We start from the raw sequence: 57,671 nt of genomic DNA on the forward strand, positions 1-57,671 counted from the left end.
ACGGCCTCGTCCTCAATCGCCGGACGGGCTGAAGGTGCCCGGGCCGAGCTGAAAGGCTCGGCCCAACTGGGATTCGGGCGCGAAAGCGCCCCGACAGGGGCGCGGGGAACTACGCGACCAGCCCCCACCGGCCCGCGCCGGACAAACGAACCGCCCGCCTACCCGGCGACCCGCTCCGCTCCCCCCGCCGCCTCCCGCGCCGCCAGCTTTCGGAGCATCTCCAGGACCCGGTCGCGGGATTCGTCCGCCGCGTCGATCGACTCCATGCACTGCCAGTACGTCGTCTCGTCGCGTGCGGCGCTCGCGATGCCGACCAGGGCGATGCCCGCCTCGCCGAGGAGATTGCCCAGCCAGAGGAGGGCCTGGCGGGCGTCGCCCAACTCCGTGAGCTGAGCCGCGCGTAACGCGCCGGCGGCGAGGCGCGGTTCGTCGAGCACTCCGCAGCCCCGGCCCGCCAGTTCGGTCAACCCCAGTGCCTCGCCCCGCAGTTCGGGTGGTCCGGTGACTGCGAGGCGGCTGCCTATCGCCTGCGCGAGGGCCTGTGCCTGCCACACCTCCGTCAGGGTTTCCGGTACACCGTCGCTGCCCGCGAGGGCACGTCTGCTCGTCAGGATGAGCCGCACCGCGTCCATGCGCTGCCCCCGTCTGTCCCGACGCGCTCTCGCACGTCCGCCCATATTCCACCGTCCACTACCCAGAGTGAAGTGCTGTGGGACGAAAAGCCAGAGGAAGGCGGAAATCTGCGGACAACAAATGGGGAACGAACCGGAATTCGACTCCGGAGAGTGACTATTTCGGCGGGAACCTCCGTTCGTTGCGGTCGATCTTCGCGTCGAGGGCCGCGAGCGCGTCGATCCCGAGCACCTCGCACAGCTGGAGCAGATAGGCGAGCACGTCCGCGACCTCGTCCGTCACGCGGTGGGCGGTGTCCGGGTCGTCCATCACCCGCGCCGACTCCTCGGGCGTCAACCACTGGAAGATCTCGACCAGTTCGGACGCCTCCACACTGAGAGCGGCAGCGAGGTTCTTGGGGGTGTGGAACGGCTGCCAGTTCCGTGCCGCCGCGAACTCGGCCAGCCTGCGCTGGAGTTTCGCCACGTCCAGATCCTGCCGCTGTTCGGGGTGTTCCTGATCAGTCACGGTTTCAGGTCTACCACCGTCGCCCCTGTCACTCCCCGCGCCCAGGACGCGTCGCTCACCGCCCCAAGGAGGCGGATGTGCCCGCGGTCGCACATCCGTACCGCCAGGCCCAGGAGTTGCTCGCGCTGCCGTGCGTCCAGGGCGCGGTCGAAACCGTCGGCCAGGACCGTGAGCGTCTGGAGGGCGTCGGGCACCTCGCCGGGGCGGTCGACCGTCAGGACGCCGGGGCCGGTCAGCAGGACCAGCGCCAGGCCCGCGTATCTCAACTCGCCGTCGCCCAGCCTGCCGAAGTGGGTGAGCACGCCGTCGCCCCGGTCGAGTACGGCTCTGACGCGGCCGTCGGCGACCCGGTCGGCGCGTACGTCCGTGACCGGGCCCGCGCAGCCCTCGCGGACGGCGGCGGTCAACAGCCCATGGCGGATGGCGCATTCGGTACCCGTGCGCCAGAGAACCTCTGCCAGGTTGTCGCAACCCGGCAGCAGGCGTCCGGTGCTCACCGGGACCGCCGCGCGCATCCGGTCGGGGCGTGGATCGCAGGCGAAGACCGACCTCAGTGCGACCACCATCTGCTCGGCGGCGGCGACGACCCTGCGCTCTCCGTCGGTCCTGCCGGCCACCTTCAGCGGCAGCAGGGCCGTACCGAGCCGGTCGTCCGGCATCGGGGCGCGCGTGACCGATTCCGAACCGGCTGTGTGCCAGGCGGCCTGGACGACGCGGCGGCCGGGATCGCGCAGTGCCGTCTCCAGCAGGACCACCCCGCCCGCGCTCAACCGCTCGCCCACGATGCGCAGTTCGGGCTCGGCCTGGACGGCGACGTCGAGTTGTACGGGGCCCTCGGGACCGTCCGCCGTACAGCCGATGCGGAAGCCGCGGCGGCGTTGGGCGTCGGGGCGGGCGCGTTCCGGTACGCAGGCCGCCGGGTCCGGGAAGGCCTCCCCGACGGCGGCGCCGGAGCCGAGGCGGGCCAGTGACTCGTACGCCCTGAGGGCTGTCGTCTTGCCACTGCCGCTCGGCCCGGCGAGAAGGGTGAGCCGCCCGAGCGGCAGGCTCACCCGGCGGTGCCCCGCGTACGCGGACAGCCGCAGTTCGGTGACGCTCGGCCGCTCGGGACGCGGCGCTGTCTGTGCTGCGGCGGGCGGTAAGTCCAGTGACAGGGTCATAACCGGACCGTAGGGCTCCGCCCGCGCGGCGAACCGTTCCGTCCGCCGCACCTTCCTACGAACGGGGGATCGCCGGTTTTCGTGGCTGGGCCGCTCTCAGTGTCCGGGGACCCCCGCTCCGCCCATGAGGCCCCCGACCTCCGTACCTGGCGGGGTGAGAAGGAACACGTTCCGGTCGACCCGGTGCATCCCGCTCGCCAGGCCGAAGACGACGCCCGTGCTGAAATCGAGCACCCGCTTGGCGGTGTCCGTCTCGGCGCCGGTCAGGTCGAGGAGCACCGGGATGCCCGCCATCAGGGTTTCCGCGACGTCCCTCGCATCCGCGAAGACGTTGACGCGCAGGACGACGAAACGTCGCCTGGCCTCGGTCTCCGCCTCGGGTATCGACCGGTGGCCCACCGCGGACGGCCAGGCGTCCCGGCCTCTCAGTGGTACGACCTGGGCGAGCCCCTCCCACTGTTCGTCGGTGACATCGTGGCTGTTCATCGACCCACTCCGCCCTGGCTCGCACTGGCTGTCTGCATCAGCCAATTCTTACGCATGGTCACCCGATCGGCCCAATACGACACGCTCAGCGACCCCCTATGTGAGATAAATCCGAACACCTATACGTACCTCACAGCACTGACACTCTGGCTGTGCAGCGGGCGTAACCGCTCATGATCAGGTCATGTGACATCGACGTAACGGGCAATTCGTACGCTCGTCGGCAGCAGGCCCGGTACGCAGAAGGACAGAGCGGGACAGAGAAAGGCAGCACGTGACCACTACCCCCACGACGACGCAGGTGCGGACCGTGTGCTCGTACTGCGGTGTGGGCTGCGGAATCGTGCTGGACGTCGGGCTCGGGCCCGACGGACGGCGTACGGTCTTCAAGGCGTCCGGGGACAAGGCGCACCCCGCGAACGCCGGGCGGCTGTGCACGAAGGGCGCGACCACCGCCGACATGCTGAGCGCGCCCGGCCGGCTGACCACCGCGCTGGTCCGGGACGGCTCGGACGACCGGGGCGAGGAGCTGGTGCCCGCGCCCGTCGCGGACGCGATCGCGGAGACCGCGCGGCGGCTGCGCGCGATCGTCGACGAGCACGGGCCGGACGCCGTCGCCTTCTATGTCTCCGGGCAGATGGGCCTTGAGGCCCAGTATCTGGCGAACAAGCTGGCCAAGGGGTTCGTGGGGACCAACCAGATCGAGTCCAACTCGCGGCTGTGCATGGCCAGCGCGGGCACCGGATACAAGCTCTCTCTGGGCGCCGACGGGCCGCCCGGCTCGTACGACGACTTCGACCACGCCGACGCCTTCCTCGTCATCGGGTCGAACATGGCCGACTGCCATCCGATCCTGTATCTGCGGATGATGGAGCGGGTGAAGGCGGGGGCCAAGCTGATCGTGGTCGATCCGCGGCGTACCGCCACCGCCGCCAAGGCCGATCTGTTCCTGCAGATCAAGCCGGGGACCGACCTCGCGTTCCTCAACGGGCTGCTTCATCTTCTGCATGTCGGCGGGCACACCGACCAGGAGTTCATCGCCGCCCACACCGAGGGCTGGGAGGAGATGCCCGGCTTCCTCGCCGACTATCCGCCGGACGCCGTCTCCGCGATCACCGGCATCCCCGAGGACGACATCCGGGAAGCGGCGCGGATCATCGGGGCGGCCGACGACTGGATGAGCTGCTGGACCATGGGGCTCAACCAGTCCACGCACGGCACCTGGAACACGAACGCCCTGGTCAACCTGCATCTCGCGACGGGTACGATCTGCCGGCCCGGCAGCGGGCCCTTCTCCCTCACCGGGCAGCCCAACGCCATGGGCGGCCGGGAGATGGGGTACATGGGGCCGGGGCTGCCCGGGCAGCGGTCCGTGCTGGTGGACGAGGAGCGGGCGTTCGTCGAGGACCTGTGGGAGCTGCCGGCCGGCACGCTCCGCAAGGACGGCGCCGGACACGGCACGATCGAGATGTTCCGGCGGATGGCCGAGGGCCACATCAAGGCCTGCTGGATCATCTGCACCAACCCGGTCGCCTCGGTCGCCAACCGCCGTACGGTCATCGAGGGCCTGGAGGCCGCCGAGTTCGTCGTCACCCAGGACGTCTTCGCCGAGACCGAGACCAACGCGTACGCCGATGTCGTCCTGCCGGGCGCGATGTGGACCGAGGCGGAGGGCGTCCTCGTCAACAGCGAGCGCAGCCTCACCCTCGCCCAGGCCGCCGTGGACCCGCCCGGCGACGCCATGGCCGACTGGCGGATCATCGCGGCCGTCGCCCGCGCGATGGGGTTCGAGGGGTTCGCGTACGAGAGCGCGGCGGACGTCTTCGAGGAGCTGAAGCGGGCCTGGAACCCGAAGACCGGGTGGGACCTCCGGGGCGTGACGTACGAGCGGCTGCGGGAGACTCCCGTGCAGTGGCCGGCCGCCTCCGTGGACGGGCCCGCGCGCAACCCCATCCGCTACCAGGGGGACGAGGGACTGCGGTTCCCCACCGCCAGTGGGCGTGGTGTCTTCTTCGCCCGGCCGCATCTGCCCGCCGCCGAACTGCCCGACGACGACTTCCCGTTCGTCCTCAACACCGGGCGGGTGCAGCACCAGTGGCACACCCTGACGAAGACGGGCAAGGTCGCCAAGCTCAACAAGCTGAACTCCGGGCCGTTCGTGGAGGTACACCCGCAGGACGCACGGGAGTTGGGCGTCGTGGACGGCGACCCGGTCGAGGTCGCCTCGCGGCGCGGACGGGCCGTGCTGCCGGCGGTCGTCACGGACCGGGTGCGGCCGGGGTGCGTCTTCGCGCCCTTCCACTGGAACGACCTCTTCGGTGAGTACCTGAGCATCAACGCGGTGACGAGCGACGCGGTCGATCCGCTGTCCCTGCAGCCGGAGTTCAAGGTCTGCGCGGTGTCCCTGGTCAAGGTGCACAAGCCCGAGGCCGAGGCGCAGCGCCCCGAGGCCCCCGAGCCCGTGCGCACACAGATCCCGGTGCCGGTACCGGAGTTGGCGTTCACGCCCGCTCCCCCGCCCGTCCTCAGCTCCCAGGAACGCCAGTACCTCTCGGGCTTCCTCGCCGGGCTGCCGACCGGAGCCGTGGGGATTCCGGTGCTGCCCGCCTCCGCTCCCTTCAGCGCCGAGCACGCCGACTGGGTGAACGGGATGCTCGCCGGCATGTACTCCCGGGCCGTGGACGCACCGCCGCAGCAACAGGTCGGTGTCGGGGTCGAGTTGGCCGGGCGCGAGGTCGTCGTGCTGTGGGCCTCGCAGACCGGCAACGCCGAGGAGCTGGCGGGCGCGGCGGCCGAGCGGCTGAACGCCGGCGGGCACCGGGCGCGGCTCGTCGGCATGGACGAGGCCGATGTGGCCGCCCTGGCGCGCAGTGCCGATCTCCTCTTCATCACCAGCACGTTCGGCGACGGCGACGCCCCCGACAACGGCTCCGGCCTCTGGGACACGCTCTCCGGGGAGCAGGCGCCACGGCTGGACGGCGTGCGGTACGCCGTCCTCGCGCTGGGCGACTCCTCGTACGACGACTTCTGCGGGCACGGGCGCCGACTGGACGCGCGGCTCGACGAGTTGGGGGCGGTGCGGATCGCGCCGCGCACCGACTGCGAGCCCGACTTCGAGCCGTCGGCGGACGCATGGCTCGACCAGGTGCTCGACGGGCTGGAGACGAAGAAGACGCAGGAGACGCAGGACGTGAAGACGGTCCCCGCTCCGGCGCCTGTCCCCACCCCTGCTCCCGCTCCCGTCATCCGGTCCGCCAAGCCCGCCCCCTCCCCCGCCCGGCTCGTCGGCAACCGGCTGCTCAGTCTGCCGGGCGCGACCAAGGAGGTGCGGCGGTTCACCTTCGACACGAGCGGTACGGGACTGGCGTACGAGGCGGGTGACGCGCTGGGCGTGCGGCCTGTCAACTCCGCGTCCCTGGTGGCGGAATGGCTGGCCGTGACCGGGCTGGACGCGTCAACCGGCGTGAGGGTGGACGGAGTTGGTGAGTTCTCGCTCTCCGAGGCGCTGCACGGGCAGCTCGACATCACCCGGATCACGTCCGACCTGCTCCGCTTCGTCTCCGAACGCGCCCGGGACAACCGGGAGTTGAAGAAGCTGATGCGGTCCGACAACAAGGACGGGCTGGCCCGCTGGTCCTGGGGTCGGCAGGCCGTCGACGTGGTCGCCGAGTACGGGGTGCGGGCGTCCGCGCAGGAGTGGGTGGGGGTGCTGCGGCGGCTTCAGCCCCGGCTGTACTCCATCTCGTCGAGTCCGCTCGTCGACCCGGCGCGGGTGTCGCTGACGGTGTCCGTGGTCCGGTACGAGAACCTGCGTGGCGTGCCGCGCGGCGGAGTCTGCTCGCCCTTCCTGGCCGACGCCGGGCCGGACACGGCGGTGCCCGTCTTCGTCCAGCGCTCGCCGTACTTCCGGCCCCCGGCGGACGCCTCGACGCCGATGGTGATGGTCGGGCCGGGGACCGGGGTGGCGCCGTTCGTGGGGTTCCTGGAGGAGCGGCGGGCGCTCGGGCACACGGCGCCGAACTGGCTGTTCTTCGGCGAGCAGCACCGCGCCACCGACTTCTACTACGAGGACGAGCTGGCCGAACTGGTGGCAGAGGGCACGCTCAGTCGCCTGGACACCGCGTTCTCCCGCGACCAGCGCAACAAGGTGTACGTCCAGGACCGGATGCGCGAGCACGGGCCCGAGTTGTGGCACTGGCTCCAGGAGGGCGCCCACTTCTACGTCTGCGGCGACGCCTCCCGCATGGCCAAGGACGTGGACCGGGCACTCCGGGACATCGCGGTGGCCCACGGCGGACTGAGCGAGGACGAGGCGGGCGTGTACGTGAAGCAGCTCGCGGCGGCGAAGCGTTACGTACGGGATGTCTACTGAGTCATCCATGCCTCAGCCATACAATCCGAACAAACCATCACAATTACCGACTGGCGGACATTCTTACCGGCCTCACACCGGACCCTTCACCTCCACCCGCACGCGGCACACCAGGCACGATTACGTTCCACTGTCGTGCACTTGGCAGAAACAGCGCCTGACACCCAGGCGAAGAACATCCCCCGCCCGACCTGGGTGGCCGTGCCGGAGGCCGATGCCCCGGCGCAGTGGCATCGCGTTCTGACCCTGCTCGCGACCGTCAGCCTGTTCATCGGTACGCGTGCGGTGTGGACGCAGGCCGCCAGTCACCGGCTCGCCGTCGCCGCCGTCATCTCGCTCTGCTATCTGTCGATCCTGGTCAGCGGGGTGCTGGCGCTGACCGTACGCCGGACCCGCTCGCTCGCCCGGCTCGACCTGTGCGTCCTGGTCACCGCCATGACGCTGACCCTGTGCACCTTCGCCCTGAACCACGCCGGCGGCGACGAGGGTGTCCTCACCGCACAGGCCGCCCGGGAGCTGGTCGCCGGGCATCCCGTGTACGGGCAGCCCTGGCCGTGGCTCTTCCGGCACAACCCCGATGTCGCCCTGACCCCGACGATGAACGGCGGCTACGACCTCACGTACGGCTACCCGCCCCTCGCCCTACTGCTGACAGCACCCCTTCTGTGGCTCGGGCACGGCGCGCTGGCCGCGACCGCGGTGACGACCGGGGCGCTGCTCGTCGGCGCGGTGACCCTGTGGCGGCTGCTGCCGGTGCCGTGGCGGTCGGCGGCGACCATGGCGTGTCTGGGCTTCGGCTTCCTGCCGAGTTACGCGCGGCTCGGTTACCCGGCGATCGTCGGGCTCGCGCTGCTGATCCCGGTGGTGGCGCACTGGCCGCGGATCGGGGCGGGCGGGCGGCTCGGGTGGGGCGGCCTCGCGCGGGCCGCCTGTCTGGGTGCGGCCTGCGCGGCGCAGCAACTGCCGTGGTTCCTCGTGCCGTTCCTGCTGGCCGGGATCTACGCCGTGCGCCGGGGTGAGCTGGGTGGCAGGGCCGCCGCCGGGGTGGTGCTGCGGGTCGCGGGCATGGCGGCCACCGTATGGCTGCTGATCAACACGTACTTCGTCGTGAGCGAGCCGCGCACCTGGGCGGCCGGGGTCGCCCTGCCGCTGACACAGAACGCGACGATCCACGGGCAGGGCCTGGTGGGTCTCGCGCTCTACTACACCGACGGCAGCGACCGGCTGGCCTGGTACTCGCACGCGAGCGTGCTGCTGACGGGGGCGCTGCTGGCGCTGCTCGTCCTGTTCGTGCGGCGGCTGGGTCCGGCGGCGACCGTGCTGCCCTGGTGCGCCTTCTTCCTGGCGACGCGTTCGCAGGACGGCTACTACCTGCTGATGACTCCGCTGTGGCTGGCGGCCGCGATCACCACGCCCGCCGCGTCCTTCGCCGGCGCGTGGCAGCCCCGGCCGCGCTTCCTGTCGGGCCCGCGCAGGCGTCCGGCGCTGGTCGCGGCGGCCGCGCTGCTCCTCGTACCGGCGCTGGCGAGTGCGGCCGTGGCGGCGACGGGGTCGCCGCCGCTGCGGATGCGGGTGACGGGGATGCGTACGGCCGGACCGGCCGCCGTGTCGGAACTGGACGTCCGGGTCACGAACACGGACGACAGCGCCCTCACGCCCCACTTCACGCTGACCACCGGTCAGGGCATGAGCCACTGGTGGAAGGTGACCCGGGGGCCCGCCACGCTGCCCGCCCACGCGAGCGCCGTCTACCGGCTCCGGTCGCCCGGGCCGGTGTTCCACGTGCCCCGGCGGCCGGGGACGCGGATCCGGCTGCGTGTCTTCACGGCGTCGCCGGACACCTTGTCGAGCATGGACGTCCGGCTGCCGGGCGAGCGGTAGCCAACGGGGGTCAACGTGACGGGTCAGGCCGTCTTCGTACGGACGAAGGCGAGCGTGGCGTTGACCGTCGCGAGGCCCTTCATCATGCCCATCTGGTTCCAGCCCATGCCGAACTCGTTCCGGTCCACGGTGAACTCCGCGTCCAGGGCGACCGCGTCGGCGTTCGCCTTGGTGAGGCGGGCCGTGAAGGTCACCGGGCGGCTGATGCCGCGCACGGTCAGCTGGCCGTCGACGTGGACGGTGTCGCCGCCGCGGAGTTCGGCGCCACGCACTCCGAAGGTGATCTCGGGGTGGTTGTCGGCGTCGAAGAAGTCGGCGGAACGCAGGTGCTTGTCGCGCTTGGTGTGCTTGGTGTCCAGGGAGGTGGCGTCCAGGGTCACGGTGCCGGTGGCGGAGCCGTCGGACAGGACCTCGCCCTGGCCGCCGACGACGGCGAAGGCGCCCTTCACCGTGACCATGCCCCACATCGTCTTGTGACTGACGGCGACGGTGGTCGCGGTCCGGTCGAGCTGCCACAGGCCGGTTTCTACGGCAACGGTCATGAGGGTCTCCACATACGCAAGGGGGACGAAAAAGGATGACGAAGGGATGGCGAAGGGGTGGCGAAGACGCCGGTCATCGCCGGTCATCCAAATTTGGATGATGCTCACGCTAGCCCGTAATCCAAATCTGAACAACCCTCCGCGACTCCTTCGTGCAAAATTGGACAACCGGTAGGATCGAACCCATGGCCGACCCTGCCGAGAGCACCCCCGACCTGCCCCCTTGCCCCTCCGCGAGCGAGAGCGCGCTGCTCCCGGCCGAACTACGGGCCTGGATGATCCTGCTGGCCACGACCGGGTCGATCGAGCAGCGGCTCGGCCCCGTCCTCAAGGACACGCTCGGGGTCTCCCACGACGAGTTCCTGGTCCTGTGCCTGCTCGCGGGCCGGGCCGACGGCGGGCTGCGGATGACCCGGATCGCGGAGCTGCTCGGCCGCCCCAAGACCCGGCTCACCTATCAGATCGCCTGTCTCCAGCACGCGGGGCTCGTCACCCGGCGCTCGGTCTGCGGCGACAAGCGGGGCGTCGAGGTCGCCCTCACCGAGAAGGGCCGCCGCCTGTTCACGGAGGCCTCGCCGACCCTGGCCGACACGGTCAACTCGGGGCTGGCGCGCATCGGCTCCGAGGAGCGCGAGGCGATGTACGGACTGCTGCCGGAGGTGGCGGGCGGGGAGAAGGCGTGACTCCCCTGTCCCGCCCGCCCGGTCGGTCGTCAGGCCGCCAGAACCGCCGGCTCCGGCCGCGACTGCGATCCTGACTCCAGTCCTGACTCCGTCGCCGCCTGCGTCTTCGTCATGGCCTCCGTCTCGGCCTCGGTGAGCAGGTCGACGAGGGTCGCGCGGGCCCGGGCCACACGCGAACGCACCGTCCCGACGGGGCAGTCGCTGACCTCGGCCGCCTCCGAGTAGGGCAGCCCCATCAGCTGCGTGAGGATGAACGCCTCGCGCCGCTCGTCGGGCAGCGCGGCCAGCAGGTCGAGGAGCGCGACCCCGTCGTCGAAGCCGGGCAGGCCGCGCGGCTGGGCCAGTTCGGCGGTCAGCCGCCAGTCGTCGGTGTCGCACAGCCGGGGCCGGGCGGCCGCGTGCCGGAAGCTGTCGATCACCGCGCGCCGCGCGATGGACATCAGCCAGGCACGGGCCGAGGACCGCCCCTCGAACCGGTGCAGACTGCCGAGCGCCCGCAGGAACGTGTCCTGGGCGAGGTCGTCGGCGGCCTGCGGATCGGCGGAGAGATGGGCGACGTACCGCACCACATCGCGGTGCAGGGCGCCGACGAACCGTTCGACGGCGGCCGGGTCGCCACCACGGGCGGCGAGCGCCCAGGCGGTTATCGACTCGTCCAACGGGCGGGCCGTGGAGGTCGGGCGGGTCGAGGCGGGCAGTACAGGAGTGATCACCTGGGGTCCTTCTCGGATCATCCGGAATCCGGCACGGCGACAGCCCACGAAACGCGACGCACGCGAAGGCGCTGCGAGGCACGAGACGTGCGGGCACGCCGCTACCGGGTGAGGGAGGACGGCCGTACGCGCTGCGCGGGTACGGCCGGGGCCCGGGCGCCCGCGGAGGCCGACGTCGATTGCGTCGGCGCCGCGTGGAACGGCCCCGGGAAACCAGGGCCTGTCGTTCGGATCACGCCTGCTTCAGGCCGCGACACCATGTGTGGTGCGTGCAGCCGCAAGGAGGCGGAGGAGGGTGTGCCACACCCGGCGGCCCAGGCGTGATCCGAACGACAGGTCCTCGCTGTCTCAGATGACAGCGATCCTCGTCGGCGGGCCCCGAGAAGTGATCGTGTGGACGAGCGGGAGCAGCCGTGGCGCTCGGTCCGAGGTGCCGCGTCGCGGGCGGAGGCGAGGGCGGTCCGGTGTCACGGGCCGCGCGAGCGCCAGCCGCAGCGGAGCGACCAGCCGGCCGGCCACCGCGCGCAGGATGCGGAACGCGGCCCGTTCGCCGTACGCCAGCCACAGACCGCACAGCAGCGCGGCGAGCGTGTGGGCGGCGAGCATGCCGTACGAGGACGACAGGGCGTCCGTGCCGTGGCCGCCGTGGGCCATGTGCCCCAGGCCCATGAGCATCCTCGTGTCCATGTCCATGCCCATGTCTGCGTCCATGCCGGTGTGGGCCATGTCCATGGAGTCCGTCGACGTGCCGGCGGTGCCCCGCGTGAACGAGAACGCCGAGTGGAGCGCGCCCTGGGCGACGACCACCACGCCCACGACCAGCGGGAGTCCGCGCTCGCGGCCGGCGAGGCACCAGCCCGCGCCGGCCATGACCACGGTCCCGGCGACGAGCGTCCACCAGGGGACGGAGGAGCCCGACATCAGCACATGGCCGAGGGCGGCGAGCAGCACACAGACGGCCGCGAACACCGCGGCCCGCAGCGTGCGTGCACCCCATCCGGCAGTCATGACGGCGCTCATCCTCCCATCCGGCACTCGTTCGTCAGTGGTGGGTACGTAAATTACTGATCAACCGTTCGGCGGGGTACCCCCGGCCGGTCGGCGGGGGTTCGCCGGACGTTCGGCGGATACCTGGTCCGACCAGCGGGTTTCCACTCTGGAACCATGACGCAAAACGCCTCTTTGCCGAATTTCGCCGCCGGTACTCAGATCGAACCCACAGTTCCTGTCAGCCCCGCCGGCACACGTCCCGCACAGCTCGGCCGACTGGTCGGCGTGGACCTCGCGCGCGGCCTCGCCGTCTTCGGGATGTACGCCGCCCATGTCGGCCCCGACCCCTCCTCGGGCGGGGTGACCGGCCATGTCATGGAGCTGTTCCACGGCCGCGCCTCCGCGCTCTTCGCCTTCCTGGCGGGCTTCTCGATCATCCTGATGACGGGCCGCCGGGTACCGAAGACCGGCCGCGAGGGCCGCCAGGCCGTCGCCAAGGTACTGATCCGGGCGGTGCTGCTGGTCGCCCTCGGCACCTGGCTGACCTCCACCGGCACCCCGGTCGAGGTCATCCTGGCCTACTACGGCCTCTGCTTCGTCCTGGTCCTGCCCTTCCACCGACTGCGCGCCGGCGCCCTGGCCGCCATCGCCGCCGGTACGGCACTCGTCCTGCCCCAACTCCTGTACGTCGTCCAGCGGTCCATCGACGACGACTCCTGGGCGGAGACGGTCACGCACAACGATCCGCTGGCCCTGGTCAGCGGCACCGACGGCTTCGTCGAGCTGATGTTCACCGGGAGCTACCCGGCCCTGGCCTGGGTCCCGTTCCTCTTCGCGGGCATGGCGGTGGCCCGTCTCGACCTCGCCGCCACGGCCGTACGTATCCGCCTCGCCGCCACCGGCATCGCGCTCGCCGTGCTCGGTTACGGCGGCTCGTGGCTGGCCCTGCACCTCGTACCCGGGGTCTCCTCCGCCCTCGCGGCGGGCGGCGGCGAGGACGGCTCCGGTTCGGTCATGTCGGCCTGGTGGTCGGACACGGCCGGCTATCCGACCGGGGACTCGGCGGCCTGGCTGTGGGTGGCCTCCCCGCACAGCGAGACGACGCTGTCCGTCGTGGGCAACACCGGGGTCGCGATCGCCGTACTCGTCGGCTGCGTGATCGCCGTCGACGCCCTCCCCCGCTTCCGGCGCCTCACGGCTCCGGTCGTCGCGGTCGGCACGATGTCCCTGACGGCGTATGTCCTCCACCTGGCCGGCATCTGGGCCCTCGGCATCGAGGAACTCCCCGGCTCCCCGCTGCACGTGCTGTTCGGCTTCCTCGTGGCCGTGACCGTCTTCGCCGTCGTCTGGTCGCGCTTCTTCAGGCGCGGGCCGCTGGAGCGCCTCATGGGGGACACGACGAGGATCGCCCGGTGGGTGAAGTAGTGGCCGGTCCGACTGGACGCCCGCTTTTGAACGTGTTCAAATATCTACACCGGGCTCGTAGCACAGCCGTTCAGCGCACACGTTCAAGCCCCAGGGGGAGCCATGAGGATCGTCATTCCCGGAGGAACCGGCCAGGTGGGTACGGTCCTGAACCGCGCCCTCACCGCCGCCGGTCACGATGTGACCGTCCTGACCAGACGGCCGACACACGACCACGAGATCGCCTGGGACGGCGAGACCCTGGGCGACTGGACCAAGGCGGTCGACGGCAGCGACGTCGTGATCAACCTGGCGGGCCGCAGCGTCAGCTGCCGCTACACCCCCGCCAATCTGCGGGCCATGATGGACTCGCGGGTGCACTCGGCCAGGGTCGTGGGCGAAGCAATCGCGGGAGCCGCACAGCCGCCCCGTCTCTGGCTCCAGATGAGCACAGCCACCGTGTACGCCCACCGCTTCGACGCCCCCAACGACGAGGCGACCGGCGTCATCGGCGGCGCCGAACCCGGCGTACCGGACTACTGGGCCTACAGCGTCGAGATCGCCAAGGCCTGGGAGCGGGCCCAGGAGCAGGCACCGACGCCCGCCACGCGCAAGGTCGCCCTGCGAACCGCCATGGTGATGAGCCCGGACCGCGGCGGCGTCTTCGACGTCCTCCTCCGACTGGCCCGGCTCGGCCTCGGCGGCCCGGTGGCGGGCGGCGCACAGTACGTGTCCTGGATCCACGACCAGGACTTCGTACGCGCCGTCGAGTTCCTGACCGCCCGGGAGGACCTCACCGGCCCGGTGAACCTCGCCGCTCCCCACCCCGTCCCCCAGCGCGAGTTCATGCGGGCGCTGCGCGCGGCGTGGGGAGTCCCGGTGGGCCTGCCCGCAACCCGCTGGATGGCAGAACTGGGCGCGTTCGCACTCCGCTCAGACACAGAACTCCTACTGAAGAGCCGCCGCGTCGTCCCGGGCCGCCTGCTCGACGCCGGCTTCACCTTCGACCACGAGGAGTGGCCGAAGGCGGCGACCGACCTCGTACACAGGGTGCGGAGCACACGAAATCAGGTGCGCCAAAGCGCCCCCTAAGGGGCGCGGGGAACTGCGCGACCAGCCCCCACCGGACCCGCACCAGACAACCAAGCACCCTCGACGGCCGATCTCACACACGAGGCGCACCACAACACCCCCTAAGGGGCGCGGGGAACTGCGCGACCAGCCCCCACCGGGCTCGCACCCGACGAACAACCGCTCCCCCGTATGCCCGTCGAGCGCGACTAGGACAGACCAGCCTCCGCGACAGCGAGCGCCGAGCGAAAGCTCGCCGCCAGTTCGGCCCCGGCCGAGGCCGGGCCGGACTCCGCCTCGCCGCCACGCCAGGCAAACCGCTCAGCCGCCGCACGCAACGCAGAGTTGAGCATCGCGGCCTGAATCACCGGCCGCACATCATCCGCAGGCAAACCCGCACGCGCAGCAAGCGCACGGGCAAAGGCCGGCTCGGCCTCGTCGTGCGACTGAAGCCAGACGGCACGCAGCCCCGGCTCGGTACGGGTCAGCCGTACCAGCTTGCGCAGCTCCGCGACCCCGGGCCGCCCCGCCCAGTCGTCGATGTCCAGCGCCGGCGCCAACGCCTCCTCCAGAGGCCGCCCGGGCCCCCACTCCCGCAGACACCCGGCGATCCTGTCGATACCGGCCGCGAACAACGGACTGACGCAGCTCTCCTTGCTCGGGAAGTAACGCCACACGGTCCGCGACGAGACCCCCACCGCCTGCCCGATCTGCTCCCCCGTCGTGGCGGTCACCCCCTGGGCGACGAACAGTTCCACCGCGGCGAGGGCGATCTCCAGCCGGATCTCGGACTTGCGCTGCTCGGTCAGCCGAGGCCGACCCGTCCGCCCGCGCCCACGACCGGAAGCCTCGCCCTGCCTGCCGTCCGGCACCAGCGACTCCTCGCTTCCACCCCGTACTTCCGCCCCGTCATTGAGGACCGGCCCATTGTAGTGATCCCGAGAAGACACCTCGACTTTATGTCTTTCAGAGACATTAAGTCGTACGGTGGCACCGCAACACCCCGTTGCACCCTCACGCACCACCTCTGGAGCACGTCATGACCACTGGACTCAACGGCCGCAGCGTCATCGTCACCGGCGCCGGTTCCGGCATCGGCCGGGCCACCGCGCTGGCCTTCGCGGCGGAGGGCGCCCGCGTCGTGGTCGCCGATCTCAACGCCGACGGCGCCGCCACGACCGTCAAGGAGATCGAGGAGGCCGGCGGCACGGCCCTGGCCGTGATCGGCGACCTGAGCGAGCAGACCGTCGTCGACGAGGTGGTCGCCACGACGGTGGAGCGGTTCGGCGGGGTGGACGCGCTGGTCAACAACGCGGCGATCATGGACAGCATGTCGGCCGCGGCGGACGTGACCGACGCGGAGTGGGAGCGGGTCATCCGGATCAACCTGACCGCGCCGTTCCTGCTCTCCCGGGCCGTCCTGCCGCACATGATCGAGGCGGGCAAGGGCGCCATCGTGAGCACCGCCTCCGAGGCAGGCCTGCGCGGCAGCGCCTCCGGGACCGCGTACACGGTGTCCAAGCACGGCATCGTGGGCCTCACCAAGTCCCTCGCCGTGATGTACCGCAACCAGGGCATCCGCACCAACGCCATCGCCCCCGGCGGCACGCGGACCGGCATGATCCCGACGGCCGACTGGGAGGCGCACGGGCCGAAGACGCTCGGCCCGTACCTGGCCAGCGTCGGCCGGGTGTCCGAGCCCGAGGAGCAGGCCGCCGCGATCGTGTTCCTCGCCTCGGACGCGGCCAGCAACATCAACGGCGTGATCCTGGCCGTCGACAACGGCTGGTCCGCCGTCTGACGGCAGGTGTTCACCAGGCAGGCCCACCCTGGTGCTTGAGACCTCAAGGGAGTGGAGGAAGCTGGTCGCGACCAACTCTCCCTGGAGGTACGTGAGATGACGAGCCGTCTGCCGCGCCGTACGGTGCTGGGCGGAATGATCGGCGGTCTGGCCCTGGCCTCGGCCGCGGCCGGCACGGGGGCCGGATCCGCACTGGCCGCAGGCCGCACACCGGGCGCCACCGGACAAGGAGCGGTCGGGCCCGTCGGCCCGGAGCCGTACGTGGCCCTGGCCGTGGGCGCCGGCGGCGGGCCCGCCGGGACCGACCGCGTCCACGTCCTCAAGGTCGGCCCCGACACGGCGGGCACCGTCCTCGTGCTGGTGCCCGGCATGTTCGGCGCCGCGAACGACTTCCGGCTGCCGGCCCGCGACCTGGTCGCGGCCGTGCCCGGAACACAGGTGTGGGCCCTGGACCGGCGGGAGGAGAACCTCGCCGACCGCACCGGCTTCACCGGCCCGGACCCCCTCGCCTACTACCTGGACGGCCACTACCGCACCCAGGACCCGGCCGCCTCCCCCTTCGCCGCACACTGGGGCCTGCCCCTGACCCTCTCGGACCTGCGGACCGTCGTCCGAGCGGCGGGCCGGGGCGGCCGGCGCGTGGTGCTCGGCGGCCACTCCTGGGGCGCGACGACCGCGCTGGCGTACGCGGCCTGGGACTTCGACGGCTGCCCCGGATACCGGGACCTGGCCGCGCTGGCCGTCATCGACGGCGGTGTCCTCGGGGCGTTCGACGGCACGGGCGACCCGGTCGCCGACTCACCGGAGCAGGTACGGGAGCGGCTCGCGGCGATCGAGGCCGGGGCGGTGTTCGACCTGACCCTGAGCGGGGTGGGGCTGGGCAGCCGCGCCGAGAGCACCCAGATCTGGTACCAGCTCGCCGGCCACTACGCCCTCCACGACCCCGACGGCCGCTCGGTCCTCCAGCCCCGCCTGCCCGAGGCCCTGCGCCTGCCGTACCCCGTCACCAACGCGGCCCTGCTGGGCTTCCTGGTCGACGCGGACTTCGGCTGGCCGAACGCCATCACCGTGCACTCCGGACACCTCGCCGACAGCGGGGACGTACGCGGCTGGATCAACACCGGCATCACGCCGATCGGCCGGGTCGCGGAGTCGTACGCCGGTCCGGTCCCGGCCGTGTGGGAGTGGTACTGGCCCGCCCGCCTCTCCGTGGACCTCGACGTCACGGACGCCTACACCGACTCCCCCCTCACCCGCTCCCTGGACCTACGCCTCCACCACGCCGCCCGCCTGGACATCCCCCTGTACGCCTTCGGCACGAGCTACGCCAAGGGCACAGTGGAGGAGGCGGCCCGCAGGGTGGTGACCAACTCCCGCATCCCATACGCCACGTACGAAACCGACACCGGCATGAACCACCTGGACCCGCTCTTCGCGCCCCCGTCCGACAACACCCTGACGCACACACTGGCGCGGTTCCTGAGGAGGATCGGAGGCGCGGACGCGCCCCGATAGGGGCGCGGGGAACTGCGCGACAAGCCCCCACCGGGCCCGCAGCCAACAACCCGCCCAACCAGCGGAGCACTACGCGTCAGGCAGAGACTCCGCAAGCTGCTCCCACACCCCGTACACATCCACCCCAACCACCCCGAACTGCGTAACAACAGCAACGCACCGCCCGTCCTCGTCGTCCAACTCCAACGCCGAGGTCGGGCCATGCGCCCCCGAGGACCGCACAAGGTGACACTCCCGCACACCCGCGAGGTCGATCTCCACCGAACTCTCCGCAACCGCCGCGAACACCCGCCCACCCACGGTCCGGTCAGTCACATGAACCCGCCCCGCGCACGCCTGCATGACCGCCGGGGCGAACACGGCGACCCCGATCGGCAGCCCGACCGAGCACACATGGTCGAGCACCGACGGCACGACGCCGACGTCGATAGCCCGGTGCTCACCGCGATACCGGTCGAACGCCGCACGCCGGGCAACCCCACCGTCCGCGAGCACCGCGTCGAACTGCGCGAGCTGGTCACCGTTCTCCCAAGCCGGCACCTCGGGGACCACGGACGCCCCGACCGCAGACGCCCCGGCCTCGACCGTAGGGGCAAGTCCGACCAGCAACCGGTCCCCCTCCGACAGCAGCCGCCCCTGATGCACGGTCCGCCCGTCCCCGTCGATCAGATGGACGGCCACCGACCCGCTGCTCTCGTCCCGCTCGACCACGGCCGAGGCGACCCCGTCACCGTCGAGACGCAGCGCGATCGACCCCGGCCGGACGGCGAACGCGTCACCGCGCAGACTCGGTACGGCATAGCTCCCGGCCTGGTCGATCCGCGCGGCCGGCCCTCCGGTGACCGCCTGGACGTACTGGAAGAGGGTCAGGCACCGGGCCAGCTCCGGCATCCGCGCGTCGATCAGTCGCACACTGCTGTTCCGCCGGGGGCAGCACCCCTCGAACGCGCAAAGCCGGCCGCCGTGCTGGTCGGTCATGTTCAGTACACGTCCCGGACGTAGCGCTTCGCCCGCCGTAGGTCCGCGAGGTACTCCGCCGCGTCGTCGTCACCACGTCCGCGCTGCTCGCCGATGACGCCCAGCAGAGCTGTCTCGACGTCCTTCGCCATGCGGGAGGCGTCGCCGCAGACGTAGACGTGCGCGCCGTCCTCCAGCCAGCCGTACAGCTCGCGCGACCGCTCCCGCATCCGTGTCTGTACGTAGATCTTCTCGGCCTGGTCGCGCGAGAACGCGAGGTCCAGTTCGGTGAGCACGCCGCCCTGCCGCAGTTCCGTCAGCTCGTCCTCATACACGAAGTCGGTGTCACGGTGCTGGTCGCCGAAGAACAGCCAGTTGCGCCCGGCGGCACCCTTCGCGGCCCGCTCGTGCAGGAAGCCGCGGAACGGCGCGATGCCCGTGCCGGGGCCGATCATGATCATCGGGGCGTCGTCGTCGGCCGGGACGCCGAAGGAGGCGTTCGGCTGGACGTAGATGCCGACGGACGCGTCCTCGCCGATGCGGTCCGCCAGGTACGTCGATGCCACGCCCTCGTACGTCCGCTGCCCGGTGCCGTACCGGACGGACGCGATCGTGAGGTGAATGCGATCCCCATGGGCGAGCGGGCTCGACGCGATCGAGTACTGGCGGGCCTGCAACGGCCGTAGCAGCGGCAGGAGTTCGGCCAGGTCCGGGGCGGCGGAACCGGCGTCCTGGAGCAGGTCGAGCACATCCCGGCCCCAGAGCCAGGAGTCCAGGTCGGACCGGTCGCCGTGCGCGACGACCGCGGCCAGCTCGCTCGACGGCGCACGCTCGACGAGGTCGGCGATCAGCTCCTTCGACGGGGTGCGGATCTCCCGTTCGGCGCGCAGGAGTTGGGCGGTCTTCGCGTCTCCGCTCGCGCCGAGGTGATCGAGCAGCGTGCCCACGAGGGCGTCGTCGTTCAGCGGTACGACGGCCAGCGCGTCGCCCGCCTCGTACGTGATGCCGCTGTCGCCGAGGTCGAACTCGTAGTGCCGGATCTCCTTCGCGCTGCGCGGGGAGGACAACAGCCGGTTCACCGTGAGCCGGGACGGGTAGGGAGTGCGCTTGTTCCAGGGGGAACGGACGCGGGCCGGTGTCGCCGTGGGCGCGCTCGCGCCGGTCGTGCCGCTCGCGCCGGTCTCCGCGACCAGGCGGTCCAGGACCGCGCCCGTCCAGGCAGCCGCCGGCTCCTCGAAGTCGACGTCGCAGTCCACGCGTTCGTGCACCCGGCCGGCCCCGAGCTGCTCCAGGCGCGTGTCGATGAGCTTCGCGGCCTGGCAGAAGTCGTCGTAGCCGCGGTCGCCGAGGCCGAGCACCGCGTACCGCAGACCTTCCAGCCTCGGTGCCGTGTCGGACTGGAGCGCCTCCCAGAACAGCCCGGCGTTGTCGGGGAGTTCGCCCTCGCCGTACGTCGAGACGACGACAAGTACGTGGGTCATCGTGGCGAGTTGCTCGGGCGTGACGGCGTCGAGCGCGGCGGTCCGCGCGCCGAGGCCACGGGCCCGGGTTCCGGCGGCGAGTTCGTCGGCGACGAACTCGGCGTTGCCGGTCTGGGTGCCGAACAGGACGTCGATCGTCGCGGCGGGCGCGTCACCCGCCGCCTCGGCCCGGCGTCCGGCCGCCGCTATACCGGCGATGAACCCGGCGAGCCAGGACTCCTGGGCGGCGGAGAACGGCGCGTCCACCGGGATGAGGGACCCGGTCGGGGGCATGAGAGTCACGCGGTCACCGTCTCGGTCGGGGCCTGCGGGATACGGCGGCTCGCGATGTCGTCGAGCGCGGCCGTGGCCAGCAGCTCGTCGAACCGGGCGGCGCGGACGCGGCCTGCGTTCTTGGTGGTCTGGTGGACGATCCAGCCGTAGGTGCCGGGGGCGTCCACGCTGAGGTTGTTGCGCTGCTTGAGGGCGCGCTTGTAGTCGTCGAGGCGCTTGATCGCGATGAGGGTGGCGAGTTCGCCGTCGTCGAAGCGGTCCAGCGTGCCGCGCAGGTACTTCACAACCCGCTGCTTGACGAAGAAGTCCTCGGTGAGGACGAGATTCCGGACGGCCTCGGTGACCTTCGGGTCGTCCGGGCCGCTCGCGCCCGGCACCCGCTGGAGCGCGAGGTCCTGGGCGACACCGAGCACGGTGTACGACGACAGCAGCGAGAACATGTCGTCGCTGCCCTGGTCGCCGAAGGCCGGGGCCCGGCCGCCGAGGACGGTACGCCGGTCGCGGTAGTCGACCTTGAACGCGCGGAGCTTGTCCGTCGCGATGGAGGTCGCCAGCTCGTCGAGGAGTTCGTTGCGGGTCGCCGCGGCGAGGATCTCGGTGGAGTCCTGGTAGAGGAGGAGCGCGCGGGGCATCCCGCAGTACATGTGCTGCCGCTCGGTGTCCCAGTCGTGCAGCAGACGGGCAGCCAGCTCGGAGCCGGTGGCCTCGACATGCCAGGCCAGCAGCAGCCGTACGGCCTCCTCGTGGAAGGCGCCGCGCGCGGTGTCGGTCACCGGGAACACCAGCAGCGAGTCGGCGCTCACCCGGTCGCGGAGGTCGCCGGAGGGGTCGTACTGGTAGAGGAACCCGCCGCTCATGCCGTTGCCGAGGCCCTTGCCGAAGCCGCCGAGGTTGAGGACCGTACCGCCGGTCATGTACTCGCAGCCGAAGTCACCGACGCCCTCGACGACCGCCGTCGAACCGGAGTTCCGCACGGCGAACCGGTCACCGGCCTCGCCCTGCACGAACGTACGGCCGCCCGTCGCGCCGAACAGCGCGAAGTTCCCGATCAGCACATTGCCACCGGGCTCGGCGCTGCCGCCGCCCGGGGCACGGACGACGATCCGGCCGCCGCTCTGGCTCTTGCCGACACCGTCGTTGGCGGTGCCGGTGTGTTCGAGGGTGATGCCGTCGTTGCAGAACACGCCGTACGACTGTCCGGCGGAGCCGGTGGTACGGATACGGACGGCGCCGTCGACGAGGCGGCGACGGCCTCGGTCGTCGGTCGTGATCGCGGGTCCATCTGCGTTAAGGCTGTGGTTGAGGAGCCGCTCGACGTCGATGGACAGCTGGCCGCCGACCGACTTGTCGCTGTTGCCGAGGTGGATGCCCTCGACGAGCAGCGACGGCTCGCGCCGGTCGAGCAGCGCGGCCCGGACCTGCTCGATCAGGGCGTCGTCGGTGGTGAAGTCCTTCTCCAGGTACTCCGGGTCGGCCACGACCTTCTCGGGCACGTGTGCGAGCAGGCGGCGGACGTCAAGACGTCCGACGCTCGCCGGGTGGTCAAGGAGCTGCAGCAGATCCGTACGCCCGCGCGCCTCGCGCAGCGACCGCAGTCCCAGCCGGGCGAGGATCTGGCGGACATCATGGGCGATGTTGAGGAGGTACTGGGCGAGTGCGCGCGGGTCGCCCTCGAACGCCTCGGAGTTGGTGGTGAGCCCGGCCGGGCACTTCACGTTGCAGTTCTTGGCCATGACGCAGCCGAGCATCATCAGCGCGGTCGTACCGAACTCGAAGCTGTCGCCGCCGAGGAGGGCCGAGGTGACGACGTCACCGCCCGTCTGGTGCGCGCCGGAGCAGCGCAGGACGACCTTCTGCCGGAGCCCGTTCGCGACGAGCGCCTGGTGGACCTCGGCGACGCCGATCTCCGCCGAGCGTCCGGCGTACTTGAGGCTGGTGACGGCCGCGGCGCCCGTGCCGCCGGTGTTCCCGGCGACGTTGATGACGTCCGCGCCGGCCTTGGCGACACCGACCGCGATGGTGCCGATGCCCTCCGAGGAGACGAGCTTCACGATCACCCGTACCCGCGCGGCCTTGCAGTCGTGGATGAGCTGGGCGAGGTCCTCGATGGAGTACGTGTCGTGGTGCGGGGGCGGTGAGATCAGCTCGATGCCCGGGGTGCCGCCACGGGCCGCCGCGATGTCGACGGTGACCTTCGGCGCGGGCAGCTGGCCACCCTCACCCGGCTTCGCGCCCTGCCCGATCTTGATCTCCAGCTCCTGGAGCATCGGGTCGGCGAGATAGCCCGCCCAGATACCGAACCGGCCGGAGGCGAACTGCTTGATCCGGGAGCCGCGGATGGTGCCGTACCGGGTGTGGTGCTCGCCGCCCTCGCCGCTGTTCGACATCGCGCCGACCATGTTGGTGCCGTGCGCGACGGCCTCGTGCGCGGTCGCCACGAGCGCGCCGTGGCTCATCGCGCCGGAGGCGAGGGAGCGGGTGATCTCGTGCGCGGGCTGGACCTCGTCGAGCGGGACGCTGTCGGGGGCGCCGTCGAGAAGGGTGAGGAGGTGGGCGGCGGTGCCGGTGGCCTCGACTTCGATTCCGTCGGCGCTCACGGCGAGGGTCGTGACCTCGCCGAGGTGTCCGAGCCCTGCGGCGAGAGCGGCGTGGCGCTCGGCGGCCTCGGGGCCCGGGGACGTGAGGCGCAGATGGACGGTGCCCCGCTCGGTGACGGAGGCGACCACACCCCGGACCGTGACGCTCGCGTTGCCGGTCGCCGAGAACCGGCCCAGCTCGCGCGCGAAGTCCTCCGGGGTACGGAGTCCGGTGAGGTCGGCGGGCAGCGTGAGCACGTCACGCAGTGCGGCCGGGCGACGGGACCGCTCCTCGTGCGTGGTCCGGAGGAAGGCGCGGTACCCGGGCGTGATCCGGAACGCGTCGATCTCGGCGTCGCTGAGGGCGTCGTACCCGGTGTTGCGGTATGCGGTGTCGGTGATGCCGAACGCGTCGTCGAGCTGGCCGAGCGTGAGGAGGCGCAGTGCCTCCGGGTCGCCCTCGCGGCCGAACTCCGGGCGCTCCTCGACCATGTCGCCGAAGCCGCGCACGGCCGTGACGCCGAAGGAGTGCCCGGCGCCGTCCGACCGCTCCTTGAACAGCCCGAGCAGCGGAACCTGGCCCTCGGTCTCGACCGTACGGGCCCGCTCGTGCCAGTCCGTCGCGGCCTGGGCGATCCGGGCGAAGCCGACGCCGCCGACCGGGGCGTCCATGTGCGGGAAGGTCCGCGCGAACACGTCGTCGCGGGTGTCGAGGTAGTTCGGCTCGAAGAACTCGCCACCGATGTAGCTCTCGGCGGTGCACAGGCCGACCCGGCCCATGGTCTTGGCGAGGGACTTCTCGGCGGCCTTGCGGAACTTGGCGAGCGCCCGGTCGGTCTCGGTGATCTCACCGGCGGGGGCGGGCGCGCTCGGGAACTTCTCCTCGGCGCGCAGCCGTGCGCTGAGGCTGTAGACGGCGGAGGCGCCGAAGCCGAGCGCGGTCGCGACGTGATGGGAGGAGGCCAGCTGGCCGCTCTCCGCCACCATCGAGACGCGCAGCCGCAGCCCGGTCTCGATGAGCCGCTGGTTGACGGCCGCGACGGCGAGGATCACCGGCAGCGGCGCCCGCGTGGAGGAGACGGCCCGGTCGGTGAGGACGGCGATGCCGCCTCCTTCCGAGGCGAACCGCTCGACGTCGTCGCAGAGCTGCTGGAGCGCGTCCCGGAGGGCATCGGCGTTGGCCGTCTCGTCCCCGGTCACCGGCTCGTAGAGCATGGCGAACCGCTCCAGCGGCACGATCCGCTGGTCGCGCAGCCGGACCATGTCGAGGTGCCCGAGCACGGGCGAGGAGACGACGAGCTGACGGTCCCCGACACTGCCCGTGCCATCGGGCTTGGGGCCGAGGGCGACCCGCATGCTCATGCCGTCGGCCTCGCGGATGCTGTCCAGCGGCGGGTTGGTGACCTGGGCGAAGCGCTGCGAGAAGTACTTCGCCATGCCGCCCTCGGTGTCGCTGAGCGCGTTGATGGCGTTGCCGTAGCCCATCGCGGAGATCCGCTCGGACCCGGTGTTGAGCATCGGGTCGAGCATGAACCGGAAGCTCTCCTGGTTCAGCGCGTACGCGACGTACCGGCCCGCGAGGCTCAGGTCGCCGTCGTAGCCGAGGGTCGTCGTGCCCCGGTAGTAGTCGGGGGCGGGCAGGTCGTCGAGGTTCACCCGGGCCGCGTCGAGCAGTTCGCTGTACGGGCGGCGCGCGGCGAGGGAGTCGAGCACGTCGCGGGTACGCATCCGGCGCCCTGTGCGGTGATCGACGACGAGCATGCCGCCGGCCTCGATACGGCCTCGGTGCACGACCTCGTCGTCGGGGAACGCGACCTGTCCGGCCTCGGAGGCCACCATCAGATACTCGGCGGTCTCGACCGTACGCAGGGGACGGAGCCCGAGCCGGTCCAGCCGCGCACCGACGACGTCCCCGTCGCTGAAGATGAGGGCGGCGGGGCCGTCGTTCTTCTCCTCGTACAGGGAGAAGTACTCCAGCATGTCCCGCACACCGTCGGGCAGGGTGCGGTCGTTCTCCCAGGCGGGCGGCATGAGCGACACGACGGCCTCGACGAGATCGAGCCCGTCGTCGAAGACCCGGCTCTGGAGGGTCTGGTCGAGCCGACTGGAGTCGGACTGCCCGGGCGGGCGCACGATGCTGCGGGTGCGGGCCCGCGCGAGGGCCTCGTCGGAGAGCCGGTTCTTCCTGTCCGTGTTCAGCTCGCCGTTGTGCGCCATGAGCCGGAACGGCTGGGCCATGGTCGGGTGCGGCTCGGTGTTCGTGGAGAACCGGGTGTGGAAGTACAGCGACCGTACGGAGTGCCGAGGGTCGAGGAGGTCGCAGAAGTAGGGGATGACCTCGCCGGAGTTGAGCCGCCCCTTGAGCACCTGCGTGCGCGCGCTCAGCGACAGCGCGTACAGCCCGGCGTACCGGTCCTGGTCGTCGGCGTAGGCGACGGCTTCGACGGCGAGCAGGGCGCGGTTGGCGGCGGTGTCGACGTCGGCGCGCTGCCACTCGTCCGGGGCCCGGAACACCCACTGCACGACGGGGAGTTGGTACTGCTCGGCGGCGGGCCTGGCGACGCTGTGATCGACGGGAACGTCCCGGACCAGCACGACCTCGAAGCCCTGCTCGGCGATGCACCGGCCGACGAGGTCGACGGCGGCGTCGCGCCGTGCCGTGTCGGTCGGCACGAAGCAGTTGGCGACGCCGAAGTGCCCGGCGCGCAGGGTCTCGCCGGTGATCGCGCCGAAGAACTCCACCGACAGGTCGATGCTCACGCCCGCGCCGTCGCCGACGCCCTCGGCGGACGCGCCGCCACGGTGCGGGATCGCACGGAGCGCCTCGTCACCCTTACGGATGACGTCGTGGCTCGGCGTCCCGTCGAGGCGGGTGATGAAGCCGACGCCGCAGTCACTGTGGTCGCGGGCAGGGTCGTACAGACCGAAGGCGGGCTGATTCAAGTGCGGGTCCTATGAGCGGGTTCCGGCTGCGGGTACCTTCCAGGCCCTGAAGGCACTGGGGTAGGACGGCCAGGCTGCGTCGGTGAAGCGCTCGCCGCGGGCCGGCCGGGGTGACGGCCGAGTCCCTGAATGATGCAAGTAGGTACGGTAAGGGTTACCTAACTTCCATCGCAAGGGCGTGTCCAGCACATATGCCCTGCCGCACCGTATCTCACGCGCCGCCTCCGCCCTATCTCGCAGCTCACACCCGGTAGCGTAACTAGCACGTGCAAGTTACGGTGATCACCGGTCCGTACCGAACTCCCCGCACCCCATGGAGCCCACGTGATCCGTACGTCCTTCAACGACGGCTGGCAGGCCCGCCCCAAGGTCAACCCCTTCGCCGAGCTGTCCGGAACGAAGGTCCCCTTCCGGCCGGTCACGCTGCCGCACGACGCGATGATCGAGCGGGAGCGTGCGGCACCGGGCGGTGAGGTCACGATGGAGGGCGGCGCGGGCGCCTACTTCCCAGGCGGTGTGTACGAGTACCGCAAGACCTTCGCCGTCCCCGAGGAGTACCGGGGCAAGCAGATCCTCGTGGAGTTCGAGGGCGTCTACCGGGATGCCACGGTGTTCATCAACGGGGACTACGCCGGGCAGCGCCCGTTCGGATACTCGCACTTCCGCATAGACGCCGACCGTTTCCTGCGCTTCGGCGAGGACAACGAGATCCGCGTGGAGGCCCGCGCCCACCGTGACTCGCGCTGGTACACCGGCGCGGGCATCTACCGCGACACCTGGCTCCTGGTCGGCGAGGTGGTCCGGATCGCGCCCGACGGGCTCCGGGTCACCACCCCGGACATCGACGAGCGGCGGGCGGTGGTGGAGGTCGCGACGCGGGTCGAGAACGACTCGATCGCGATCCGTACGGTGGATGTCGTCACCGAGATCCGCGACGCCGGCGGGAACACCGTCGCGACCGACGCCTCGAAGATCACGGTGCTGCCGGGCGAGCCCGCGACCGTACGCCAACGCCTGTACGTCCGTTCCCCGTTGCTGTGGAGCCCGGACGCCCCCGCCCTGTATGCCGCCACCGTGACTCTGAAGGACCTGGACGCCGAGACGGTCACCTTCGGCATCCGCTCCCTCCAACTCGACCCCGAGCACGGCCTGCGGATCAACGGCGAAACGGTCAAACTGCGCGGCGCCTGCATCCACCACGACAACGGCGTCCTGGGCGCCGCCACCTTCGCCCGCGCCGAAGAACGACGCGTCCAACTCCTCAAGGACGCCGGGTTCAACGCGATCCGCATGTCCCACAACCCCATGAGCAAGCCGATGCTGGACGCCTGCGACCGCCTCGGCATGCTGGTGGTGGACGAGGCCTTCGACGTCTGGACGTCCGGCAAGAGCGAGTTCGACTACAGCCTGAGCTTCCCGGAGTGGTGGGAACGCGACATCGAGGCGATGGTCGCCAAGGACGTCAACCACCCCAGCGTGATCATGTACTCGATCGGCAACGAGATCCCGGAGACCGGCTCGGCGGCCGGCTCCGCCTGGGGCCGTCGACTCGCCGAGAAGGTCCGCTCCCTCGACAGCACCCGTTACGTCACCAACGCGGTGAACGGCATGCTGGCCGTCATGTCCGAACTGGGCAAGCTGCGCGGCCAGTCACAGCAGCAGACAGGACAGGCAGGACCGGCAGCCGACTCAGGCAAGGGCGAAAGCGAGGACAAGGGCATCAACACCCTGATGGCCGACGCGGGCGACATGATGAACGCGATCAGCGCCTCCGGCCTGGTCACCGAGAAGACGGCCGAGTCCTTCGCCGTGCTCGATGTCGCCGGCATGAACTACGCCGAGGCCCGCTACACCCTCGACAAGGACCTCTTCCCGAACCGGATCATCCTCGGCACCGAGACCTTCCCCACCCGCATCGACGGCAACTGGCGCCTGGTGAAGCAACACGGCCACGTCATAGGCGACTTCACCTGGACCGGCTGGGACTACCTCGGCGAGGTCGGCATCGGCCGCCCCCAGTACCTCACCCCCGACGCACCCCGCCCCGCCCACACCGCGCCCTACCCCTACCTGGTCGCGGGCTGCGGCGACCTCGACATCACCGGCCACCGCCGCCCCGCCTCCTACTACCGCGAGATCGTCTTCGGCCTGCGCACCCAGCCGTACATCGCGGTACGACGCCCCGAACACCACGGCAAGACCTGGGCGGGCACACCCTGGGCATGGAGCGACAGCATCGCCTCCTGGACCTGGCCCGACTCCGAGGGCAAGCCGGTCGCCGTAGAGGTCTACGGCGACGCAGACGAGGTCGAACTCCTCGTCAACGGACGCTCGTTGGGACGCCACCCGGTGGCCGAGGACCACCGCTTCCGCACCGAGTTCGACACGACGTACGAACCCGGCGAACTCCTCGCGATCGCCTACCGCGACGGCACGGAAACCGGCCGCCACACCCTGCGCTCCGCGACCGGCCCGGTGGAACTGCGCACCACAGCCGACCGCGCGGCCATCACCACGAAGGGCGGCGACCTCGCGTACGTCACCCTCACCCTGACGGACCCGGACGGCACCCTCCACACGGCGGCCGACCGCCCCGTACGCCTCGAAGTCACCGGCCCAGGCGTCCTGTTGGGCTTCGGCAGCGCCGCCCCGGCCTCCGAGGAACGCTTCGACGCACCCGAACGCCGTACCTACGAGGGCCGCGCACTAGCCGTGCTCCGCCCGACCGGCCCCGGCAAGATCCACCTGACGGCATCGGCACCAGGGTGCGAGGCGGTCGACGTGATCGTCACCGTGGAGTAGACCCACCTCGGGATTCCCCTCCCCCACGTCTACGAGTTGCCCGTCACCTGGTAATACTCCGGATAGCACGTGCAAGTAGCATGCGTGAGGAAACACGACGCGCGACAAAAACGACTCGTGGGCGAGAAGAAGAAGAGAAGGAAGAGCGGAGAGGCACTGTGAGTGCGACGGGGCTCAAGCGGGTCACGGCGGCGGATGTGGCCCGGTCCCTGGGCCTCTCGCGGGCGACCGTGGGGTTCGTCCTGAACGACACCCCTGGGCAGACGATCCCGGAGAGCACGCGTCGGCGGGTGCTCTCCGAGGCAGCGCGCATGGGCTACCGCCCGCACCGGGCGGCACAGACGCTGCGGCGCGGCACCAGCAAGCTGATCCTGTTCGTCCTGCCGGACTGGGCGGCCGGTCTCCCCATGCAGCAGCACCTGGACGAGGCCGCGCTCGCGCTGGACGAGGCAGGGTATTCCCTGGTCACCTGCCCCCGCTACGCCGCAGGCCGGGCACGCCCCCTGTGGGAACTGCTCACCCCGGACGTCGTCCTCGGCTTCGGCCCCTTCGACGCCGACGAGCTGGCCTCGATGCGCGCCGCCGGCATCACCGGCATCATCCCGGCCCCCGGACAACCGACGACGCTGGACGACTGGCCCGCACTCGCCGCGGGAACCACCCTGCAGATCGACCACCTGTACGAACAGGGCCACCGCCGGATCGCCTTCGCCACCCCCGCCGACCCCCACACGTCCCTACTCGACCACCGCGTACGCAAGGCCCAGCAGGCCGCCGCCCGCCTCGGCCTCGCCCCACTCGACGTCCGTCCGGTGGACCACCGGGACACCTCCGCCCAGGAGGCGGTGTGCCATTGGCGAGCCGAGGGCATCACCGCTGTCGCCGCGTACAACGACGACAGCGCGGCGACCGTGGTGAGCGCGGCGATCCGATCGGGCATGTCCATCCCCACCGACCTGGCGGTGATCGGCCACGACGACACCCCCCTGGCCGCCCTGTTCGTCCCCTCGATCTCCAGCGTACGAATCGACATCATCAGCCTGAGCCGCCACTTCGCCGCCCTCGCCCTCCACGAGGCCGACGGCCGCCCACTTCCCCGACGGGACACGACGACCGACACGGTGGTGATCGCCCGGGAGTCGACGCGGGGCGCTGCCGACACACCGCAGGAAGCCGCCTTCGCCGGCCGCCCTGACAGCCCGACAGCAGGTCAGGAACCCTTGGCCACCGGCTCCAGCACGGCAACGCACTCCACATGATGAGTCATCGGAAACAGATCAAAAGCCCGAAGCGTCCGCACCCGATACCCCCCCTCCCGGAAATACCCCAAATCCCGAGCCAACGCAGCCGGATCGCAAGCCACATACGCGATCTTCCGCGCCCCCAGCTTCACCAACTGCTCGACCGTCTTCCGCCCCGCCCCCGCCCGCGGCGGGTCCAGGACGATCAGATCCACCTCGGTGATGCCCGTGCGCGGCAGGACCGCCTCGACCTTGCCCTGTTCGATGCGGACGCGGTCGAACGCGGCGAGGTTGTGACGGGCGTCCTCGACCGCGCGCTTGCCCGACTCGATGCCGAGGACCGCACCCTTGTCGCCGACCCGGTCGGCCAACGCACCCGCGAACAGGCCGACACCGCAGTACAGATCGAGGGCCATGTCTCCCTTGCGCGGGAGCAGGCCCTGCATGACCGCCTTCATCAGGGTGTCGGCCGCCATCGGGTGGACCTGCCAGAAGCCGCCGCTGCCCACCCGGTAGGTACGGCCGTCGGCGCGCTCGCGGACGAACGCCCGGCCGTGGACGCGGTGGATGCCGCCGTCGTGCTCCTCGACCCGCATGACGGAGACGGGCTTGTCCAGCTCGACCAAGGGCAGGCGGGCGCCGGGCCTCGGCTCCAGGATGACCATGCGGTCCTGGGACCCCGTCGCGGCGATCGCGTCGACGGACTCCATCCCCGACCAGTCGCGCTCCTCGATGCCCAGCTCGCTGACGCCCGGCGCCGCGATCATGCAGTGCTCGATCGGCTCGACCTCGTGCGAACGGTGGCGCCGCAGCCCGGCGTTGCCGTCCGCGTCGACCGCGTACTGCACCCTCGTACGCCACTGAGGGACCTCACCCGGCGGCAGCTTGTCGCCCTCGGCCGGCATCACCGTGCCGTCCCAGCCGGCCTCCTCCGGGGTCAGGCCTGCGAGCCGCTTCAGCTGCTCGGCGACGACCTCGCCCTTGAGGCGGCGCTGTGCGCCCGGCTTGGCGTGCTGCCAGTCGCAGCCGCCGCAGCGGCCGGGGCCGGCGTAGGGGCAGGGGGCCTCGACGCGGTCCTTGGACGCCGTCAGGATCTCCACCGCGTCCGCGCGCAGGAACCGCGCCCCTTCCTCGCCCTCCGTCACCCGGGCCACGACCCGCTCACCGGGCAGCGTGTGCCGGACGAAGAGGACCTGCCCCTCCTCCGTACGCGCGATGCAGTGGCCGCCGTGGGCGACGGGACCGACCTCGACCTCGTACTCCAGCCCCACCAGCGATTTCTTCGGTTCTGCCTGCATGGTGGGGTGACTCCGTAAGAGAGAAAGAGAGAACGGCCGGACAACAGCCCACCAGTCTACGTGGGCCCCGCCCGACCGCTCACCACAAGCCCGCACCCGAACCCGGACCCGTCGGCTCAGCCCTTCGTGCTCGGCTCCTTCGGCCGTTCCTCGGCCGGGCCGCGCCGGACCGATCCGGGCGCGTTCCAGTCCTGCCGCTTGCGGGCCCGCTTCTTGGCCACCTCGGACGACTGGAGCTGGTAGGGCACCGACGTCACCATGACGCCCGGGGTGAACAGCAGGCGCCCCTTGAGCCGCAGCGCGCTCTGGTTGTGCAGCAGTTGCTCGTACCAGTGGCCGACCACATACTCCGGGATGATCACGGACACGGCGTCGCGCGGTGACTCCCGGCGCAGCCCCTTCACGTACTCGATCACCGGCCGGGTGATCTCCCGGTACGGCGAGTCGAGCACCTTCAGCGGGACGGTGATCCCCCGCCGCTCCCACTCCTCCTGCAGCGCCTTCGTCTCCGCCGGATCGACGTTGACGCTGAGCGCCTCCAGCGTGTCGGAGCGCATCAGTTTCGCGTACGCGAGCGCGCGCAGGGTGGGCCGGTGGATCTTCGAGATCAGGACGACGGAGTGCACCCGCGACGGCCGTACGCTGTCGTCGCTCGGGCCCTCCGGGGCAGCGATCTCCGCGGAGACCCGGTCGTAGTGCTTACGGATCGCCGTCATCACCGCGTAGAAGATCACCATGCCGAGCAGCGCCACCCAGGCGCCGTGCGTGAACTTCGTACCGAGTACGACGACCAGCACCAGCCCGGTGAAGAAGGCGCCGAAGGTGTTGATGGCGCGGGAGCGGACCATGCGCCGGCGCTTCACCTGGTCCTTCTCCGTGGCCAGGTGGCGGTTCCAGTGCCGGACCATGCCGGTCTGGCTGAGCGTGAACGACACGAACACGCCGACGATGTACAGCTGGATGAGGCGGGTCGAGTCCGCCCCGTAGATCCACACCAGCAGGATGGCGGCGCCGGCGAGCAGCACGATGCCGTTGGAGAAGGCGAGCCGGTCGCCGCGCGTGTGCAGCTGGCGCGGGAGGTAGCGGTCCTGCGCGAGGATCGAGCCGAGCAGCGGGAAGCCGTTGTACGCGGTGTTGGCGGCCAGGAAGAGCACCAGGGCGGTGGCGGCGGCGAGCAGGATGAAGAAGAAGCTGCCGTCACCGAACACGGCCTCGGCGACCTGTGAGATCACCGGGTTCTGGACGTAGCCGGAGCCGACCTCGACGCCCTTGTCCAGCAGGTCGTGCGCGGGGTTCTCGGCCATGCGCACCTTGGTGGTCATGGCCAGCACGATGATCCCGCAGAACATGGTGACGGCGAGGAGACCCATCGCCGCGAGCGTGGTCGCCGCGTTCTTGGACTTGGGCTTGCGGAAGGCCGGCACACCGTTGGAGATGGCCTCGACGCCGGTGAGCGCGGCACAGCCGGAGGAGAAGGCGCGCAGCAGCAGGAACACGAGTGCGAACCCGGCGAGGCCCTGGTGTTCGGCCTTGATCTCGTAGCCGGCCGTCGGCGCGCGCATGGTCTCGTCCAGCACCAGCCCGCGGAACGCGCCCCACGCGATCATGATGAAGACGCCCGCGACGAACACGTACGTCGGAATCGCGAACAGCTTCCCGGACTCCTTGACGCCCCGCAGGTTCATCAGCGTGAGCAGCACGATGACGGCGATCGCGCAGAGCACCTTGTGCTCGACGACGAAGGGGATCGCGGAGCCGAGGTTCTCGATGCCCGAGGAGATCGACACGGCGACGGTGAGGACGTAGTCGACCAGCAGCGCGCTGGCGACCGTGAGGCCGGCCTTGGGGCCGAGGTTGGTGTTCGCCACCTCGTAGTCGCCGCCGCCGCTCGGGTACGCGTGCACGTTCTGCCGGTAGGAGGCGACCACGGTGAACATCAGTACGACGACAGCGAGTGCGATCCACGGGCTGAAGTGGTACGCCGACACGCCCGCGATCGACAGGACCAGCAGCACTTCCCCGGGAGCGTAGGCAACGGAGGAGAGCGGGTCGGAGGCGAAGACGGGGAGAGCGATGCGCTTCGGCAGGAGCGTTTCGCCGAGCCGATCACTGCGCAGTGCGCGCCCGATCAGGATCCGTTTGGGCACGTCGGTCAGTTTGGACACGGAGAGGATCGTAAGCTCCCCGCCTTGTTCTGGGCACATCCGGGTGAAATCCCGGCGGTCCGCCGAGTGAAATCCCGACATCCGAGACAGGCAAACACCCCCGGGACCACGTCTTCATGGCTATATGACGAAAACACAGCACACCTTATGCACCTTTTACCCCTTTACCTGCTAGCCCCCCCAGCCCTCTCCATGCCTTCCGGGAGCCCCCATGCCCCATCTCGCCGCGGAGCTGATCGGCGCCGGCGCCGCACTCGTCGTCCTCGCCCTGCTCACCCTGGCCAGTGTCCGCAGCATCAGCCGCAGGTAAGGGGGTGCCCTCCAGCGACCGTGCGTGTGTAGCTTGGGCGGGGGTCTGAGACCCTGTTCAAGCCAAGTCGACTACGGCAGGCCTTGACATCGGATCGGAAGGACGGTCGTGCACATCGTCATCATGGGCTGCGGCAGAGTGGGTTCCGCTCTCGCCCAGACCCTGGAGCAACAGGGGCACACGGTCGCCGTGATCGATCAGGACCCCACCGCCTTCCGACGACTGGGCTCCGGGTTCGGCGGCCGGCGCGTCACCGGGGTCGGCTTCGACCAGGACACCCTGCGCGAGGCGGGCATCGAGGAGGCAGGCGCTTTCGCCGCCGTCTCCAGCGGTGACAACTCGAACATCATCGCCGCCCGGGTGGCCCGCGAGATGTTCGGCATCGAGAACGTCGCGGCCCGTATCTACGACCCCCGCCGTGCCGAGGTCTACCAGCGCCTCGGCATCCCGACCGTCGCCACCGTCCGCTGGACGGCCGACCAGATGCTGCGCAGGCTGCTGCCGTCCGGTGCGGAGCCGCTGTGGCGCGATCCCACCGGCGGTGTCCAGCTCGCCGAGGTGCACGCGTCGTCGGCCTGGGTGGGCCACAAGATCAGCAAGATGCAGGACGAGACCGGCGTGCGTGTCGCCTTCCTCACCCGCCTGGGCGAGGCGGTCCTGCCCTCCTCGCAGACGGTGCTGCAGGAGGGCGACCTGGTGCACGTGATGATGCGTACGGACGACGTCGAGAAGGTCGAGGCGTCCTTCGCCGAAGGCCCCGAAGAGGAGGCCGGTCACTGATGAGGGTCGCCATTGCCGGTGCCGGTGCCGTCGGCCGCTCGATCGCGGGCGAGCTGCTGGAGAACGGCCACGAGATCCTGCTGATCGACAAGGCCCCGACGGCCATCTCGGTCGAACGGGTCCCCCAGGCGGAGTGGCTGCTGGCCGACGCCTGCGAGATCACCTCGCTGGACGAGGCCGCGCTGCAGCGCTGCAACGTGGTGATCGCCGCGACGGGCGACGACAAGGTGAACCTGGTCGTCTCCCTGCTGGCGAAGACGGAGTACGGCGTCCCGCGCGTCGTCGCCCGCGTCAACAACCCCAAGAACGAGTGGCTGTTCAACGAGGCCTGGGGCGTCGACGTGGCGGTCTCCACCCCCCGGCTGATGTCGGCCCTGGTCGAGGAAGCGGTGAGCGTGGGCGACCTGGTCCGCCTCCTCCGCTTCAGCCACGGCGACGCCAACCTGGTCGAACTGACCCTCCCCCCGGAGTCGGCCCTGGCCGGCACCCAGGTCGGCGACGTGGAGTGGCCGGAGGACACGTCCCTGGTGACGATCATCCGCGGCACCCGAGTCCTGACCCCGTCCCGCGAGGACTCCCTGGAAGCGGGAGACGAACTCCTGTTCGTAGCCGCCCAGGCAAGGGAGGAGCAGTTGGAGGACCTGCTGTCGGTCCGGAAGGACTGACGGGGGTATTCATTTCAGCCCGTCCGGCGTTTGAGGACGAGGCCGTTCAGGCCGAAGGGGGTCCAGGGGGCAGAGCCCCCTGGCGGGGTCGAAGGGGCGGAGCCCCTGGGGATGGGACGGGTAGGGGCGGCGGGGGCGAAAACAGTCCACGCCAACCCCACACCCCTACTCAGAAGAAGCCGCGGCCTTCCGCCGCTCCTCCTCCGCCCGCTCCTCCGCCTCCATCTCAGCGAACACATCAATAGGCGCGGGCGCCTTCGCCAGGAACACCCACGTGAGCCACACGGCCAACAGGAACGGCGGAATCTTCAACGCCACCAGCACCCACCCGAGCGACGCCGTGTCCGCCCACCAGTACAGCGGGAAGAGAATCGCGCACTTGGCGAGCAGAATCAGCCCCCAGGCCCAACTGGCCTTCGCATAGGCCTTCTTGCGCCCCGGGTTACGCGTACGCCAGGAGAGGTTCTCCTTGAACACCGGCCCGAGGATCAGCCCGAGCAGCGGCACACCGGCCAGCGTCGTGATGATGTACGCCAGCGCCAGCCCCAGCGTGTAGAGCATGCCGGGCAGATAGAAGTCCTTCGCATTGCCCGTCATCATCGCGAAGACGACACCGAAGGCGACCCCGAACACCCCGCTGAAGGCGTGCTTGACGGTGTCCTTCATGACGAGGCGCACCACGACCATCAGCACCGAGACGGCGAGGGCCGCGATGGCCGACGCGTGCAGGTCCTTCTTGATCGTGTAGATCGTGACGAAGAGCAGCCCCGGCAGGACCGTCTCGATCATGCCCCGCAGACCGCCGAACGCCTCGAAGAGCGCGGCCTCGGTCACCGCCCTGGAATCGTGCTGGGCGTCTTCGGTCGGCTTGTCGAGCGACGTCACCGGCTACTCCCGTCCGAGGGGTCTCAGTTCGTATTTCGGATTGAACAGCACACGGCGGCCCCGGCTCATCGAGATCCGGCCCGACGCGATCAGCTTGCGTCCCGGCTCTATCCCGACGATGGAGCGTCTGCCGAGCCACACCACGTCCAGCGCGGCCGAGCCGTCGAACAGCTCGGCCTCCAGGGCCGGAACCCCCGCCCTCGGCCGTAGCGTGACCGTGCGCAAGGTACCAGTAACCGTCACTATCTGTCGGTCGTGGCAGTCACCGATACGCGTACAGCCCGCGGTCTCGGTGTCCTCGCGCAGCTCCTCGGACTCCAGGTCCTCCTGCGACGAGGAGAGCCGGTCGAGCATGCGCCGAAACCGGCCCGTCGGCTTCTCGGAACGAGGAACAGCACTCATACCTGAAGCGTACCGGCGCCCACTGACACCGACGTACCCCCGTGACCTACCGCTCGAACCGATACCCCATCCCCGGCTCCGTGATGAAGTGCTTCGGATGCGAGGGATCCGTCTCCAGCTTGCGCCGCAGCTGCGCCATGTACACGCGCAGATAGTTGGTCTCCGTCCCGTACGACGGCCCCCACACCTCCTGGAGCAGCTGCTTCTGGCTGACCAGCCGGCCCGTGTTGCGCACGAGCACCTCCAGCAGATGCCACTCCGTGGGGGTCAGCCGTACGTCGCGCCCGCCGCGGTGGACCTTCTTCGCGGCGAGGTCGACGGTGAACTCGTCGGTCTCCACCATGACGTCGTCCTCTGCGCTCCCGGTGGGCTCGGCCCGGCGGACGGCGGCCCGCAGCCGGGCCAGCAGTTCGTCCATGCCGAAGGGCTTGGTGACGTAGTCGTCGGCGCCCGCGTCGAGCGCCTCGACCTTCTCGTCGGACGTGTGCCGGGCCGACAGCACCAGGATGGGCACCCGGGTCCATCCTCGGAGCCCCTTGATCACCTCGACGCCGTCCATGTCAGGCAGCCCCAGGTCGAGCACCACCACGTCGGGATGGCGGGCGGCGGCCAGTTCGAGGGCGGTGGCACCGTCGTGGGCCGCGTCGACCTCGTACTTGCGTGCCTTGAGGTTGATCACGAGCGCGCGCACGATCTGCGGCTCGTCGTCGACCACCAGCACCCGGGTCATGAAACCTGCCTTTCCGCCTGCACTTCTGTTCCCACTGCCACGGCCCCCGTCACTCCACCACGCCGCAGAGACTCACCACCCGCGCCGACACCCACCCCTGCAGCCCGCACCGTGAGCACCATGCTCAGCCCGCCCCCAGGCGTGTCCTCGGCCTGGAGTGTGCCGCCCATCGCCTCGGCGAACCCCCGGGCCACCGCCAGGCCCAGTCCGACCCCGGCCCCGCGCGGAGCGTCACCGTACCGCTGGAAGGGCTCGAAGATGCGGTCCTTCGCCTCGTCCGGCACGCCCGGCCCGCGGTCCACCACCCGCACCTCCACCCGGTCGGCGATGGCACTGGCGGCCACCAGCACCGTCTCCCCGTCCGGGCTGTACTTGACGGCGTTCTCGACCAGGTTGGCCACCGACCGCTCCAGCAGCCCGGGGTCGACGGCGACCATGGGCAGCGTCTCGGGAATGTCCAGCTCGACGCTGTCCTCGGGTACGCCCCCCAGCGCCATCGGCACCACCTCGTCGAGGTCGATCTCCCTGATCAGCGGGGTGACGGTACCGGTCTGGAGCCGGGACATGTCCAGCAGGTTGCCCACCAGGTGGTCGAGCCGGTCGGCGCCGTCCTCAATGCCGGCCAGCAGTTCGGCCCGGTCCTCCTCGGACCACTCCACGTCGTCCGACCGCAGCGACGTGACCGCCGCCTTGATCCCGGCCAGTGGCGTACGGAGGTCATGGCTGACGGCGGCGAGCAGCGCCGTGCGGATCCGGTTGCCCTCGGCGAGGGTACGGGCCTGGTCGGCCTGGGACTGGAGGCGCCGGCGGTCGAGGACCACGGCCGCCTGGGCGGCGAACGCGGCCAGCACGCGCCGGTCGGCGGCGGGCAGTACCCGGCCGGACAGCGCGAGCGCCATGTGGTCGCCGACCGGCATGTCCACGTCCGCGTCCTCCGGCCGTTCCACGGCCTTCCGGGTGCCGACGCTGCCCGCGCAGGTCCAGGGATCGACATCGCCCGCCCGCTCCAGCAGCGCCACGGACTCCATCCCGAAGGTCTCCCGGACCCGTTCGAGGAGCGCCTCCAGGCTGGTCTCGCCGCGCAGGACGCTGCCCGCGAGGAAGGAGAGGATCTCCGACTCGGCCCGCAGCCGGGCCGCCTGATGCGTACGCCGGGCCGCCAGATCCACCACCGACGCCACGGCCACGGCGACCCCGAAGAAGATCACGAGGGCGACGATGTTCTTCGGGTCGGCGATGGTCAGCCGGTGGTACGGCGGCGTGTAGTAGTAGTTCAGCAGCATGGAGCCGAAGGCCGCCGAGGCGAGCGCCGGGTAGAGGCCGCCGAGCAGGGCCGCCGCCACCGTGAGCGCCAGGAACAGCAGCATGTCGTTGGCGAGGCCGAGATCGACGGCGTTCAGCAGCAGCGCGAGGCCCAGCGGACCGGCCACGCCGACCACCCAGCCCCAGATGATCCGCGCCCGCCCGAGCCGGGCCCCCCGGGCCACGGGCAGCCCGCGCCCCTTGCCCGCCTCGTCATGGGTGATCAGGTGGACGTCGAGGTCGGGCCCCGACTCCCGGGCCACGGTCGCGCCGACCCCGGGCCCGAAGACGTACTGCCAGGTCTTGCGCCGGGAGACGCCCAGCACGATCTGGGTGGCGTTCACGCCTCGCGCGAAGTCCAGCAGCGCCACCGGGACGTCGTCCCCGACCACATGGTGAAAGGTTCCGCCAAGATCCTCGACCAGGGTCCGCTGGACGGTCAGCTCCTTCGGGGAGGCGTTGGTCAGGCCGTCGCTGCGCGCGATGTAGACGGCCATGACCTCGCCGCCGGCGCCCTTCTCCGCGAGCCGCGCGGCCCGCCGGATCAACGTACGGCCCTCGGGTCCGCCGGTCAGTCCGACCACGATCCGTTCCCGCGAACCCCAGATCCTGGAGACCTGGTGCTCACTGCGGTACTCGGTCAGGTACTCGTCGACCCGGTCGGCCACCCACAGCAGCGCCAGCTCCCGCAGCGCGGTCAGGTTCCCCGGGCGGAAGTAGTTGGAGAGTGCCGCGTCGACCTTGTCGGACTTGTAGATGTTGCCGTGGGCCATCCGCCGACGCAGCGCCTGCGGGGACATGTCGACCAACTCGATCTGATCCGCACGCCGGACCACTTCGTCGGGAACGGTCTCCTGTTGACGTACACCAGTGATCGACTCAACCACATCACCCAACGACTCAAGATGTTGAATGTTGACAGTCGATATCACGTCGATACCGGCGGCCAGCAGCTCCTCGACGTCCTGCCAGCGCTTGGTGTTGCGCGAGCCCGGGATATTGGTGTGCGGCAGTTCGTCCACCAGGGCGACCTGCGGCCGGCGGGCGAGCACGGCATCCACGTCCATCTCGGTGAACACGGATCCGCGGTAGTCCAACTCCTTGCGCGGGATCTGCTCCAGCCCGTGGAGCATGACCTCCGTACGCGGCCGGCTGTGGTGCTCCACGAAGGCCACCACGCAGTCCGTTCCCCGCTCGACACGGCGGTGCGCCTCGGAGAGCATCGCGTACGTCTTGCCGACGCCCGGTGCCGCACCGAGATAGATCCGAAGCTTGCCGCGTCCCATGGCCTCATTGTCTTCCCGCGCCCGCTGTGTACGCAGCGTCGACCCTACGTCCAACAATGTCGACAAATGGGACGAGAAGCAGACCGAAGTACGCCTTTGACGCAACCCTGACGCGCCCACAAACAAGCCGCGCCCCTGTTTCGGGGCGAAGCCCGAAACAGGGGCGCGGGGAACTGCGCGACCAGCCCCCACCGGGCCGGCAGCAAACAACCGACCTAGCGAACCTCAGTAATCTCCGGCCCACGCTGCAGCTGACCCATGCCACCGGAGAAGCGGGACCCGGCCTGCTCCTCCTGCTGAACACCCTCAGGCACCATCTGCGCGTCGTTCGGCAGCTTCAGCACGATCGGGTCGCGAGGCGCCATCGGCCCCTCGCCACGGACGACGACCGTGTCCCGGAAGATCTGCTCCAGCAGCCCGGCCGCCTGCGGCTGCACCGCGCCCTGCCCGGAGATGACACCCCGCAGGAACCACCGCGGACCGTCCACACCGACGAACCGCACGACCTGGAAACCGCCCGTGCCGTCCGGCAGTTGCACCGGAACCTGCGCGCGCAGCTCCCAGCCCAGCGGCCCCTCGACCTCGTCGACGATGCCACCCTGCTGGGTGATGCCGGAGGCGATCTCCTCGCGCACCTCGCCCCAGATGCCCTCGCGCTTGGGCGCGGCGAAGGCCTGGAGCTGTACGGCGCTGTCGCGCAGCACGACGGTCGCCGCGACGATCGCGTCGCCCGCGACCTCGACCCGAAGTTCCATGCCGTCGACTCCGGGCACGAACAGTCCGCCCAGGTCCACCCGGCCCTCGCCGGGCTCGCGGACCTCGGTGTCGTCCCAGGGCCCGTCGGGACGCGGCTCCGGCTCCAGCCGGACGCGTCCACGTCCGCCTGCGGCTTCCTCGTCCGCCTCAGTGCCGCTGTCGACGACCTGCTCGGCCTCGCCGGCCGCGTCCTCGGCGGCACCCTTCTTCTTGCGACGTCCGAACACGTCACTGTCCTTCCCGGTCGGATACGACCGAAGCGTATCGATTCCCACCCGTTGTGCCGCCCACTGCGGCCTGACCGCTGTGACCGCTCGCACCGCCCACCGAGGCGTGACCTCCGGTGGACCCGAAGCCCCCCTCGGCCCGCGCCGAGCCGGGAAGTTCCGCGACCTCCCGGAAGCGGACCTTCTCGACCTGCTGGACGACCAGTTGGGCAATCCTGTCGAAGCGCTCGAATCGCACGGGTTCGTGCGGGTCGAGATTCACCACGATCACCTTGATCTCCCCACGGTACCCGGCATCAACCGTCCCTGGGGCATTCACCAGAGCGACACCGCAGCGGGCGGCGAGCCCCGAACGGGGGTGCACGAAGGCCGCGTACCCGTCCGGGAGTGCGATGGACACCCCGGTGGGCAGAACGGCCCGTTCGCCCGGCTTCAGTTCGCACTCCCGCGTCGTCCGCAGATCGGCGCCGGCGTCGCCGGGCTGTGCGTACGACGGAAGCGGTACGTCCGGGTCGACGCGGCGGATGAGGACGTCCAGGGGCTCACGGCCCATGGGTGCGGGGCTCACGGGTTCACCTCGAATGCGCGGGCGCGCCGGACCTGGTCCGGGTCGCTCATGGCCGCCTGGATCTCCTCCGGGCGGCCGTTGTCGATGAAGTGCTCGACCTTGACCTCGATGAAGAGGGCCTCGGCGCGCACCGCGACGGGCCCGTCGGGGCCGCCGATGCGTCCGGTGGCGGTCGAGTAGATCTTCCGCCGGGCCACTGCGGTGACCTCGGCCTCCAGATGCAGCAGGGTGCCGACGGGCACGGGCCGGACGAACTCGGTCTCCAGCTTTCCGGTCACCGCGATGGTGCGCAGCAGCCAGTTCAGCGAGCCGAGCGTCTCGTCCAGCGCGCTGGCGAGCACGCCGCCGTGGGCGAGACCGGGGGCGCCCTGGTGGGCCTCCCGCACGGTGAACTCGGCTGTGACGGTGACCCCGTCGCCTGCCCGCGCGGCGAGGTGCAGGCCATGGGCCTGTTCGCTGCCACATCCGAAACAGTGTTCGTAGTGGGCACCGAGCAGCTGTCCGGGCGCGGGCGCATCGGGGTGCCGCACGGGCGCCACGGCGTCGGCGGGGGGCTTCAGAGCTGCGGATGTACCACTCACAGCCGCAGACCTTACCCGCGAGTCGGCCGTCGACCGACACCATGCCAAGCTTGGCTCCATGCAGCTTTCGGCCTCCCCGTACGAAGAACGCCTCACGGCCCCCCGCTCCTGGTGGCTGATCTCCTTCCTGGTCGGCGTCTCCTTCGCCCTGATCCTGCTCCCGTTCGGCACGCTGCCCCTGCTCGGCGGCCTGGTGGGCGGTACGGCGGCGGCCGCGGTGGCGGCGAGTTCGTACGGCTCGATCCGCATCCGGATCGTGGGCGACGCGTTGATCGCGGGCGAGGCGAAGATCCCGGTGGCGGCCCTGGGCGAGACGGAGATCCTGGACGCGGAGGAGGCCCGCGCCTGGCGCACGTACAAGGCCGACACCCGCGCCTTCATGCTCCTGCGCTCCTACATCCCCACGGCGCTGCGCGTCCAGGTCACGGACCCCGCGGACCCCACCCCGTACCTGTATCTGTCGACGCGGGAGCCCGAGCAGCTGGTGGCGGCGCTGGAATCGGCGCGGGCGGCCGTCGCGCGCGACGCCGGCTGAACCGATCGGCAAATTCTCCTTCGACGGCGGGCAAAGACTTGCCCGCCGCTTCCGTACCCGGGGTGCCCGAGGCCCTGTGGGCCGCTACTTCCCGAGTTCCTTCGGCTCGTTCGCGATGTCCAGTGCGTCGGTGGGCGGCGGCAGCGGGGGCAGTTCGGGGAGCTGGTCCCAGGGGACCTGGAACCTGCGCAGGTCCTTGCGGACGTGGCCTGCGAGCTTTCTGGTGTCGCGCCGGTTCATGACCGCGCCGACGGCCGCGCCCACCATGAACGGGATCAGGTTGGGCAGGTCCCGGACCATCCGCTTCATGATCTGCTGGCGGAGTTCGCGCTTCATCTGGCCCCCGAGGGCCGAGTTGAACGTCGCCGGCTTGGTCACGTCGATGCCGCGCTCGCCCGACCACGAGTTCAGGTACGCGGTACTGCGCTGCTTCAGATTGCCCGGTGGCCGTACGCCGTAGACCTCGTGCAGCTCGGCGATCATCTTCAGCTCGATCGCGGCCACACCGGTGATCTCGGCGGCCAGCTCGGTCGGCATGGCCGGTGGCACCGGCAGCATGGCCGCGGCCCCGATGCCCGCGCCCACGGTCGCCGTCGCGCTCGCGGCGCCCGCGACGAGTTTGTCCGCGATCTCCTCGGGCCCGAGGCCCGGGAACTGTCTGCGGAGGGTGGCGAGGTCGCGTACGGGGATACGCGGGGCGTTCTCGATGATCCGGTCGGTGAGGTACGCCAGGCTCGCCTTCGCCCGGCTGCCGCCCTTGCGGACGCCTTCACTGGCCTTCTGCCGGATCGCGGCCGTCCGTCGCCCGGCGACGGGGACGGAAGGCTCGGCCGGCACCGGGAGGTCATCCCCGTGGTCGGCCGGCCTGTCGGCCGGTTCGAGCGAGGCCGATCCTGTACCGGATGAGCCTCGCTCGTCGTCACGAGCACCGTGAGGGCCGTTCTGCGGCCCCTGGTCCGCTCCCCGCGAAGGGAAGCGGCGCTTCCAAGGAGGGGTCGAGCCAGTCACGGCCGACCCGCCCTCAGTCGCAGTCGCGGCAGATCGGCTGACCGTTCTTCTCGCGGGCCAGCTGGCTGCGGTGGTGCACCAGGAAGCAGGTCATGCAAGTGAACTCGTCCTGCTGCTTGGGCAGCACCCGGACGGCCAACTCTTCGTTCGAGAGGTCCGCTCCGGGCAGTTCGAGGCCTTCTGCTGCCTCGAACTCGTCGACGTCCACGGCGGAAGTCGACTTGTCGTTCCTCCTGGCCTTCAGTTCTTCAAGGCTGTCCGAGTCGACGTCGTCGTCGGTCTTGCGTGGGGTGTCGTAATCCGTTGCCATGTCGCGCTCTCCCCCTCTGGGTGTCTGCGGTGTCTCAGCGCAGGTAACGCGTGAGAGGCCGGACTTGTGCCCGACCTGAGGCGGAGATTTTGCCTCACATCAAGGTCTGTTACTCAATCGACACCCAACCGACCCCCTCAAGTGAGATCGGCATGGATGGCGATGCGGACCGTACACGGTCCGAATACCGCACTTCAAAGGCGCCCCACCGTGTACTTCCCGTGATCAAGACCCCCGAAAACCCGGATTATCCGGGCCTTACGGCAGGTCGCATGATCACGGACAGTAGATGGCCGGAAATTCGCGCCTGTGATCGATCACACACGAGGCCGCCGGGAAGGTGCCCCGGAAATTCCGCGCAAAGCGAACATCCTCGCGTGTCGGCGACATGATCTCAGATAGGAAGGGCGACTCGCATCACGAGACCACCCCCCTCACGCGGCGTGGCCGAGATATGGCCGCCGTGAGCGCGCGCCACAGAGCGCGCGATCGACAGTCCGAGGCCCACACCCTTGTCACTGCCCGTTCGCTCCGTACGCAGCCGCCTGAAGGGCTCGAAGAGGTTGTCCACCTCGTACGCCGGGACCACAGGACCCGTGTTCGAGACGACCAGCACCGCCTGCCCGTGCTGGACCACGGTGTTCACCTCGACCCAGCCGTCCTCCGGCACGTTGTACCGCACCGCGTTCTGTACGAGGTTCAGCGCGATCCGCTCCAGCAGTACGCCGTTGCCCTGGACGACCACGGGATCGCGCTGTCCGCGAAACTCGACCCCCTTGGCCTCGGCCTCGGCATGCGTCTGGTCGACGGCCTGCGAGGCGACCTCGGCCAGGTCGACCGGTTTCCGCTCGACGATCTGGTTGTCGCTGCGGGCCAGCAGCAGCAGCCCCTCGACGAGCTGCTCACTGCGCTCGTTGGTCGCCAGCAGCGTCTTGCCGAGCTGCTGGAGTTCCGGTGGCGCCGCCGGATCGGACAGGTGCACCTCAAGGAGCGTGCGGTTGATCGCCAGCGGCGTTCTCAGCTCGTGCGACGCGTTGCCGACGAACCTCTGCTGGGCCGTGAACGCCCGCTGGAGGCGCTCCAGCATGTCGTCCAGGGTGTCCGCCAGCTCCTTCAGCTCGTCGTCGGGACCGTCCAGCTCGATCCGGCGGGACAGGTCCGAGCCGGCCACCGCGCGGGCGGTACGGGTGATCCGGCCGAGCGGGGTCAGGACCCGGCCGGCCATGGCGTAGCCGAACGCGAAGGCGATCACGGCGAGACCCAGCAGCGTGAGCAGCGAGCGGCTGAGCAGGCTGTCCAGGGCGTGCTGGCGCAGGGTGTCACTGCACGCCTTGAGCGCGGCGTTGCGCTGGTTGTCGGTGGTCGCGCTGTCCAGCACCGGGCAGGTGTCACTGGTGATCCGGGTGACGGTGCCCTCGATCTGGAACGACTGGTTGCTGCCCTCACGGATGGCCTGGGCGGCCAGCAGATAGATGATCGACAGCAGCAGGATGCCGGCGATCAGGAACATGCCGCCGTAGAGCAGCGTCAGGCGTATGCGGATGGTCGGGCGGAGCCATGGCAGCGGCAGCTGCTGGGGCTTCCTCGGGTCCCAGGTGGGCTTCGGTGGCGCCTTCGGGGGAGCGGGTGTCGTGGCCATCGAATCCTCAGATCCGGTAACCGGAGCCCGGCACGGTGACGATCACGGGAGGCTCGCCCAGCTTGCGCCGCAGGGTCATCACGGTCACGCGTACGACGTTGGTGAACGGGTCGGTGTTCTCGTCCCAGGCCTTCTCCAGGAGCTGCTCGGCGGAGACGACCGCGCCCTCGCTGCGCAGCAGCACCTCCAGGACGGCGAACTCCTTCGGCGCGAGCTGGACCTCCTTGCCGTCGCGGAAGACCTCGCGGCGGTTCGGGTCGAGCTTGATCCCGGCGCGCTCCAGGACGGGCGGCAGCGGCAGGCTCGTACGCCGGCCGAGGGCACGCACGCGTGCCGTCAGCTCGCTGAAGGCGAAGGGCTTGGGGAGGTAGTCGTCCGCGCCGATCTCCAGTCCCTCGACCCGGTCGCTGACGTCTCCGGAAGCCGTGAGCATCAACACGCGTGTGGGCATGCCGAGTTCGACGATCTTGCGGCAGACGTCGTCGCCGTGCACCAGCGGGAGGTCACGGTCGAGGACGACCACGTCGTAGTCGTTGACGCCGATGCGCTCCAGGGCCGCCGCACCGTCGTACACGACGTCGACGGCCATGGCCTCCCGGCGCAGTCCGGTGGCCACCGCATCGGCGAGCAGTTGCTCGTCCTCGACGACGAGTACGCGCACGTCGTTTGTCCTTCCTCGGGGTCGCCCGCGGGCCCGGTCGGCACGTTGGCGGAATCTTTTCGTGTGGTCAGGCCTCCATCCTGCCGCTTTCGCCCGTAAACCGGTTGTAAGAGGGCTCAGGACGATCACCGCAGGACACCTTCCCGGCCGCCCCTGGCCGCTTCCGCCGACGGCGGAGGGAAGAATTTTTGGCGGGTTGGGGTTTCCCCGGAACGGAGCGGGGGGAGGACGGCTTTACACCCCGCGATCACGCTCTGCGTGTGCCATGACACCTAGTGGCACAACGGACCGCTTTCCGCAGAGCGGGCGTGGGTGTCCGGCACCGTCGCCGCCCGGCAGGGCAGCGCTGGGCACCCAGTTGGAGACGTGATCGCCCCTTCCGAACGGCACACCCCCGTGCCATCGACCCACGACCCAGGACGAGGGGGCGCAGCATGGACGCATTCACCGCAGGACTTCTGCAGCGCATAAGGGCGACCGAGACCGACCTCACGCGGGCTCGCGACGAGGGCGACGACTTCCTCGTTGAGGTGGAACAGGCCGAACTCGACGACCTGCGCCGCCTCGCCGCCGAACACGGTGTGGAGGTCGGCGCGACGAGCGTCTGACGTGGTGCGTACGCACCACGCGGCACAACAGCGGAACCCCGGCGAATCCAGCGCCGGGGTTCTGCTGTGTCCGGCCCCTGCCTCCCTTCTTGGCTCTCGCCACCACCGAGCCACGGCATGAGCCCACCAAGTGCCACTGTCCCCAGGCCACCGGCCGCGAGAGAGCCGCAGGGGCGCGCCGGTGTCGAGAGTTCGAGCGCGCGGAGGCCCGAAGGGTCGAGCACGGTCGGGCTCTCGACACCGGCTGTAGCGCCCCGGAGGCGAAAGAGCCAAAAAAGGAGGGTCAGTCGTGCCAGGCGCCGAAGGTCTCCAGGTGGTGCTGGAGGGGTTCGAAAACGCCTGGGGTGCCCGCGACCGTCAGATCGCGTGACGGGCGTTCTCCGGGGCGTCCACCGGTCAGGGCGCCCGCCTCCCGGGCGATCAGGTCGCCCGCCGCCACGTCCCAGGCGTTGAGGCCGCGCTCGTAGTAGCCGTCCAGGCGGCCCGCCGCCAGATCGCAGAGGTCCACCGCCGCCGAACCGCCGCGCCGGATGTCGCGCAGCAGCGGGATCAGCTGCCTCGCCACCTCGGCCTGGTGGGCCTTGACCTCGGCGACGTAGTTGAAGCCCGTCGACACCAGGGCCTGGTCCAGGGGCGGGGCCGGGCGGACGGTGAGCCGGCGCTCGCCCTCCCAGGCTCCGGTGGCCCAGGCTCCCCCGCCGAGCACCGCGTGGAACGTCTCGCCGCGCATCGGCGCCGCGACCACGCCGACGATCCGCTCGCCGTCCCGCTCGGCCGCGATGGAGACGGACCAAGTGGGCAGTCCGTACAGGTAGTTGACCGTGCCGTCGAGCGGGTCGATGACCCAGCGGATGCCGCTGCTGCCCTCGCTGGAGGCGCCCTCCTCGCCGAGGAAGCCGTCGTCCGGGCGGTGGTCGGAGATCACGTCGGTGATCAGCTTCTCCGCCGCGATGTCCATCTCCGTGACGACATCGATGGGGCTGGACTTGGTGGCGGCGACCGCGAGGTCGGCCGGCCTGCCGTCCCGCAGCAGCTCTCCCGCGCGGCGGGCGGCCTCCTGGGCGAGCCGGAGCAGTTCGGGCAGCAGGGGGTCGGTCACTGGGTTCCTCACGCGTACGGGCTGTCGGCGCCCGCGGCGGCGGGCCTGGGGGCACGGGACGGGCAGCAGCCCACCGGGCAGAGGTCGCGGGTCGCGCCGAGCGCGCCCAGGGCGCACGGCGTGATGTCCTGGCCGCTCTCGGTGGCGGCGCGCTCCAGGACGAGTTCGCGGACCGCGGCGGCGAAGCGCGGGTCGGCGCCCACGGTCGCGGAGCGGCGCATGGGCAGGCCCAGTTCCGCCGCCTTGTCCTTGGCCTCCGTGTCGAGGTCGTACAGGACCTCCATGTGGTCCGACACGAACCCGATGGGTGCGATCACTACGGCCGGGACGCCGGCGCCGTGCCGCTCCTCCAGGTGGTCGCAGATGTCGGGCTCCAGCCATGGGATGTGCGGGGCACCGGAGCGCGACTGGTAGACGAGCTGCCAGGGATGGTCGACGCCGGTCCGCTCGCGCACGGCGTCCGCGATCAGCCGGGCGGTGTCCAGGTGCTGCTTCACGTACGCCCCGCCGTCCCCGTGGTCCTCGACGGGCCCGGAGGTGTCGGCGGAGGCGGTCGGGATGGAGTGGGTCGAGAAGGCGAGGTGCGCGCCGTCCCTGACGTCCTCGGGGAGGTCGGCCAGGGAGGTGAGCACGCCCTCGATCATGGGTTCCAGGAAGCCCGGGTGGTTGAAGTAGTGCCGCAGCTTGTCGACCCGGGGAAGGTCGAGGCCCTCGGCCTCCAGGGCGGCCAGGGAGTCCGCGAGGTTCTCGCGGTACTGGCGGCAGCCCGAGTACGAGGCGTACGCGCTGGTGGCGAGGACGAGGATGCGGCGTCTGCCGTCCTGGACCATCTCGCGGAGGGTGTCGGTGAGGTACGGGGCCCAGTTGCGGTTGCCCCAGTAGACCGGCAGGTCGAGGCCGTGGTCCGCGAAGTCCTTGCGCAGGGCGTCCAGGAGGGCGCGGTTCTGGTCGTTGATCGGGCTGACCCCGCCGAACAGGAAGTAGTGCTGTCCGACTTCCTTGAGGCGTTCCTTGGGGATGCCCCGCCCGCGCGTCACGTTCTCCAGGAACGGAACCACGTCGTCCGGGCCCTCGGGGCCGCCGAAGGAGAGCAGGAGCAGGGCGTCGTAGGGGGTGGCGTCGAGCGCTTCTCGCATGGTTCCGATCCTGCCACCCCCCTCTGACAGCCGGGATCGTGGCCCGTCCCGACGGGTGCATCAGGGTCACCTGACCCGTAAGCTGTATCGGCTGTCTTCACGCCTTACCCACCCGCCCCTCACGCCTTACCGGTCGACCGGAGTCTCCCCGTGCCCAGCCCCTACCGCGCCCTGTTCGCCGCCCCCGGCTCCGGGCGCTTCACCGCCGCGGGGTTCCTCGGCCGGATGCCGCTGTCGATGATGGGCATCGGCGTGGTCACGATGATCTCCCAGCTCACCGGGCGGTACGGGCTCGCGGGCGCCCTCACGGCGACCATCGCCCTGGCCGCCGCGGTGGCGGGTCCGCAGGTCTCGCGACTGGTCGACCAGTACGGGCAGCGCCGCGTGCTGCGGCCCGCGACCCTCTGCGCCCTGGTGGCCTCGGCCGGGCTGCTGCTCGCCGCGCGCTTCGAGTGGCCGGACTGGGTGCTGTTCGTGTGCGGCGCCGGCATCGGCTGCGTACCGAGCGTCGGCGCGATGACCCGCGCGCGGTGGGCGGCCCTGTACCGGGACACCCCGCAGTTGCACACCGCGTACTCCTTCGAGTCCGTGGTGGACGAGGTCTGCTTCATCTTCGGGCCAATCATCTCCATCGGGCTGTCCACGGTGTGGTTCCCGGAGGCGGGGCCGCTGCTCGCCGCATGCTTCCTGGCGGCCGGTGTCTTCTGGCTGACGGCGCAGCGGGCCACCGAGCCCGAGCCGCATCCGCGCGCGCAGCACAAGGGCGGCTCGGCGCTGCGCTCCCCCGGTCTCCAGGTCCTGGTGGTCACCTTCGCGGCGACCGGGGCGATCTTCGGGGCGGTCGACGTGGTCACCGTCGCCTTCGCCGAGGAACGGGGTCATCAGGGCGCCGCGAGCGTCGTGCTGGCCCTCTACGCGGCGGGCTCCTGCACGGCGGGAGCGGTGTTCGGGCTGCTGCACCTTCCTGGAGCCCCGGAACGCCGGTGGCTGCTGGGCATATGTGCGATGGCCGTGAGTATGATCCCCCTCCTACTGGTCGGAAACTTGCCGTTTCTGGCCGTGGCGCTGTTCGTTGCGGGCCTGTCCATCGCACCCACGATGATCACGACGATGTCCCTCATCGAACAGCACGTACCACGCGCGCAACTGACCGAGGGCATGACCTGGGTGAGCACCGGGCTCGCGGTCGGCGTCGCGCTCGGCTCCTCCGTGTCCGGCTGGGTGATCGACGCCGCCGGTGCGAGCGCCGGGTACGGGGTTCCGGTGGCGTCCGGGGCCGTCGCGGTCGCGGTCGGTTTCCTCGGGTACCGCCGGCTGAGCAGGCCGGCTCCGCGTCGGGGAGGCACCGTTGAGCAGCACAGCGAGCGGCAAGAGCGGCACGTGGCGTAACTGGGCGGGCAACGTCACCGCCCGGCCCGCCCGGGAGGTCACGCCCGCTTCCGTGGAGGAACTGTCGGCGGCGGTGCGGAAGGCAGCCGCGGACGGTCTGAAGGTGAAGGCCGTCGGCACCGGGCACTCCTTCACGGCGACCGCTGCCACCGACGGGGTGTTGATCCGCCCTCAACTGTTGACCGGTATCCGCAATATTGACCGCGAGAACCTGACGGTCACGGTCGAGGCGGGCACTCCGCTCAAGAGACTCAACATGGCTCTGGCCCGCGAGGGTCTGTCGCTCACGAACATGGGCGACATCATGGAGCAGACGGTCTCGGGCGCCACCAGCACCGGCACCCACGGCACCGGCCGCGAGTCGGGCTCGATAGCCGCCCAGATCAAGGGGCTTGAGCTGGTGACGGCGGACGGTTCGGTGCTCACCTGCTCCGAGAAGGAGAATCCGGAGGTCTTCGCGGCGGCCCGGGTCGGCATCGGCGCCCTGGGGATCATCACCGCGATCACCTTCGCCGTGGAGCCGCTCTTCCTGCTCACCGCCCGCGAGGAGCCGATGACCTTCGACAAGGTCACCAGCACCTTCGACGAACTCTGGGCCGAGAACGAGCACTTCGAGTTCTACTGGTTCCCGCACACCGGCAACACCAACACCAAGCGCAACAACCGCAGCGCGGGCCCCGAGAAACCGGTCAGTCGGATCAAGGGCTGGATCGAGGACGAGTTCCTCTCCAACGGCGTCTTCCAGGCGGCCCAGTTGGTCGGCCGCACGGTGCCGGCCACGATCCCGACGATCGCGCAGATCTCCAGCAAGGCGCTGTCCGCGCGGACGTACACGGACATCCCGTACAAGGTCTACACGTCTCCTCGCCGGGTGCGCTTCGTGGAGATGGAGTACGCCGTTCCGCGCGAGGCCCTGGTGGAGACGCTGCGCGAACTCAAGGCGATGGTCGACAAGTCGGACCTGCGGGTCAGCTTCCCCGTGGAGGTGCGTACGGCCCCCGCCGACGACATCGCGCTCTCCACGGCCTCGGGCCGCGACAGCGCCTACGTGGCCGTCCACATGTTCCGGGGGACGCCCTATCAGGCGTACTTCACGGCCGCCGAGCGCATCTTCACGGCGCACGAGGGACGGCCGCACTGGGGCAAGGTGCACACGCGGGACGCCGATTACTTCGCGGGGGTCTACCCCCGTTTCGGGGAGTTCACCGCCCTGCGAGACCGGCTCGACCCCGAACGACTGTTCCAGAACGACTACTTGCGACGGGTTCTCGGCGCGTAGCGAAGCAATTGGTTCCGTTTCCGATGTTTACGTGAACTGCGTTGCGTCCGAGGTCACGGAACCGGTGGGAGATCGGCCAACTCGCACTCCCCTGCTGGAATTGGGTGGCGTGCCAATCCACGCACGTGGCCCAAATGGAGTACTGTTGCGAGCCCTGGGTCCGGTCTCCCGCCTGGGCGTCCGGGGCCTTCCAGGATCGCCAAGAGGGGGCTCGTTGCACAGGGTGACGGAGTTTGTCACTTAGCGTTGCGAATAGATAACCGTGACATAACGGCGATCTCGGGCCCGCGCCCGACACGCCGGGCAACTCGGCAAGGTTGTGGCAGGCTGCACCCGGGCAGGCCACACTCGACTAGCGGAAGCAGCGACGCACGTGACGTCGGCAGGCACCACCCGGGAGGTCCCCATGCCCGAACTGCGTGTCGTGGCCGTCTCTAACGACGGCACACGGCTGGTGCTGAAGGCTGCGGACAGCACGGAGTACACGCTTCCGATCGATGAGCGTCTGCGCGCCGCCGTTCGCGGCGACCGTCCCCGCCTCGGCCAGATCGAGATCGAGGTGGAGAGCCATCTCCGCCCCCGCGACATCCAGGCACGCATACGTGCCGGTGCGTCCGCGGAAGAAGTGGCGCAGCTCGCCGGGATTCCGGTCGACCGTGTGCGTCGCTTCGAGGGCCCCGTGCTGGCCGAACGAGCCTTCATGGCCGAGCGGGCCCGGAAGACTCCGGTCCGCCGGCCCGGTGAGAACGCCGGTCCACAGCTCGGCGAGGCCGTGCAGGAGCGGCTGACGATCCGTGGCGCCGACAAGGACACGGTCCAGTGGGACTCGTGGCGCCGCGACGACGGCACCTGGGAAGTCCTGCTGGTCTATCTGGTCGCCGGTGAACCCCACTCGGCGAGCTGGACGTACGACCCGCCCCGGCGGCTCGTCCAGGCCGTCGACGAGGAGGCCCGCTCGCTGATCGGCGAGTCGGACGACCTCTCGGCGCCCGAGCCCAGCTTCCCGTTCGTACCGCGTATCGCCCGGCTGCCGCGCGACCGCCCGCTGGACCGTCCGGCCCTGCCGGCACCGTCGCCGGAGGCCACAGAGGAGAGCGCGAGCGAGCGCGATTCGCTGACCAGCCTGCTGGAGGCGGTACCGAGCTTCCGTGGCGACATGGTCGTGCCGGAACGACCCTCCTCCACGGAAGCCCCGGAGGAACCGGCACCCGAACCCGAGGTGGAGGAGCCCCCGGCTCCCGCGGCCTCGGCGGGTTCCGCGTACGCGGACGTGCTGATGCCTCGCTCGGTCGGCGCTCACCGTGACCGGCTGGTCGGTGCGACTGACCGCCAGGCGGAGGCGGATGGGGTGCGTCCTGGGCGTAGAGCGGCGGTTCCGAGTTGGGACGAGATCGTGTTCGGTACGCGCCGCAAGAACAAGGAGTAGCGCTCCGCTGGAGGGGCCGCGAGGGGTTGTCGGTTCGCTGCGGCGCCGTCGTGGCTGGTCGCACAGTTCCCCGCGCCCCTGTCGGGGCGCTGCGCGCACCCGACCCGTCACCCGTACGGCCGTGAGGGCCGCGCCCATTGGGCGCGGCCCTCACGGCCGATGCTGCTGAGCTACTGCGGGTCCGGGCCCACCGCCACCGGGCGCGTCGGGTCGCTCGACCACTCCGACCAGGAGCCGGCGTACAGCGCTGCCGGGATGCCCGCGACCGCCAGGGCCAGGACCTCGTGGGCGCCCGAGACGCCTGAGCCGCAGTACACGCCCACCGCGGTGGTGTCCGTTGTGCCCAGGGTCTTGAAGCGGGCCGTCAGTTCGGCCGGGGGCAGGAAGCGGCCGTCGGGGCCCACGTTCTCGTTCGTGGGCGCCGAGACCGCGCCCGGAATGTGTCCGCCGACCCGGTCGATGGGCTCGACCTCGCCCCGGTAGCGCTCCCCCGCGCGCGCATCGAGCAGCAGTCCGGAGCGGGCCAGTGCGGCGGCGCCGTCCGCGTCCAGCAGTTCCACCGCTCCCGGCACCGGCGTGAAGTCGCCCTCGGCGGGCGCGGGTACGTCCGTGTCGAGCGCCCCCTCCCAGGACGGCAACCCGCCGTCAAGGACCCGCACGTCCGGGTGACCTGTCCAGCGCAGCAGCCACCACGCGCGGGCCGCCGCCCAGCCCTGTCCGCCGTCGTACACAACGACCGGGACGCCGGACGAGACACCCGCGCGGCGCATCGCTGTGCCGAACACCTCCGGGTCGGGCAGCGGGTGCCGGCCGCCCGCCCCCGACGCGGAGGCGAGTTCCCGGTCCAGGTCGACGAAGACGGCGCCGGGGAGATGTCCGGCGGCGTACGCGACGCGCCCGTCGAAGGGCGCCGCGCCGGGCATGCTCAGCTGCCAGCGGATGTCGAGCAGGACCGGCGGACGGGAACCAGCCAGCTCGTTCACTAGTTCGGGTGCGGAGATGATGGCGTTCATGGCTCCATCCTTGCGCACGGGGTGGCCGCGGCGGCCAGGTCGGGCTACTCTCCCGCCGGACAGGTTCGATCACCAGGCGTACTGGATCGGGCACATGCTGTACGACCGATGGACACCCTGCGGTAATCGCATGGAAACGGGCGGGAAACGGCGGATCGGGCACCCTCACGACGAGGACGTGCGGGGGTCGGCGCGGCCGGAGCGCGCGGTACCGCGGGTGGTGCGAGCATCGGCACGGGGCGTGCGTGCGCGCGGGATCGCGGCACGGCACGACGGACGTACGGGACGAGGCTCGCCGTACGACGGTATGCGGCAGGTCCGCCGACGCGGCGGACAGCGGAAGTGACACGGCCACCGCGAGGGGTCGAGGAGAGAGTGACGATGACCGAGGCACGGGAGTCGGCCGGCCGGAACAGCGAGGCGCACGACCGGCACGCGCCCGGCACACCCTGCTGGGTGAGTCTGATGGTGCACGGAATGGCGGCGACCCAGGACTTCTACGGGGAGCTGTTCGGCTGGGAGTTCGAACCGGGCCCCCAGCAGCTCGGCTGGTACGTCCGGGCCCGGCTGGACGGTCATGAGGTGGCCGGCATCGGCCAGCTGCCGCCGGACCGCCATCTCCCCATCGCGTGGACGCCGTACCTCGCCTCGGACGACGCGGACCTCACAGCGGAGATGGTCCGCCACTCGGGCGGCACGGTGGGCGTAGGCCCCCTGGACGCGGCCGAGGCGGGCCGGCTGGCGATCGCCTCCGACCCGATGGGAGCGGTGTTCGGCATCTGGCAGGCCGCCGCCCATCTGGGCACGGACATCACCGGCGTCCCCGGCACGCCCGCCTGGAACGAGCTGGTGACCCGTGACTCGTCGAGCGTCGCCAAGTTCTACAAGACCGTCTTCGGCTACGAGGAGGAGCCCGTGGTGTCGGCGAACTTCGACTACGTCACCCTCCACGTCGAGGGCCGACCGGTCGCCGGCATCCACGGCGTGGGCAACTCCCTGCCCCGGGACCGGGGTCCGCACTGGATGACGTACTTCGAGGTCTCCGACGCGGACGCGGCGGCCACACAGCTGGTGGACCTGGGCGGCCATGTCGTCAAGCCTCCGCACGACAGCGCACACGGGCGCGTGGCGACGGTGACGGACCCGGAGGGGGCGTTGTTCTCGCTGATCCAGAGGTGATCCGGAAGGGCCCACGGTGATCCGGAGGGGCCCGCTGACGGCCCTCTCTGGGCGGGCCCCTGCGCCGTGGGCCCTACGCCGGCCGCAGGACGCTGTGGATCGCCGCCTCGCCGGCCGCGAAGATCGAGTCCTCGCGCACCGTCGCGCCGGGACTCGGTGCGTGCATCATCGTGCCGTCGCCGACGCAGATGCCGACGTGACCGACGTGGCCCATGTCGCCGTGGAAGAAGACGAGGTCGCCGGGCCGGATGTCGGCGAGGTGGATCGCCATGCCGGCGCTCGCCTGCTCGTGCACCGCACGCGGGAGCGCGACCCCAGCGGCCTTCCAGGCGGCCTGGATGAGACCGGAGTTGTCGTAGGACCCCGGTCCCACCGCGCCCCAGACGCACGGCCTGCCGATCTGCGCACGGGCGAAGGCGACCGCCTTCGCGGCCTTCGCACCGGGCTCCAGACCGAACGCGATGCCGTTGCCGATACTCCCTCCGGCCACGGCACCCAGGAACGGGTCGGTGCCGAAGTAGGTTCCCGTGCCGTAGGACGTCTGTGCGACGTACGAGGTCTGCGCGACGTGGGGCGCCTGTGCGACGTAGGGCGCCTCCGCGACGGGGAACGGGGCGGCGGCGGGGAACGGGTCCGCCACCGGGAACGGGTCCGCGACCAGGGGGAGTTCGGTGACGAGGGCGTAGTTCCCGTCGCGGAGCGTGCCCGCGTAGAGGGGTGTGCCTTCGAGGGACGCGTCCGTGCCCGGACCTGCCGACTGGGGCAGTTGCGGCATCTCGGCCGGGAGCGGCGCGGTGCTCGTGGCGGGCGACGGGAACCAGCTGGGCTCGGCGGGCAGCGCGGTCAGGCCCCCCGGGGCTTCCTGACGCGGTGAAGGCACGGCCGACAGCGCGTTCATGGGCGCGGCGGGCAGTTCGGCGACCGGCGCGGGCGGCAGTTCGGCCCTGGGTACGGGCGACAGTTCGCGCGCGGATCCCGAGGGCAACGCGGGCATGGGTGCGGCGGTCAGCTCCGGCACGGCGCGGGCGGCCGGTTCGGCGGGAGGGCTCGCGGGACGAGCGGGGCGGGACTCGGCAGGGCGGGCCGGCCTCCTGTCGGGCGGCAGTACGGCCGGCAGGGTCGGGCCCAGTTTGGCGCGCGCCGCGTCGAACCACGGTCGGGTGACCTCGTCGAGGGCTGGGTCCGAGCGCCTGCGCGCGGTGTCGGGCGTCGGGTTGACGCGCCTGCGCATGCCGACCTTCATCGCGCGGGTGGCGTTGAAGGTCCCGGAGGCGCTTTCGGCCTGGTCGTAGAGGCTGTTGATCCGCTGCTGGACCTCCTCACGGCTCGGCCCATCATTACGGGATCGTTCCGGCGCCATGCGGGACGAGCTCCTTCCGTGTTCCACCCCCGAGTCAACTGTCTGCTTCGAACAGCGACTTGGGAAGAAGTCGTACGGAGGTCAACTTAGCCAACTTGTGCGGTTCAAGTGAAGGTTGAAGCGCGAAATGTCCGATACGTAATTGTGACCTTCGTCGTATCGGGGGTGGCTCGGGGTTCAGGCGGAACGTTCGGGGAAGGCGCGACGGGCCGAGAAGCGGCAGGTGACCGGGCGCCGGAACCGACGGACCGGAGCGGCCTGTTGGAGCGGCGACGATCAGGCAGAGCCGACCGGCAGGACGTCCGGGGAGAGCGCGCCGGCATGCGCGGAGGCGCTCGTCATACGGCGACGGTGGTGGCGTCGGCACAACACCTCGTAGCCGACCTCCGCGGCGAGGCTGCTCACATCGCCGACCACGACCTGCTCGCCCTCCACCACCATCTCGCCGTTCACGGTGCGGGCGTTGTGCGTGGCCCGCGCGCCGCACCAGCACATCGCCTCGACCTGGAGCGTCTCTATCCGGTCTGCCAGCTCGATCAGCCGTCGCGAGCCCGGGAAGAGCTTCGTGCGGAAGTCGGTGGTGATGCCGAAGGCGTAGACGTCGAGGCGCAGATCGTCGACCACGCGCGCGAGTTGGTCGATCTGGTCCGGCGCCAGGAACTGCGCCTCGTCCACGATCAGGTAGTCGACTCGGCCGCCCTGTGACACCCGGTCCACGACATAGCCGTACAGATCCATCCCCAGGAACGCCTCGACCGCGTCGGTCACCAGACCGAGCCGCGAGGAGAGCTTGCCCTCCCCCGCGCGGTCGTCCCGGGTGAAGATCAGGCCCTGCAGTCCCCTCGCCGACCTGTTGTGCGCGATCTGCAGCGCCAGGGTCGACTTCCCGCAGTCCATCGTCCCGGAGAAGAACACCAGCTCGGACATGGGAGGTTGAGCACCTTTCGGCGAGGGACACGGAGGAGTGGCAGGCGGGTCGGGAAGGGGGAAGCGTCAGGAGCGTACTTGGAGCAGCGGGACGAGCTGTTCCGCGGGGGTCATCG

General features: G+C 70.6%; 47 protein-coding genes (1 of these 47 running past the window's edge). 17 read left to right on the forward strand and 30 right to left on the reverse strand.

Annotated features, from left to right (window positions below; translation table 11 throughout):
• Positions 1 to 158 precede the first annotated feature (158 nt).
• From ACWCRB_RS19865 to ACWCRB_RS19880, 4 genes are all read right to left on the reverse strand, one after another.
• The gene (locus ACWCRB_RS19865) at positions 159 to 632 is read right to left on the reverse strand and encodes a DUF6099 family protein (protein ID WP_369029396.1); all 474 of its coding nucleotides are present in this window, start codon (positions 630 to 632) and stop codon (positions 159 to 161) included.
• 157 nt (positions 633 to 789) lie between these two features.
• A complete protein-coding gene (locus tag ACWCRB_RS19870) occupies positions 790 to 1,140 on the reverse strand; it encodes a nucleotide pyrophosphohydrolase (protein ID WP_369029395.1) in 351 nt (116 codons plus the stop codon).
• Positions 1,137 to 2,300: an ATP-binding protein gene (locus ACWCRB_RS19875; RefSeq protein ID WP_450997296.1), complete on the reverse strand. Its 1,164-nt coding sequence runs from the start codon at positions 2,298 to 2,300 to the stop codon at positions 1,137 to 1,139. The genes ACWCRB_RS19870 and ACWCRB_RS19875 overlap by 4 nt, the downstream gene beginning before the upstream one ends.
• A 96-nt stretch (positions 2,301 to 2,396) precedes the next feature.
• Positions 2,397 to 2,786 (reverse strand): cell division protein SepF, encoded by a 390-nt coding sequence (locus ACWCRB_RS19880; protein WP_235474323.1) that lies wholly within the window; start codon positions 2,784 to 2,786, stop codon positions 2,397 to 2,399.
• Between the two features lie 274 nt (positions 2,787 to 3,060).
• Here ACWCRB_RS19880 and ACWCRB_RS19885 point away from each other — a divergent pair, with 274 nt between their 5' ends.
• Together ACWCRB_RS19885 and ACWCRB_RS19890 are read left to right on the forward strand one after the other, a co-directional pair.
• The gene (locus tag ACWCRB_RS19885) at positions 3,061 to 7,158 is read left to right on the forward strand and encodes a molybdopterin-dependent oxidoreductase (RefSeq protein ID WP_450997297.1); all 4,098 of its coding nucleotides are present in this window, start codon (positions 3,061 to 3,063) and stop codon (positions 7,156 to 7,158) included.
• A 135-nt stretch (positions 7,159 to 7,293) separates the two neighbouring features.
• Entirely contained in the window at positions 7,294 to 9,039 is a 1,746-nt protein-coding gene (locus ACWCRB_RS19890; RefSeq protein WP_450997298.1) for a hypothetical protein, read from the forward strand.
• Positions 9,040 to 9,062: 23 nt separating this feature from the next.
• Here the strand turns inward: ACWCRB_RS19890 and ACWCRB_RS19895 are convergent, their stop codons facing one another.
• Complete coding sequence (locus ACWCRB_RS19895; RefSeq protein WP_369029392.1) at positions 9,063 to 9,581, reverse strand: YceI family protein; 519 nt, start codon at positions 9,579 to 9,581, stop codon at positions 9,063 to 9,065.
• A 185-nt stretch (positions 9,582 to 9,766) separates the two neighbouring features.
• Between ACWCRB_RS19895 and ACWCRB_RS19900 the strand changes: the two genes are divergently transcribed.
• The gene (locus ACWCRB_RS19900) at positions 9,767 to 10,264 is read left to right on the forward strand and encodes a MarR family winged helix-turn-helix transcriptional regulator (RefSeq protein WP_450997299.1); all 498 of its coding nucleotides are present in this window, start codon (positions 9,767 to 9,769) and stop codon (positions 10,262 to 10,264) included.
• 29 nt (positions 10,265 to 10,293) lie between these two features.
• On the opposite strand, the gene ACWCRB_RS19905 is transcribed toward ACWCRB_RS19900, so the two are convergent.
• Positions 10,294 to 10,977 carry a sigma-70 family RNA polymerase sigma factor gene (locus ACWCRB_RS19905; protein ID WP_450997300.1) on the reverse strand — a complete coding sequence of 228 codons (684 nt, stop codon included), beginning with the start codon at positions 10,975 to 10,977 and terminating at the stop codon, positions 10,294 to 10,296.
• 348 nt (positions 10,978 to 11,325) lie between these two features.
• Positions 11,326 to 11,985 (reverse strand): hypothetical protein, encoded by a 660-nt coding sequence (locus ACWCRB_RS19910; RefSeq protein WP_450997301.1) that lies wholly within the window; start codon positions 11,983 to 11,985, stop codon positions 11,326 to 11,328.
• Positions 11,986 to 12,141: 156 nt separating this feature from the next.
• Between ACWCRB_RS19910 and ACWCRB_RS19915 the strand changes: the two genes are divergently transcribed.
• On the forward strand, positions 12,142 to 13,392 hold the full coding sequence (locus tag ACWCRB_RS19915; RefSeq protein ID WP_450997302.1) for a heparan-alpha-glucosaminide N-acetyltransferase domain-containing protein: 1,251 nt from the start codon (positions 12,142 to 12,144) through the stop codon (positions 13,390 to 13,392).
• 102 nt (positions 13,393 to 13,494) lie between these two features.
• A complete protein-coding gene (locus ACWCRB_RS19920; protein ID WP_450997303.1) occupies positions 13,495 to 14,463 on the forward strand; it encodes a TIGR01777 family oxidoreductase in 969 nt (322 codons plus the stop codon).
• 188 nt (positions 14,464 to 14,651) lie between these two features.
• Here ACWCRB_RS19920 and ACWCRB_RS19925 read toward each other — a convergent pair whose 3' ends face one another.
• Positions 14,652 to 15,314: a TetR/AcrR family transcriptional regulator gene (locus tag ACWCRB_RS19925; RefSeq protein WP_450997304.1), complete on the reverse strand. Its 663-nt coding sequence runs from the start codon at positions 15,312 to 15,314 to the stop codon at positions 14,652 to 14,654.
• Positions 15,315 to 15,481: 167 nt separating this feature from the next.
• Between ACWCRB_RS19925 and ACWCRB_RS19930 the strand changes: the two genes are divergently transcribed.
• Together ACWCRB_RS19930 and ACWCRB_RS19935 are read left to right on the forward strand one after the other, a co-directional pair.
• Positions 15,482 to 16,243 carry an SDR family NAD(P)-dependent oxidoreductase gene (locus ACWCRB_RS19930; RefSeq protein WP_450997305.1) on the forward strand — a complete coding sequence of 254 codons (762 nt, stop codon included), beginning with the start codon at positions 15,482 to 15,484 and terminating at the stop codon, positions 16,241 to 16,243.
• Between the two features lie 96 nt (positions 16,244 to 16,339).
• Entirely contained in the window at positions 16,340 to 17,758 is a 1,419-nt protein-coding gene (locus ACWCRB_RS19935; protein WP_450997306.1) for an alpha/beta hydrolase, read from the forward strand.
• Between the two features lie 69 nt (positions 17,759 to 17,827).
• Here ACWCRB_RS19935 and ACWCRB_RS19940 read toward each other — a convergent pair whose 3' ends face one another.
• The 3 genes from ACWCRB_RS19940 to ACWCRB_RS19950 form a co-directional block, all read right to left on the reverse strand.
• Positions 17,828 to 18,670 carry a hypothetical protein gene (locus ACWCRB_RS19940; RefSeq protein WP_450997307.1) on the reverse strand — a complete coding sequence of 281 codons (843 nt, stop codon included), beginning with the start codon at positions 18,668 to 18,670 and terminating at the stop codon, positions 17,828 to 17,830.
• 68 nt (positions 18,671 to 18,738) lie between these two features.
• Positions 18,739 to 20,469, reverse strand: a complete 1,731-nt coding sequence (locus tag ACWCRB_RS19945) for a diflavin oxidoreductase (protein ID WP_450997331.1) — start codon at positions 20,467 to 20,469, stop codon at positions 18,739 to 18,741.
• 5 nt (positions 20,470 to 20,474) lie between these two features.
• A complete protein-coding gene (locus ACWCRB_RS19950; RefSeq protein WP_450997308.1) occupies positions 20,475 to 25,988 on the reverse strand; it encodes a glutamate synthase-related protein in 5,514 nt (1,837 codons plus the stop codon).
• A gap of 324 nt (positions 25,989 to 26,312) precedes the next feature.
• On the opposite strand from ACWCRB_RS19950, the gene ACWCRB_RS19955 reads away from it, so the two are divergent.
• Both ACWCRB_RS19955 and ACWCRB_RS19960 read left to right on the forward strand, forming a co-directional pair.
• Positions 26,313 to 28,790: a glycoside hydrolase family 2 TIM barrel-domain containing protein gene (locus tag ACWCRB_RS19955; RefSeq protein WP_450997309.1), complete on the forward strand. Its 2,478-nt coding sequence runs from the start codon at positions 26,313 to 26,315 to the stop codon at positions 28,788 to 28,790.
• Between the two features lie 158 nt (positions 28,791 to 28,948).
• Positions 28,949 to 30,049 (forward strand): LacI family DNA-binding transcriptional regulator, encoded by a 1,101-nt coding sequence (locus tag ACWCRB_RS19960; RefSeq protein ID WP_450997310.1) that lies wholly within the window; start codon positions 28,949 to 28,951, stop codon positions 30,047 to 30,049.
• On the opposite strand, the gene ACWCRB_RS19965 is transcribed toward ACWCRB_RS19960, so the two are convergent.
• Positions 30,001 to 31,329, reverse strand: coding sequence for a class I SAM-dependent RNA methyltransferase (locus tag ACWCRB_RS19965; RefSeq protein WP_450997311.1), 1,329 nt, complete (start codon positions 31,327 to 31,329; stop codon positions 30,001 to 30,003). The two genes, ACWCRB_RS19960 and ACWCRB_RS19965, sit on opposite strands and share 49 nt — an antisense overlap.
• A gap of 116 nt (positions 31,330 to 31,445) precedes the next feature.
• Complete coding sequence (locus tag ACWCRB_RS19970; RefSeq protein ID WP_450997312.1) at positions 31,446 to 33,494, reverse strand: APC family permease; 2,049 nt, start codon at positions 33,492 to 33,494, stop codon at positions 31,446 to 31,448.
• A 418-nt stretch (positions 33,495 to 33,912) separates the two neighbouring features.
• Here ACWCRB_RS19970 and ACWCRB_RS19975 point away from each other — a divergent pair, with 418 nt between their 5' ends.
• Positions 33,913 to 34,584 carry a potassium channel family protein gene (locus ACWCRB_RS19975; RefSeq protein WP_366874654.1) on the forward strand — a complete coding sequence of 224 codons (672 nt, stop codon included), beginning with the start codon at positions 33,913 to 33,915 and terminating at the stop codon, positions 34,582 to 34,584.
• Positions 34,584 to 35,249: a potassium channel family protein gene (locus ACWCRB_RS19980; protein ID WP_235474348.1), complete on the forward strand. Its 666-nt coding sequence runs from the start codon at positions 34,584 to 34,586 to the stop codon at positions 35,247 to 35,249. Before ACWCRB_RS19975 ends, ACWCRB_RS19980 begins: the two co-directional genes overlap by 1 nt.
• 165 nt (positions 35,250 to 35,414) lie before the next feature.
• On the opposite strand, the gene ACWCRB_RS19985 is transcribed toward ACWCRB_RS19980, so the two are convergent.
• The 7 genes from ACWCRB_RS19985 to ACWCRB_RS20015 all read right to left on the reverse strand — a co-directional run bounded on the left by ACWCRB_RS19985 (position 35,415) and on the right by ACWCRB_RS20015 (position 41,986).
• Positions 35,415 to 36,134, reverse strand: a complete 720-nt coding sequence (locus ACWCRB_RS19985; protein ID WP_450997313.1) for a DUF3159 domain-containing protein — start codon at positions 36,132 to 36,134, stop codon at positions 35,415 to 35,417.
• Positions 36,135 to 36,137: 3 nt separating this feature from the next.
• On the reverse strand, positions 36,138 to 36,536 hold the full coding sequence (locus tag ACWCRB_RS19990) for an OB-fold nucleic acid binding domain-containing protein (RefSeq protein WP_369029372.1): 399 nt from the start codon (positions 36,534 to 36,536) through the stop codon (positions 36,138 to 36,140).
• Between the two features lie 46 nt (positions 36,537 to 36,582).
• Complete coding sequence (locus tag ACWCRB_RS19995) at positions 36,583 to 37,266, reverse strand: response regulator (protein ID WP_450997314.1); 684 nt, start codon at positions 37,264 to 37,266, stop codon at positions 36,583 to 36,585.
• The gene (locus ACWCRB_RS20000) at positions 37,263 to 39,854 is read right to left on the reverse strand and encodes an ATP-binding protein (protein WP_450997315.1); all 2,592 of its coding nucleotides are present in this window, start codon (positions 39,852 to 39,854) and stop codon (positions 37,263 to 37,265) included. Before ACWCRB_RS20000 ends, ACWCRB_RS19995 begins: the two co-directional genes overlap by 4 nt.
• Positions 39,855 to 40,069: 215 nt before the next feature.
• Positions 40,070 to 40,837 (reverse strand): DUF3710 domain-containing protein, encoded by a 768-nt coding sequence (locus ACWCRB_RS20005; RefSeq protein ID WP_235474353.1) that lies wholly within the window; start codon positions 40,835 to 40,837, stop codon positions 40,070 to 40,072.
• Position 40,838: 1 nt separating this feature from the next.
• Entirely contained in the window at positions 40,839 to 41,390 is a 552-nt protein-coding gene (gene dut, locus ACWCRB_RS20010; RefSeq protein WP_235479855.1) for a dUTP diphosphatase, read from the reverse strand.
• A gap of 11 nt (positions 41,391 to 41,401) precedes the next feature.
• Positions 41,402 to 41,986 (reverse strand): PaaI family thioesterase, encoded by a 585-nt coding sequence (locus tag ACWCRB_RS20015; RefSeq protein ID WP_450997316.1) that lies wholly within the window; start codon positions 41,984 to 41,986, stop codon positions 41,402 to 41,404.
• A 58-nt stretch (positions 41,987 to 42,044) separates the two neighbouring features.
• Here ACWCRB_RS20015 and ACWCRB_RS20020 point away from each other — a divergent pair, with 58 nt between their 5' ends.
• Entirely contained in the window at positions 42,045 to 42,521 is a 477-nt protein-coding gene (locus ACWCRB_RS20020) for a DUF3093 domain-containing protein (protein WP_450997317.1), read from the forward strand.
• Between the two features lie 84 nt (positions 42,522 to 42,605).
• Here ACWCRB_RS20020 and ACWCRB_RS20025 read toward each other — a convergent pair whose 3' ends face one another.
• From ACWCRB_RS20025 to ACWCRB_RS20040, 4 genes are all read right to left on the reverse strand, one after another.
• Positions 42,606 to 43,529 carry a hypothetical protein gene (locus ACWCRB_RS20025; RefSeq protein ID WP_450997318.1) on the reverse strand — a complete coding sequence of 308 codons (924 nt, stop codon included), beginning with the start codon at positions 43,527 to 43,529 and terminating at the stop codon, positions 42,606 to 42,608.
• A 13-nt stretch (positions 43,530 to 43,542) separates the two neighbouring features.
• On the reverse strand, positions 43,543 to 43,839 hold the full coding sequence (locus tag ACWCRB_RS20030) for a DUF4193 domain-containing protein (protein WP_235474357.1): 297 nt from the start codon (positions 43,837 to 43,839) through the stop codon (positions 43,543 to 43,545).
• Positions 43,840 to 44,233: 394 nt separating this feature from the next.
• On the reverse strand, positions 44,234 to 45,478 hold the full coding sequence (locus ACWCRB_RS20035; RefSeq protein ID WP_450997319.1) for a sensor histidine kinase: 1,245 nt from the start codon (positions 45,476 to 45,478) through the stop codon (positions 44,234 to 44,236).
• A gap of 7 nt (positions 45,479 to 45,485) precedes the next feature.
• A complete protein-coding gene (locus ACWCRB_RS20040; RefSeq protein ID WP_006380516.1) occupies positions 45,486 to 46,139 on the reverse strand; it encodes a response regulator transcription factor in 654 nt (217 codons plus the stop codon).
• A 434-nt stretch (positions 46,140 to 46,573) separates the two neighbouring features.
• Here ACWCRB_RS20040 and ACWCRB_RS20045 point away from each other — a divergent pair, with 434 nt between their 5' ends.
• Positions 46,574 to 46,747 (forward strand): hypothetical protein, encoded by a 174-nt coding sequence (locus ACWCRB_RS20045; RefSeq protein ID WP_167467697.1) that lies wholly within the window; start codon positions 46,574 to 46,576, stop codon positions 46,745 to 46,747.
• A 283-nt stretch (positions 46,748 to 47,030) separates the two neighbouring features.
• Here ACWCRB_RS20045 and ACWCRB_RS20050 read toward each other — a convergent pair whose 3' ends face one another.
• Together ACWCRB_RS20050 and ACWCRB_RS20055 are read right to left on the reverse strand one after the other, a co-directional pair.
• On the reverse strand, positions 47,031 to 47,846 hold the full coding sequence (locus tag ACWCRB_RS20050) for an inositol monophosphatase family protein (protein WP_450997320.1): 816 nt from the start codon (positions 47,844 to 47,846) through the stop codon (positions 47,031 to 47,033).
• A gap of 8 nt (positions 47,847 to 47,854) precedes the next feature.
• Positions 47,855 to 48,982 carry a ferrochelatase gene (locus tag ACWCRB_RS20055; RefSeq protein WP_450997321.1) on the reverse strand — a complete coding sequence of 376 codons (1,128 nt, stop codon included), beginning with the start codon at positions 48,980 to 48,982 and terminating at the stop codon, positions 47,855 to 47,857.
• Between the two features lie 150 nt (positions 48,983 to 49,132).
• Here ACWCRB_RS20055 and ACWCRB_RS20060 point away from each other — a divergent pair, with 150 nt between their 5' ends.
• From ACWCRB_RS20060 to sepH, 3 genes are all read left to right on the forward strand, one after another.
• Positions 49,133 to 50,371, forward strand: a complete 1,239-nt coding sequence (locus tag ACWCRB_RS20060) for an MFS transporter (RefSeq protein ID WP_450997322.1) — start codon at positions 49,133 to 49,135, stop codon at positions 50,369 to 50,371.
• The gene (locus tag ACWCRB_RS20065) at positions 50,331 to 51,650 is read left to right on the forward strand and encodes a D-arabinono-1,4-lactone oxidase (protein ID WP_450997323.1); all 1,320 of its coding nucleotides are present in this window, start codon (positions 50,331 to 50,333) and stop codon (positions 51,648 to 51,650) included. The genes ACWCRB_RS20060 and ACWCRB_RS20065 overlap by 41 nt, the downstream gene beginning before the upstream one ends.
• A 406-nt stretch (positions 51,651 to 52,056) precedes the next feature.
• Entirely contained in the window at positions 52,057 to 53,076 is a 1,020-nt protein-coding gene (sepH, locus tag ACWCRB_RS20070; protein WP_369029360.1) for a septation protein SepH, read from the forward strand.
• A 170-nt stretch (positions 53,077 to 53,246) separates the two neighbouring features.
• Here sepH and ACWCRB_RS20075 read toward each other — a convergent pair whose 3' ends face one another.
• Positions 53,247 to 54,089, reverse strand: coding sequence for a sulfurtransferase (locus ACWCRB_RS20075; RefSeq protein ID WP_450997324.1), 843 nt, complete (start codon positions 54,087 to 54,089; stop codon positions 53,247 to 53,249).
• A gap of 381 nt (positions 54,090 to 54,470) precedes the next feature.
• Here ACWCRB_RS20075 and ACWCRB_RS20080 point away from each other — a divergent pair, with 381 nt between their 5' ends.
• Complete coding sequence (locus ACWCRB_RS20080) at positions 54,471 to 55,268, forward strand: VOC family protein (RefSeq protein ID WP_450997325.1); 798 nt, start codon at positions 54,471 to 54,473, stop codon at positions 55,266 to 55,268.
• 73 nt (positions 55,269 to 55,341) lie between these two features.
• On the opposite strand, the gene ACWCRB_RS20085 is transcribed toward ACWCRB_RS20080, so the two are convergent.
• The 3 genes from ACWCRB_RS20085 to ACWCRB_RS20095 all read right to left on the reverse strand — a co-directional run.
• A complete protein-coding gene (locus ACWCRB_RS20085; RefSeq protein ID WP_450997326.1) occupies positions 55,342 to 56,628 on the reverse strand; it encodes a C40 family peptidase in 1,287 nt (428 codons plus the stop codon).
• A 276-nt stretch (positions 56,629 to 56,904) separates the two neighbouring features.
• Positions 56,905 to 57,555, reverse strand: coding sequence for a thymidine kinase (locus ACWCRB_RS20090; protein WP_450997327.1), 651 nt, complete (start codon positions 57,553 to 57,555; stop codon positions 56,905 to 56,907).
• A gap of 66 nt (positions 57,556 to 57,621) precedes the next feature.
• Positions 57,622 to 57,671 carry the 3' end of an alkaline phosphatase family protein gene (locus ACWCRB_RS20095; protein ID WP_450997328.1) on the reverse strand. Its footprint extends 1,141 nt past the window's final position, so the window shows 50 of its 1,191 coding nt (coding positions 1,142-1,191); its start codon lies beyond the right edge, outside the window; it ends in the stop codon at positions 57,622 to 57,624.

The sequence above is a fragment of the Streptomyces sp. NPDC002156 genome (assembly GCF_053593675.1).

Bases quoted from the DNA above. Each gene is read 5' to 3' on its own strand.
- ACWCRB_RS19980 (WP_235474348.1), top strand. From the start codon at position 34,584: ATGAGGGTCGCCATTGCCGGTGCCGGTGCCGTCGGCCGCTCGATCGCG.
- ACWCRB_RS19965 (WP_450997311.1), bottom strand. From the start codon at position 31,329: ATGCAGGCAGAACCGAAGAAATCGCTGGTGGGGCTGGAGTACGAGGTC.
- ACWCRB_RS19875 (WP_450997296.1), bottom strand. From the start codon at position 2,300: ATGACCCTGTCACTGGACTTACCGCCCGCCGCAGCACAGACAGCGCCG.
- ACWCRB_RS19920 (WP_450997303.1), top strand. From the start codon at position 13,495: ATGAGGATCGTCATTCCCGGAGGAACCGGCCAGGTGGGTACGGTCCTG.
- ACWCRB_RS20090 (WP_450997327.1), bottom strand. From the start codon at position 57,555: ATGTCCGAGCTGGTGTTCTTCTCCGGGACGATGGACTGCGGGAAGTCG.
- ACWCRB_RS20045 (WP_167467697.1), top strand. From the start codon at position 46,574: ATGGACGCATTCACCGCAGGACTTCTGCAGCGCATAAGGGCGACCGAG.
- ACWCRB_RS19915 (WP_450997302.1), top strand. From the start codon at position 12,142: ATGACGCAAAACGCCTCTTTGCCGAATTTCGCCGCCGGTACTCAGATC.
- ACWCRB_RS20000 (WP_450997315.1), bottom strand. From the start codon at position 39,854: ATGGGACGCGGCAAGCTTCGGATCTATCTCGGTGCGGCACCGGGCGTC.
- dut (WP_235479855.1), bottom strand. From the start codon at position 41,390: ATGGGCCGTGAGCCCCTGGACGTCCTCATCCGCCGCGTCGACCCGGAC.
- ACWCRB_RS20035 (WP_450997319.1), bottom strand. From the start codon at position 45,478: ATGGCCACGACACCCGCTCCCCCGAAGGCGCCACCGAAGCCCACCTGG.
- ACWCRB_RS20030 (WP_235474357.1), bottom strand. From the start codon at position 43,839: ATGGCAACGGATTACGACACCCCACGCAAGACCGACGACGACGTCGAC.
- ACWCRB_RS19895 (WP_369029392.1), bottom strand. From the start codon at position 9,581: ATGACCGTTGCCGTAGAAACCGGCCTGTGGCAGCTCGACCGGACCGCG.
- ACWCRB_RS19910 (WP_450997301.1), bottom strand. From the start codon at position 11,985: ATGACTGCCGGATGGGGTGCACGCACGCTGCGGGCCGCGGTGTTCGCG.
- ACWCRB_RS20080 (WP_450997325.1), top strand. From the start codon at position 54,471: ATGACCGAGGCACGGGAGTCGGCCGGCCGGAACAGCGAGGCGCACGAC.
- ACWCRB_RS19995 (WP_450997314.1), bottom strand. From the start codon at position 37,266: ATGACCCGGGTGCTGGTGGTCGACGACGAGCCGCAGATCGTGCGCGCG.
- ACWCRB_RS20075 (WP_450997324.1), bottom strand. From the start codon at position 54,089: ATGAACGCCATCATCTCCGCACCCGAACTAGTGAACGAGCTGGCTGGT.
- ACWCRB_RS19865 (WP_369029396.1), bottom strand. From the start codon at position 632: ATGGACGCGGTGCGGCTCATCCTGACGAGCAGACGTGCCCTCGCGGGC.
- ACWCRB_RS20055 (WP_450997321.1), bottom strand. From the start codon at position 48,982: ATGCGAGAAGCGCTCGACGCCACCCCCTACGACGCCCTGCTCCTGCTC.
- ACWCRB_RS20020 (WP_450997317.1), top strand. From the start codon at position 42,045: ATGCAGCTTTCGGCCTCCCCGTACGAAGAACGCCTCACGGCCCCCCGC.
- ACWCRB_RS19930 (WP_450997305.1), top strand. From the start codon at position 15,482: ATGACCACTGGACTCAACGGCCGCAGCGTCATCGTCACCGGCGCCGGT.
- ACWCRB_RS19990 (WP_369029372.1), bottom strand. From the start codon at position 36,536: ATGAGTGCTGTTCCTCGTTCCGAGAAGCCGACGGGCCGGTTTCGGCGC.
- sepH (WP_369029360.1), top strand. From the start codon at position 52,057: ATGCCCGAACTGCGTGTCGTGGCCGTCTCTAACGACGGCACACGGCTG.
- ACWCRB_RS19935 (WP_450997306.1), top strand. From the start codon at position 16,340: ATGACGAGCCGTCTGCCGCGCCGTACGGTGCTGGGCGGAATGATCGGC.
- ACWCRB_RS20085 (WP_450997326.1), bottom strand. From the start codon at position 56,628: ATGGCGCCGGAACGATCCCGTAATGATGGGCCGAGCCGTGAGGAGGTC.
- ACWCRB_RS19945 (WP_450997331.1), bottom strand. From the start codon at position 20,469: ATGCCCCCGACCGGGTCCCTCATCCCGGTGGACGCGCCGTTCTCCGCC.
- ACWCRB_RS19900 (WP_450997299.1), top strand. From the start codon at position 9,767: ATGGCCGACCCTGCCGAGAGCACCCCCGACCTGCCCCCTTGCCCCTCC.
- ACWCRB_RS19880 (WP_235474323.1), bottom strand. From the start codon at position 2,786: ATGAACAGCCACGATGTCACCGACGAACAGTGGGAGGGGCTCGCCCAG.